37 protein-coding genes and 1 pseudogene (1 of these 38 cut by a window edge) are annotated in these 43,591 nt (G+C 71.6%); 24 read left to right on the forward strand and 14 right to left on the reverse strand.

What is annotated here, in order from left to right; genetic code table 11:
* From OO47_RS11215 to rplI, 3 genes are all read left to right on the forward strand, one after another.
* Nucleotides 1-525 carry the 3' portion of a single-stranded DNA-binding protein gene (locus OO47_RS11215; protein WP_030206816.1) on the forward strand. Its footprint begins 69 nt before the window's first position, so 525 of the gene's 594 nt are visible here — the last part of the coding sequence; the start codon falls outside the window, past its left edge; its stop codon occupies nucleotides 523-525.
* Nucleotides 526-598: 73 nt separating this feature from the next.
* Nucleotides 599-835, forward strand: a complete 237-nt coding sequence (rpsR, locus tag OO47_RS11220) for a 30S ribosomal protein S18 (RefSeq protein ID WP_005315025.1) — start codon at nucleotides 599-601, stop codon at nucleotides 833-835.
* Between the two features lie 18 nt (nucleotides 836-853).
* The gene (gene rplI / locus OO47_RS11225) at nucleotides 854-1,300 is read left to right on the forward strand and encodes a 50S ribosomal protein L9 (RefSeq protein ID WP_030206817.1); all 447 of its coding nucleotides are present in this window, start codon (nucleotides 854-856) and stop codon (nucleotides 1,298-1,300) included.
* Between the two features lie 110 nt (nucleotides 1,301-1,410).
* Here rplI and OO47_RS11230 read toward each other — a convergent pair whose 3' ends face one another.
* A complete protein-coding gene (locus OO47_RS11230) occupies nucleotides 1,411-2,748 on the reverse strand; it encodes an MATE family efflux transporter (protein ID WP_030206820.1) in 1,338 nt (445 codons plus the stop codon).
* Nucleotides 2,749-3,187: 439 nt separating this feature from the next.
* Here OO47_RS11230 and dnaB point away from each other — a divergent pair, with 439 nt between their 5' ends.
* From dnaB to OO47_RS11250, 4 genes are all read left to right on the forward strand, one after another.
* On the forward strand, nucleotides 3,188-4,648 hold the full coding sequence (gene dnaB, locus OO47_RS11235; protein ID WP_063834647.1) for a replicative DNA helicase: 1,461 nt from the start codon (nucleotides 3,188-3,190) through the stop codon (nucleotides 4,646-4,648).
* 109 nt (nucleotides 4,649-4,757) lie between these two features.
* The gene (locus tag OO47_RS11240; protein WP_030206825.1) at nucleotides 4,758-5,351 is read left to right on the forward strand and encodes a TetR/AcrR family transcriptional regulator; all 594 of its coding nucleotides are present in this window, start codon (nucleotides 4,758-4,760) and stop codon (nucleotides 5,349-5,351) included.
* Nucleotides 5,348-6,190: an alpha/beta fold hydrolase gene (locus OO47_RS11245; protein WP_030206828.1), complete on the forward strand. Its 843-nt coding sequence runs from the start codon at nucleotides 5,348-5,350 to the stop codon at nucleotides 6,188-6,190. The genes OO47_RS11240 and OO47_RS11245 overlap by 4 nt, the downstream gene beginning before the upstream one ends.
* A 77-nt stretch (nucleotides 6,191-6,267) precedes the next feature.
* On the forward strand, nucleotides 6,268-7,650 hold the full coding sequence (locus OO47_RS11250; RefSeq protein WP_030206830.1) for a serine hydrolase domain-containing protein: 1,383 nt from the start codon (nucleotides 6,268-6,270) through the stop codon (nucleotides 7,648-7,650).
* Nucleotides 7,651-7,738: 88 nt separating this feature from the next.
* On the opposite strand, the gene OO47_RS11255 is transcribed toward OO47_RS11250, so the two are convergent.
* From OO47_RS11255 to OO47_RS11265, 3 genes are all read right to left on the reverse strand, one after another.
* Nucleotides 7,739-8,191: a GNAT family N-acetyltransferase gene (locus tag OO47_RS11255; RefSeq protein WP_030206834.1), complete on the reverse strand. Its 453-nt coding sequence runs from the start codon at nucleotides 8,189-8,191 to the stop codon at nucleotides 7,739-7,741.
* A gap of 38 nt (nucleotides 8,192-8,229) precedes the next feature.
* Nucleotides 8,230-8,688: a MarR family winged helix-turn-helix transcriptional regulator gene (locus OO47_RS11260; protein ID WP_030206835.1), complete on the reverse strand. Its 459-nt coding sequence runs from the start codon at nucleotides 8,686-8,688 to the stop codon at nucleotides 8,230-8,232.
* A 214-nt stretch (nucleotides 8,689-8,902) separates the two neighbouring features.
* The gene (locus tag OO47_RS11265; protein WP_030206837.1) at nucleotides 8,903-9,766 is read right to left on the reverse strand and encodes a GNAT family N-acetyltransferase; all 864 of its coding nucleotides are present in this window, start codon (nucleotides 9,764-9,766) and stop codon (nucleotides 8,903-8,905) included.
* 114 nt (nucleotides 9,767-9,880) lie between these two features.
* Here OO47_RS11265 and OO47_RS11270 point away from each other — a divergent pair, with 114 nt between their 5' ends.
* Nucleotides 9,881-11,335, forward strand: a complete 1,455-nt coding sequence (locus OO47_RS11270) for a globin domain-containing protein (RefSeq protein WP_407696295.1) — start codon at nucleotides 9,881-9,883, stop codon at nucleotides 11,333-11,335.
* Nucleotides 11,336-11,346: 11 nt separating this feature from the next.
* Here OO47_RS11270 and OO47_RS11275 read toward each other — a convergent pair whose 3' ends face one another.
* From OO47_RS11275 to OO47_RS11290, 4 genes are all read right to left on the reverse strand, one after another.
* Nucleotides 11,347-11,826: an NUDIX domain-containing protein gene (locus OO47_RS11275; RefSeq protein WP_030206841.1), complete on the reverse strand. Its 480-nt coding sequence runs from the start codon at nucleotides 11,824-11,826 to the stop codon at nucleotides 11,347-11,349.
* Between the two features lie 53 nt (nucleotides 11,827-11,879).
* Nucleotides 11,880-12,776 carry a LysR family transcriptional regulator gene (locus OO47_RS11280; protein WP_030206843.1) on the reverse strand — a complete coding sequence of 299 codons (897 nt, stop codon included), beginning with the start codon at nucleotides 12,774-12,776 and terminating at the stop codon, nucleotides 11,880-11,882.
* A gap of 237 nt (nucleotides 12,777-13,013) precedes the next feature.
* Complete coding sequence (locus tag OO47_RS11285) at nucleotides 13,014-14,186, reverse strand: cystathionine gamma-lyase (protein ID WP_051715338.1); 1,173 nt, start codon at nucleotides 14,184-14,186, stop codon at nucleotides 13,014-13,016.
* Between the two features lie 9 nt (nucleotides 14,187-14,195).
* Nucleotides 14,196-14,573 carry a phage holin family protein gene (locus OO47_RS11290; RefSeq protein ID WP_030206846.1) on the reverse strand — a complete coding sequence of 126 codons (378 nt, stop codon included), beginning with the start codon at nucleotides 14,571-14,573 and terminating at the stop codon, nucleotides 14,196-14,198.
* A gap of 51 nt (nucleotides 14,574-14,624) precedes the next feature.
* On the opposite strand from OO47_RS11290, the gene OO47_RS11295 reads away from it, so the two are divergent.
* The 4 genes from OO47_RS11295 (at nucleotide 14,625) to OO47_RS11310 (ending at nucleotide 16,990) form a co-directional block, all read left to right on the forward strand.
* Complete coding sequence (locus OO47_RS11295; protein WP_030206848.1) at nucleotides 14,625-14,942, forward strand: cupin domain-containing protein; 318 nt, start codon at nucleotides 14,625-14,627, stop codon at nucleotides 14,940-14,942.
* A 244-nt stretch (nucleotides 14,943-15,186) separates the two neighbouring features.
* Nucleotides 15,187-15,405 carry a DUF5326 family protein gene (locus OO47_RS11300; protein ID WP_030206851.1) on the forward strand — a complete coding sequence of 73 codons (219 nt, stop codon included), beginning with the start codon at nucleotides 15,187-15,189 and terminating at the stop codon, nucleotides 15,403-15,405.
* Between the two features lie 241 nt (nucleotides 15,406-15,646).
* Nucleotides 15,647-16,411, forward strand: coding sequence for an IclR family transcriptional regulator (locus tag OO47_RS11305; protein ID WP_030206853.1), 765 nt, complete (start codon nucleotides 15,647-15,649; stop codon nucleotides 16,409-16,411).
* Nucleotides 16,412-16,549: 138 nt separating this feature from the next.
* The gene (locus OO47_RS11310) at nucleotides 16,550-16,990 is read left to right on the forward strand and encodes an SsgA family sporulation/cell division regulator (RefSeq protein ID WP_030206856.1); all 441 of its coding nucleotides are present in this window, start codon (nucleotides 16,550-16,552) and stop codon (nucleotides 16,988-16,990) included.
* 126 nt (nucleotides 16,991-17,116) lie between these two features.
* On the opposite strand, the gene OO47_RS11315 is transcribed toward OO47_RS11310, so the two are convergent.
* Nucleotides 17,117-18,526 carry a YibE/F family protein gene (locus tag OO47_RS11315; protein WP_407696296.1) on the reverse strand — a complete coding sequence of 470 codons (1,410 nt, stop codon included), beginning with the start codon at nucleotides 18,524-18,526 and terminating at the stop codon, nucleotides 17,117-17,119.
* Between the two features lie 211 nt (nucleotides 18,527-18,737).
* On the opposite strand from OO47_RS11315, the gene thiC reads away from it, so the two are divergent.
* Nucleotides 18,738-20,528: a phosphomethylpyrimidine synthase ThiC gene (thiC, locus tag OO47_RS11320; RefSeq protein WP_030206866.1), complete on the forward strand. Its 1,791-nt coding sequence runs from the start codon at nucleotides 18,738-18,740 to the stop codon at nucleotides 20,526-20,528.
* A gap of 1,232 nt (nucleotides 20,529-21,760) precedes the next feature.
* On the opposite strand, the gene OO47_RS11330 is transcribed toward thiC, so the two are convergent.
* From OO47_RS11330 to OO47_RS11340, 3 genes are all read right to left on the reverse strand, one after another.
* Complete coding sequence (locus tag OO47_RS11330) at nucleotides 21,761-22,429, reverse strand: hypothetical protein (RefSeq protein ID WP_051715283.1); 669 nt, start codon at nucleotides 22,427-22,429, stop codon at nucleotides 21,761-21,763.
* 172 nt (nucleotides 22,430-22,601) lie between these two features.
* Nucleotides 22,602-23,678: a metallophosphoesterase gene (locus OO47_RS11335; protein WP_245169179.1), complete on the reverse strand. Its 1,077-nt coding sequence runs from the start codon at nucleotides 23,676-23,678 to the stop codon at nucleotides 22,602-22,604.
* An 859-nt stretch (nucleotides 23,679-24,537) separates the two neighbouring features.
* Nucleotides 24,538-25,644: a LacI family DNA-binding transcriptional regulator gene (locus OO47_RS11340; RefSeq protein ID WP_033208775.1), complete on the reverse strand. Its 1,107-nt coding sequence runs from the start codon at nucleotides 25,642-25,644 to the stop codon at nucleotides 24,538-24,540.
* A 389-nt stretch (nucleotides 25,645-26,033) separates the two neighbouring features.
* On the opposite strand from OO47_RS11340, the gene hisC reads away from it, so the two are divergent.
* The 5 genes from hisC (at nucleotide 26,034) to OO47_RS11370 (ending at nucleotide 35,377) form a co-directional block, all read left to right on the forward strand.
* Nucleotides 26,034-27,131: a histidinol-phosphate transaminase gene (gene hisC, locus OO47_RS11345; RefSeq protein WP_030206878.1), complete on the forward strand. Its 1,098-nt coding sequence runs from the start codon at nucleotides 26,034-26,036 to the stop codon at nucleotides 27,129-27,131.
* Between the two features lie 257 nt (nucleotides 27,132-27,388).
* Nucleotides 27,389-28,897, forward strand: a complete 1,509-nt coding sequence (locus OO47_RS11355; protein ID WP_030206881.1) for a cytochrome ubiquinol oxidase subunit I — start codon at nucleotides 27,389-27,391, stop codon at nucleotides 28,895-28,897.
* 18 nt (nucleotides 28,898-28,915) lie between these two features.
* Complete coding sequence (gene cydB, locus OO47_RS11360; RefSeq protein ID WP_051715287.1) at nucleotides 28,916-29,959, forward strand: cytochrome d ubiquinol oxidase subunit II; 1,044 nt, start codon at nucleotides 28,916-28,918, stop codon at nucleotides 29,957-29,959.
* A 49-nt stretch (nucleotides 29,960-30,008) separates the two neighbouring features.
* Nucleotides 30,009-33,641: a thiol reductant ABC exporter subunit CydD gene (gene cydD, locus OO47_RS11365; protein ID WP_030206884.1), complete on the forward strand. Its 3,633-nt coding sequence runs from the start codon at nucleotides 30,009-30,011 to the stop codon at nucleotides 33,639-33,641.
* Between the two features lie 23 nt (nucleotides 33,642-33,664).
* Nucleotides 33,665-35,377 carry a sensor histidine kinase gene (locus OO47_RS11370; RefSeq protein WP_030206885.1) on the forward strand — a complete coding sequence of 571 codons (1,713 nt, stop codon included), beginning with the start codon at nucleotides 33,665-33,667 and terminating at the stop codon, nucleotides 35,375-35,377.
* Nucleotides 35,378-35,395: 18 nt separating this feature from the next.
* On the opposite strand, the gene OO47_RS11375 is transcribed toward OO47_RS11370, so the two are convergent.
* Complete coding sequence (locus OO47_RS11375; RefSeq protein ID WP_033208782.1) at nucleotides 35,396-36,283, reverse strand: Cof-type HAD-IIB family hydrolase; 888 nt, start codon at nucleotides 36,281-36,283, stop codon at nucleotides 35,396-35,398.
* A gap of 357 nt (nucleotides 36,284-36,640) precedes the next feature.
* Here OO47_RS11375 and OO47_RS36835 point away from each other — a divergent pair, with 357 nt between their 5' ends.
* Nucleotides 36,641-36,892, forward strand: coding sequence for a hypothetical protein (locus OO47_RS36835; RefSeq protein WP_030206889.1), 252 nt, complete (start codon nucleotides 36,641-36,643; stop codon nucleotides 36,890-36,892).
* Between the two features lie 115 nt (nucleotides 36,893-37,007).
* On the opposite strand, the pseudogene OO47_RS11385 reads toward OO47_RS36835, so the two are convergent.
* Nucleotides 37,008-37,688: pseudogene (locus OO47_RS11385) on the reverse strand (LLM class flavin-dependent oxidoreductase); the annotation flags it as partial.
* 29 nt (nucleotides 37,689-37,717) lie between these two features.
* Between OO47_RS11385 and OO47_RS11390 the strand changes: the two are divergent.
* The 5 genes from OO47_RS11390 to OO47_RS11405 all read left to right on the forward strand — a co-directional run bounded on the left by OO47_RS11390 (nucleotide 37,718) and on the right by OO47_RS11405 (nucleotide 43,552).
* Nucleotides 37,718-39,151 (forward strand): recombinase family protein, encoded by a 1,434-nt coding sequence (locus OO47_RS11390; protein WP_030206894.1) that lies wholly within the window; start codon nucleotides 37,718-37,720, stop codon nucleotides 39,149-39,151.
* A gap of 236 nt (nucleotides 39,152-39,387) precedes the next feature.
* Nucleotides 39,388-39,576, forward strand: coding sequence for a hypothetical protein (locus OO47_RS36840; protein WP_158708650.1), 189 nt, complete (start codon nucleotides 39,388-39,390; stop codon nucleotides 39,574-39,576).
* A gap of 130 nt (nucleotides 39,577-39,706) precedes the next feature.
* Nucleotides 39,707-41,248 (forward strand): DnaB-like helicase N-terminal domain-containing protein, encoded by a 1,542-nt coding sequence (locus OO47_RS11395; protein WP_030206897.1) that lies wholly within the window; start codon nucleotides 39,707-39,709, stop codon nucleotides 41,246-41,248.
* Between the two features lie 280 nt (nucleotides 41,249-41,528).
* On the forward strand, nucleotides 41,529-42,773 hold the full coding sequence (locus tag OO47_RS11400) for a hypothetical protein (RefSeq protein ID WP_051715291.1): 1,245 nt from the start codon (nucleotides 41,529-41,531) through the stop codon (nucleotides 42,771-42,773).
* A gap of 218 nt (nucleotides 42,774-42,991) precedes the next feature.
* Entirely contained in the window at nucleotides 42,992-43,552 is a 561-nt protein-coding gene (locus tag OO47_RS11405) for a MobC family plasmid mobilization relaxosome protein (protein ID WP_033208784.1), read from the forward strand.
* Nucleotides 43,553-43,591: the final 39 nt, after the last annotated feature.

Genomic DNA, 43,591 nt, shown 5'->3' on the forward strand with positions numbered 1-43,591 from the left:
TCCGGTGCGGCGGTCGCGAAGTTCCGTATCGCGTCCACCCCCCGCACCTTCGACCGTCAGACCAACGAGTGGAAGGACGGCGAGAGCCTCTTCCTCACCTGCTCGGTCTGGCGTCAGGCGGCGGAGAACGTCGCCGAGTCGCTCCAGCGAGGCATGCGCGTCGTCGTGCAGGGCCGGCTGAAGCAGCGGTCCTACGAGGACCGTGAGGGCGTCAAGCGCACGGTCTACGAGCTGGACGTCGAGGAAGTCGGCCCCAGCCTCAAGAACGCCACGGCCAAGGTCACCAAGACCACCGGTCGCGGCGGCCAGGGCGGATACGGCGGCGGTGGCGGCGGCCAGCAGGGCGGCGGCGGTGGCGGCTGGGGTGGAAACTCCGGCGGTGGCCAGCAGGGTGGCGGCGGTGCTCCCGCCGACGACCCGTGGGCGACCGGTGCCCCCTCCGGCGGCGGCCAGCAGGCCGGTGGCGGCGGTGGCGGCTGGGGTGGGAACTCCGGCGGCGGCTACTCGGACGAGCCCCCCTTCTAGGACACGCCCCATCCAGGGCGCTTCCTCGAAGCGGCTCGTACCCCACACTTCTTGATCACACAGGAGAAACACCATGGCGAAGCCGCCTGTGCGCAAGCCTAAGAAGAAGGTCTGCGCGTTCTGCAAGGACAAGACCGCGTACGTGGACTACAAGGACACGAACATGCTGCGGAAGTTCATTTCCGACCGCGGCAAGATCCGTGCCCGCCGCGTGACCGGCAACTGCACGCAGCACCAGCGTGACGTCGCCACGGCCGTCAAGAACAGCCGTGAGATGGCGCTGCTGCCCTACACGTCCACCGCGCGATAAGGAAAGGGTGACCGACTAATGAAGATCATCCTGACCCACGAGGTTTCCGGCCTCGGTGCCGCTGGCGACGTCGTCGACGTCAAGGACGGCTACGCTCGCAACTACCTGGTCCCGCGCGGTTTCGCGATCCGCTGGACCAAGGGTGGCGAGAAGGACGTGGCGCAGATCCGCCGCGCCCGCAAGATCCACGAGATCGTGACCATCGAGCAGGCCAACGAGATCAAGGCCCAGCTCGAGGGCACGAAGGTGCGCCTGGCCGTTCGCTCCGGCGACGCCGGCCGTCTCTTCGGCTCGGTGACCCCGGCCGACATCGCCTCGGCGATCAAGACCGCGGGTGGCCCGGACGTCGACAAGCGTCGCGTCGAGCTCGGTTCGCCGATCAAGACCCTGGGCTCGCACCAGGTGTCCGTGCGTCTGCACCCCGAGGTCGCCGCGAAGCTCGGCGTCGAGGTCGTCGCCGCGTAACGCTGCCCTTGGCAGTCTGCGCTCAGCAGTGAGGAAGGGCCGTACCCCTCGGGGTGCGGCCCTTCCGCGTTTCACGTGAAACGGGAAGCGGGAAGCGGGAAGCGCAGGGGTCAGCGGGTGGCGCCCGTGACGATCCAGCGGCCCGAGCGGGCACGGAGCCAGAGCGTCAGCATCCGGACCGCCATCATCAGCGCCATCGCCCACCACACCGCCGTGAGCCCGCCGCCGAGGACGGGGATCAGAAGGGCGACCGGGGCGAAGACGGCGAGGGTCAGCAGCATGGCCCAGGCCAGGTAGGGGCCGTCCCCCGCGCCCATCAGAACGCCGTCGAGGACGAAGACCACCCCGGCGATCGGCTGCGAGAGCGCGACCACGAGCAGGGCCGGGAGCAGGGCGTCGTGGACCGCGGTGTCACGGGTGAAGAGCGGGACGTACAGGGGGCGGGCGAGGACCAGGAGCGCGCCGAGCACCACCCCCGAGACCACGCCCCACTGCACCATGCGGCGGCAGACCTGCCGGGCGCCGTCCGGGTCGTCCGCACCGAGGTAGCGGCCGATGATGGCCTGGCCCGCGATGGCGATCGCGTCGAGGGCGAAGGCCATCAGGCTCCACAGCGACAGGATGATCTGGTGCGCGGCGACCTCCGTGTCCCCCAGCCGGGCCGCGACGGCGGTGGCGATCATCAGGACCGCCCGGAGCGAGAGCGTACGGACGAGCAGCGGGACGCCGGCCCGGGCGGACGCCCGGATGCCGGAGGCGTCGGGACGGAGGGAGGCGCCGTGGCGGCGGGCGCCCCGGACGACCACGACGAGGTACGCGACGGCCATGCCGCACTGGGCGATGACCGTGCCCCAGGCGGAGCCCGCGACGCCGAGCCCGGCCCCGTAGACCAGGCCGAGGTTGAGCGCGCCGTTGGCCGCGAAGCCGCCGATCGCCACGTAGAGCGGAGTACGGGTGTCCTGGAGCCCGCGCAGGACGCCGGTGGCGGCCAGGACCACCAGCATGGCGGGGATGCCGAGGCTGGAGATCCGGAGGTAGGTGACGGCGTGGGGAGCGGCGGTGTCGGAGGCGCCGAAGACGTCGACCAGCCAGGGTGCGGCGGGCAGGGTCAGTGCGACGACGGCGGTGCCGAGGAGGAGCGCGAGCCAGATGCCGTCCATGCCCTGCCGGATGGCGGCCGGCAGGTCGCCGGCGCCCACGCGCCGGGCGACGGCCGCCGTGGTGGCGTAGGCGAGGAAGACGAAGACGCTGACGGCGGTGGAGAGCAGGGCCGCGGCGATCGCAAGGCCCGCGAGCTGGGGGGTGCCGAGGTGGCCGACGATGGCGCTGTCGACCATGAGGAAGAGCGGCTCGGCGACGAGGGCGCCGAAGGCCGGCAGGGCGAGGGAGACGATCTCGCGGTCGTGTTGGCGACGGACGGCCTTGGGGGTCGGGGGAGCCTGGCGCATGGGAGAAATCTAATCTTCCACAGGTAAGAGATACAAGGTGCTGATGACCCTTACCTGTGGAGGGTGGACGGCTTGGGATGTGGGCCGTTTGTTCTGATCTTGGCCCAGGAGGAAAACTTTTTCTCCCCCACAGCCAGTGGATGGTAAAAGCCCAGGTCACATGGGTGCTGTGGAGAGGGTTATGAGTTTGTCCACAAGGCTGTCCCCCGCTCTGTGCACAGGATCCGGCGAGTTCTCCACAGCATCTGGGCGTTCACCCACAGGGCCTGTGGATAACCGGATTGGCTGGAGCTCTCCACAGGCCTACCCTGGTCCGTCGCCCGACGTCCCGGAAGCGGTCGCGAAGCCACTCTCTGATCAGGTCCGTGGCGTGAAAGAGTGGCACGGCTAGGTCCGCGGAGCGGACGGAGGAGGTGGCTTGGTGAGCGTTCCCGAGGCCCTGGACGACCCCTGGGCCGACAGCGGACCGAGCGACCGGCTGCCCACCCGTACCCGAGGCGAGCGCGGTCGCGGCCGAGGGCGCGACGACCAGCACGAGCGGGGCGGCGAAGGCCCCTGGGACGGCGGACTCTCCGGGTTCGAGCGCGTCCCCCCGCAGGACCTCGACGCCGAGCAGTCCGTCCTCGGCGGCATGCTGCTCTCCAAGGACGCCATCGCGGAAGTCGTGGAGGTCCTCAAGGGCAACGACTTCTACAAGCCCGCCCACGAGACCGTGTACGCGGCGATCCTCGACCTCTACGCCAAGGGCGAGCCGGCCGACCCGATCACGGTCGGCGCCGAACTCACCAGGCGCGGCGAGATCACCAGGGTCGGCGGGGCCTCCTACCTCCACACCCTGGTCCAGTCGGTCCCGACCGCGGCCAACGCCGCGTACTACGCCGAGATCGTCCACGAGCGCGCCGTCCTGCGCCGCCTCGTCGAGGCGGGCACCAAGATCACGCAGATGGGGTACGCGGCCGACGGGGACGTCGACGAGATCGTGAACTCGGCCCAGGCCGAGATCTACGCGGTCACCGAGCAGCGCACCACCGAGGACTACCTGCCGCTCGGCGACATCATGGAGGGGGCGCTCGACGAGATCGAGGCGATCGGCTCCCGCAGCGGCGAGATGACCGGTGTGCCGACCGGCTTCTCCGACCTCGACTCGCTGACCAACGGCCTGCACCCCGGTCAGATGATCATCATCGCGGCCCGACCCGCCATGGGTAAGTCGACGCTCGCCCTGGACTTCGCCCGCGCGGCGTCCATCAAGCACAACCTGCCCAGCGTCATCTTCTCCCTCGAAATGGGCCGCAACGAGATCGCGATGCGTCTGCTCTCGGCAGAGGCCCGGGTCGCGCTCCACCACATGCGCTCCGGGACGATGACCGACGACGACTGGACCCGTCTGGCCCGCCGGATGCCGGACGTCTCCCAGGCGCCGCTCTACATCGACGACTCGCCGAACCTGTCGATGATGGAGATCCGGGCGAAGTGCCGACGGCTCAAGCAGCGCAACGGCCTCAAGCTCGTCATCATCGACTACCTCCAGCTCATGCAGTCGGGCGGCTCGAAGCGGCAGGAGAGCCGTCAGCAGGAGGTCTCCGACATGTCGCGAAACCTCAAGCTCCTCGCCAAGGAACTGGAGCTGCCGGTGATCGCGCTCTCCCAGCTGAACCGTGGCCCCGAGCAGCGCACCGACAAGAAGCCGATGGTCTCCGACCTGCGCGAGTCCGGCTCGATCGAGCAGGACGCCGACATGGTGATCCTGTTGCACCGCGAGGACGCCTACGAGAAGGAGTCCCCGCGCGCGGGCGAGGCGGACATCATCGTCGGCAAGCACCGAAACGGCCCGACGGCCACGATCACCGTCGCCTTCCAGGGCCACTACTCCCGCTTCGTGGACATGGCCCAGACCTGACGGGTTTCGTACGGCCCGCCCCTCGCATCACGCGAGGGGCGTTTTTCCGGCTCGCGATCCTAGGGCTCTTAGTTTATAACTAGGGCTCCTAGGTTATTCGGGAGGAAGCATGGCTCGGGCGGGACTGTCGGCGGAGCGAGTGACGGCCGTGGGCGCCGAGTTGGCGGACGAGGTCGGGTTCGAGCGGGTGACCATGGCGCAGGTGGCACGGCGGCTGGGCGTGAAGGACGCGAGCCTCTACACACATGTGCGCGGTCTTGAGGACCTGCGCGGGAGGATCGCGCTCCTCGCGGCGGACGAGAAGACCCTCCGCATCGCCGAGGCCACCGCCGGGCGGGCGGGCAAGGACGCGCTGGTCGCGTTCGCCGACGCCTGGCGGGAGTACGCCCACCGGCACCCGGGCCGCTACGCCGCGACCCAGAGCACGGTACGGATCGACCCCGAGCTGGCCGTGGACGCGCCCGGGCCCCGGCGGGCGGTCGAGCTGACCTACGGGATGCTGCGCGGCTACGGCCTCGCCGAACCCGATCTGACCGACGCTGTACGGCTGCTGCGCAGCACCTTCCACGGGTTCGTCGCCCTGGAGGCGACGGGCCGGTTCGCGCACGAGCGGACGCCGCAGCAGTCGTGGACCCGGGCCCTCGACGCCCTGCACGTCCTCCTGGAGCACTGGCCCGCTTCCCGAGAAGGAGACCCCTCGTGACCGACGTGACCACCGGTGGCCTGCGCGTGAACGGCGCGACCCTGCATTACGAGGTGCGTGGCCGCGGCCCGCTCCTGCTGCTGATCCCCGGAGGAGCGGGCGGCGCGGCCTCCTTCGACGGCGTCGCCGACGAACTGGCGTCCTCGTACACGGTCGCGATCTACGACCCGCGCGGCATGTCCCGCAGCGTGCTGGACGATCCGGGAGCCGAGCAGAGCGTCGTCGAGCACGCCGAGGACGCGTTCCGGCTCGTCGAGCTGCTGTCACCGGACGAGCCGGCCCGGGTGTTCGGCGCCAGCTCGGGTGCGATCACCGCCCTGCACCTGCTCACCGTCCATCCCGAACGCCTCTCCCGCGTCGTGGCGCACGAGCCGCCCGTGGTGGAGGTCCTGCCGGACGCGGCCGAGCACCGTGCCCTCGTCGCCCGGGTGACCGAGACCCTGCGCACCCAGGGGCTCATGCCGGCGATGGGCGAGTTCGCGGCGGGTCTGAGGAAGGAGGGCGCCCCCGTCGGGCCGGAGGCCGGCACCGCGCTTCCGCCGCAGGCGGTGGCGCGTGCGGAGCGGACGATGGCGAACCTGCCGTACTTCGTGGGGAGCATCGTGCCCCGCTTCATGGCCTACGTCCCCGACGCCGACCGCCTGGAGGCGCTGGCGGACCGGCTCGTGCTCGCCGGCGGCCAGGATTCGCGCGGCGAACTTCCCTACCGTGCGGCCGCGTTCCTGGCCGAAAGGCTCGGCACCACCCTCCGGCACTTCCCCGGCGGACACACCGGCCTGACCACACATCCCGACGAGTTCGGCGAACTCCTGCGGAAGGCCCTGGCCGTCCCGGCCTGAGGTCCGGAGCGGTTCGAGCACCGGGGTCGTGGCCCTGGTGGGGCTCCCGGGGCGCGGGATCGCGTTGGATGGGTGCCATGACGACATCTTTCGAAGCTCTGCTGCCCGGAACCGCGCGAGCCCTGCTGCACCGGGTCGCGGTGGCCCAGTCCGAGGGGCGGGCGCCCTCCCTCGTGGGAGCGGTGGTCCGTGACGGAGCGCTGGTGTGGAGCGGGTCGCGCAGTTGCGTGGACGGCCACGCGCCGGACGCCGACACGCAGTTCAGGATCGGCTCGATCACCAAGGTGTTCACCGCCGTCCTGGTGATGCGGCTGCGGGACGAGGGGGTCCTCCGGCTGGACGATCCGCTGGAGCTGCATCTGAAGGGGACGGGCGTCGGCGAGGTGACGATCGCTCAACTCCTCTCCCACAGCGGCGGACTCGCGGCCGAGACGCCCGGCGCGTGGTGGGAGCGCTCGTCCGCCGCGCTGCGGCCGGAGCTCTCCGACGTCCTGGGGGAGCGGCCCTTCCTCCAAGCGCCGGGACGCCGCCACCACTACTCCAACCCCGGCTACACCCTGCTGGGTTCCCTGGTCGAGGAGCTGCGCGGGCGGCCCTGGGAGGAGGTGCTGCGCCGCGAGATCCTGGAACCGCTGGGGATGGACCGTACGACGGCCGATCCGGTCGCCCCGCACGCCGGCGGCTGGGCGGTGCACCCCTGGGCCGATGTGATGCTGCCCGAACCGTCCGAGGACCTCGGTCTGATGGCGCCGGCGGGCCGGCTCTGGTCGACGGCGGCCGACCTCGCCCGGTTCGCCACTTTCCTCGCGGAGGGGGACGAGCGCGTGCTCGGCGCGGCCTCCGTGGCGGAGATGCGTGCCCCGGCCTCCGTGCCGGGCGAGGGGGACTGGGAGGGGAGCTACGGACTCGGGCTCCAGCTCCTCCGCCGGGACGGCCGGACCCTGATCGGCCACACCGGCTCCCTGCCGGGCTTCGTCGCCTGTCTGTGGGTGAGCGTGGAGGACGGCCTTGCGGGGATCGCCCTCGCCAACGCCACCTCGGGGCCGCTGGTGGGGGCCGTGGCCGCCGATCTCGTACGGATCGTGGCGGAGGCTGAGCCGAGGCTCCCGGAGCCGTGGCGACCCCTTCCCGCGGCGGAGGTCGACGCGGAGCTGCTGTCCCTGACCGGGCCCTGGTACTGGGGCACGTACGCCTACGGGCTGCGGCTCGGCCCCGAGCGCGGTGTGGTGCTCGAACCCCTGAAGGGCGCCGGACGACGGGCCCGGTTCCGGGCGCTGCCCGACGGCGGCTGGGTCGGGCTGAACGGCTACTACGAGGGGGAGACGCTTCGGGTGGTGCGGCGCCCGGACGGAAGCGTGAGCCACCTCGACCTCGGCTCCTTCGTCTTCACCCGCGAGCCGTACGAGCCGGGGGAGGCGGTGCCGGGAGGCGTGGACGAGGCGGGCTGGCGGGGCCTCTGAGCCCCTTGGCCGGAGGCTCTGCGGTACGGGCTGTCGTTTCACGTGAAACCGGGCGTTTCACGTGAAACGGAGCACGGGGGCGCACACGTCAGAGGGACTTCTTGAATCCCACGTGGGAGGCCTCGAAGCCGAGCCGCTCGTAGAAGCGATGGGCATCGGTGCGGGTGGCGTCGGAGGTCAGCTGGACGAGGCTGCAGCCCTGTCGGCGCGACTCCTCGACGGCCCACTCGATGAGCTGTGTCCCGAGGCCGCTGCCGCGCTCGTCGGCATGGATGCGGACGGCTTCGATGATCGAACGGGTGGCCCCCTGGCGGGAGAGCCCCGGGATGATCGTCAGCTGAAGAGTGCCGACGACCTTGCCCTCGCGCACGGCCACGACGGGAAGCTGATGAGGGTCGTTCGCCAAGCGCTCGAAGGCGGCGAGGTACGGGGTGAGGTCGTCGGGGGACTCGCGCTGCGCACCCAGCGGGTCGTCGGCGAGCATCGCGACGATGGCAGGAAGGTCTTCCACGGTGATCGGGCGCATTTCAAGATCGCTCATGAGGCGCAGCGTACGCCCGGCCGTCTCCGTGCCGGGGGTCAGACGGGGGCGCCCACGCCCTCCACGACCCGGACCAGCGGCGCCAGCTCGGGGTTCTTGGCCGCTTCGTCGAGAGCCTCGCGCAGGGCGCTGTCGTTGGTGGGCCGGGCCTCTTCGAGGAGCTTCAGGCCCTCCTCGGTCACATCGGTGTAGATGCCGCGCCGGTCGGTGGCGCAGAGGTAGCGGGTGAGCAGCCCCCGGTCCTCAAGACGGGTGACGAGCCGGGTGGTGGCGCTCTGGCTGAGCACGACCGCGTCGGCGACCTGCTTCATCTGGAGGTGCCCGCCGGGGCCGTTGTGCTGGCGGCTGAGGACGTCGAGCAGCGAGTACTCCCGCACGCTCAGGCCGTGACGGGACTCCAGGGCGCGCTCCAGGTGGGACTCGATCCTGCCGTGCAGCAGGGAGAGGGCGCACCAGCGCTGGGAGAGTGCGGTGAGTGCGGGGTCCGTCGCGGTCATGGTCTCTCCTCGGTCTCTCCTCGGCACCGGAGCGGCTTGGATCCAGCGTAAAGGATGAGACGCAATAATGCGCGTCTGCAAGTAATTCTGTTCCCGGATGCCCGGATGCCCGGATGCCCGGATGCCCGGATGCCCGGATGCCCGGATGCCCGGAGCCGGTCGAGGGGCGGGCCACCCGGCTCCGGGGTGCTCCGGGGTACGTCGTGTCGGCCGCCTATCCGGCCGCGACCGTGAGGGGGGCGAAGCGGCGGCGCCAGTCGCCGGGGAGGTCGGACAGGGAGCGGACCATCACCGAGTTCGTGGCGATCGGGTCGACGCCGTTCTCCTTCACCCAGCTCAACAGAGACGTGTGGCGTACGTCGATGTCCGTGCGCAGGGGGCGGTCGGAGGCGGCTGCCAGAGAGGCGATCAGGGCCTTGGCCGTGGCCGGGTCCCGGGCGATCAGCGGTCCGACGACATGGGTGTCCATGTTGGGCCAGGCCGCCGCGAAGCCCGTGATCTCGCCGTTCTCCTCCGCGACCCGGAGATGGTCGGCGAAAGCGGGGAGCCGGGTGATCACATGGGTGCGGTCGAGACCGAAGACCTCCAGGTCCAGGCGGAGGATCGCCTGGAGATCGTCCGCCGTCGCCGGGCGCACCGGGACGGCCGGAGCGGGCGTGGCGAAGGTGAAGCGCCCGCGCACCATCTCCGCACGGCTCGTCTCCGTGAAGTCCAGCTGCTCGTAGAGCGGCTGCCCGTTCGCCGTGGCGTGCAGGGTGAGCGGGGTGTCCCCGACCTCCTCCAGGACGTGTCGCATGAGCCGGCGTCCCACCCCTTGGCGCGCGTACCGCTCGGCGACGAGCACCATGCCGATCGCGGCGAGTCCCGGCCCGTACGAGGTGACCACACAGCAGGCGAGCAGCCCCTCGCCCGTGGGGTCGTCGATGCCGTACCCGGTACCGACGGTGAGCAGGAAGCCCCACTTGTGCTCCTCACGGGGCCATCCCCGGTTCTCGGAGAGGTCGGCGCAGGCGAGGAGGTCGCCGGGGGTGAGGCGCCGGACGGGAAGTTGTGCGAGGGCGGTGGGAGAAATCGGCATGCCTTTCAGGCTGTCCGACGCGTTGATCTTCCGTCCACTGCTTTACCGGATCCGGTCGCCTCCCGGAGGAGTGTTCGTCCCACCTCGTGGCATACGAACCGTGGCATACGAACGATGTTTCACGTGAAACCCGGAGTGAGGCGGTCCCACCGTGCTTCTGCCGGAGCCGGCTTCTGCCGGACCTGCCGGTCCCGGCTTCCGCCGAGCCCGCCGGACCTGCCGGAAAAATCCTGGTCCAAAACAGCGGAGCTTAGCCAGAAACCCGGCCCTATGGACCGAGAACACCGCTTTCCGTCCCCGAAGGCGGTCGGACCCCTCATGCTGCGTTCACGGAAGCCCGGCCAGCACAAGGCGAGGCACATGATGGATGCTCCGACCCCCACGACGGACGCGAAGGACGCGGACGAGCACGAACCCCCGGTGGTGGACGGGAAGGCACCCCCGATATCCCGAGGACCCTCCGTCGACGCGGTCCTCGTCCGCCGCACCCTGGCGGAGATCGCGCCGGTCGCCGACCGGGTGACCTCGTACTTCTACGCCCTGCTCTTCGTGCAGAACCCCGGGCTGCGCGACATGTTCCCCGTCGCCATGGACACCCAGCGGGACCGGCTGCTCAAGGCCCTCCTGACGGCGGCCGAGCACCTGGACGACACCCCGGTCCTCACCGCGTACCTGGAGAACCTCGGCAGGGGGCACCGGAAGTACGGCACCCACTCCGCCCACTACCCGGCCGTCGGCGAGGCCCTCATCGGAGCCCTCGCCCGGTACGCGACGAAGACCTGGAACGACGGGACCCAGGCGGCCTGGGTGCGTACGTACACGACGATCTCCCAGATCATGATCGACGCGGCGGCGGCGGACGAAAGGTCCGCTCCCGCCTGGTGGCACGCCGAGGTGGTCTCCCACGACCTGCGCACCCCGGACGTCGCCGTCGTCACCCTCCGGCCCAACCAGCCCTACCCCTTCCTCGCCGGGCAGTACACGACGCTGGAGACCCCGTGGTGGCCGCGGATCTGGCGCCACTACTCCTTCGCCTCGGCGCCGCGACCGGACGGGCTGCTCTCCCTCCACGTCAAGGCCGTCCCGGCCGGCTGGGTCTCCAACGCGCTGGTCCACCGGGCGCGCCCCGGCGACGTGCTGCGGCTCGGGCCGCCGAGCGGCTCCATGACGGTCGACCACTCCACGGACACCGGACTGCTCTGCCTGGGCGGCGGCACGGGGATAGCGCCGATCAAGGCCCTGGTCGAGGACGTCGCCGAACACGGGGACCGGCGGCCGGTCGACGTCTTCTACGGGGCGCGCAGCGGGCACGACCTCTACGACATCGACACGATGCTGCGGCTCCAGAAGACCTTCCCCTGGCTCTCCGTCCACCCGGTCACCGGGGCGCAGGGGCACCTCCCGGACGCGGTCTGCCGCTACGGGCCCTGGGGGGAGCGCGACGCCTACCTCTCGGGCCCGCTGGGCATGGTCCGGCGCGGAGTGGACGCGCTGCGGGGAGCGGGAGTCCCCTCGGAGCGCATCCGCCACGACTTCCTCGCCGAGCTGGCTCCCGCGGGCTCCGGTTGATCCGGCCCCGGTCAGCCCAGGTCCGGGGCGTGCATCGCGCGGACGCCCTCGATGTTGCCGTCGAGGTAGTGGCGCAGGGAGAGCGGGACGAGGTGCACGGCCGCGATGCCGACCCGGGTGAAGGGCACCCGCACGATCTCGTACTCGCCGACGGGCTCCTCGATCTCGGGTCCGTGCCGCAGGGAGGTGTCCATGGAGCCGAGCCGGCACACGAAGAAGTGCTGGACCTTCACGCCGGAGATCCCGCCGTCGACGATGTGCTCGACGGTGTCGACGAAGCACGGGACCACGTCGGTGATCTTGGCGCCCAGCTCTTCGAGCACTTCGCGGTGCAGGGCTTCGACGACGGTGGAGTCGGTGGGCTCCACGCCGCCGCCGGGCGTGAGCCAGTAGGGATCCATCCCCGGCTTGGTCCGCTTGATGAGGATGAGGTCGTCCCCGTCGAGCAGGATGGCGCGTGCGGTGCGCTTGATCACGGGCCGTTCGGTCATGTGAAGAAAATGGCCCGTGCGGAGGAGGCTGAAACGCGCCGGTCCCCCGCGGCTCACCAGTCCTCGGCGGCGTTCAGCAGCGCCTCGTGCGCCCGGGCGAGGTGGGCGAGCGCGAGCGTTCCCGTCCGTACGACCAGGAAGTAGGTCCGCAGCGGGGGCACCGGGGGATCGAGGAGCGCCACGAGCCTCCCCTGCTCCAGGGCCTCCTCGCAGAGGTAGCGCGGCAGGACGGCGAGCCCCGACCCGGAGGCGGCGGAGTCCCGTACGGCCCGCAGGTCGGGGGCGATCACGGTGGCTGCGGCGGCCGGCCCGGTCTCGAAGACGCTCGCCCAGTAGCGGGACACGAACGGCAGTGACTCGTGCACCTCGACCACCGGAAGCTGCTCCAGGACCACGGCGCCCTTGCTCAGGAGCACCTCGGGGGAGAGCCGGGCGGCCCAGCGCGGCGCCGCGACCAGGACGTGCTCCTCGTCGCAGAGCGGAGTGGAGTGGACCAGGCCGCCGCGCGGGCGGGCGGTGGTGATGGCGAGGTCGTGGTGGCCGGCGGCGAGGCCGTCGAGGACCTCCTCCGTGGTGACCGGGAAGGAGGTCCGCACGGCGAGGCCCCGGCCGACCAGCGGGGTGAGGGCGGGCAGCGCGCGGAGCGCGGTGAACTCCGGTGGCCCGGCGACGTGGAGGGTCCGGATGCCGCCCTCCTCGTCGAGCCCGGTCTCGGTGATCTCGACGAGGGCGTCCAGGTGCGGCGCGGCGCGGTGGGCCAGCTCGTCGCCGATGGTGGTCGGGGTGACGCCGCGCGCCCGTCTGTGGAAGAGAGGCCGCCCCAACTGGCGTTCGAGCGTCCGGATCTGGCTGGTGACCGCGGGCTGCGAGAGACCCAGGAGGGCCGCGGCCCGGGTGAAGGAGCCGGCCCGGTGCACCGTGACGAACGTCCGTAGTAGGGCAAGATCCATGTCCGCCCCCTCCCGGCCGCGGGGCCGTTCGACTCAGGCGGTCGGCTGACAGCGCCTCGGGACCGTCCAACTATAAATAAGTCGATAGGTCTCTGTCGCTACCGTGATTGGACACTGACGCAGGGTCAACTAGCCTTGTGCAGGCGGTTTCCGCGCGTGGAACCGAGGGCGTTCCGAGCCACGAGGGGGGGAGGCTCGGAGCGCCCCGCTCCACACGGGAAGACCCGTACCCGCTGATCAGCCGGTGGAACCCGCCGCGTCGAGGGCGTGCAGCACATCGGCGATCAGGTCCTCGGGGTCCTCGGCGCCGACGGAGAAGCGGATGAAGCCCTCCGCCACCGCGTCCCCGCCCCAGCGCCCGCGCCGCTCCGCCGTGGAGCGCACCCCGCCGAAGCTGGTGGCGTCGTCCACGAGCCGCAGCTCCTCCAGGAACCGCTCGGCCCGCTTCCGGTCCGCCAGTTCGAAGGAGACCACCGGACCGAAGCGCCGCATCTGCCGGACGGCCACCGCGTGCGAGGGGTCGTCGGGAAGGCCCGGGTAGCGCAGCCCGGTGACGTCCGCCCGGCCGGCGAGCGTCCGCGCCAGCTCCAGGGCGGTCGCGCACTGGCGGTCGATCCGCAGCTGGAGCGTGGCGAGCGAGCGGTGGGCGAGCCAGGCCTCCATGGGGCCGGGGATGGCGCCGACGATCTTGCGCCAGCGCCGCACCTCCGCGGCCCGCTCGGGATCGCGGCAGCTCACGTGGCCGAGCAGCACGTCGCCGTGCCCGGTCATGCCCTTGGTGTCGCTGGCGACGGAGAAGTCCGCGCCCAGCTCCAGGGGCCGCTGGCCGAGCGGGGTGGCGAGGGTGTTGTCGACGGCGACGAGCGCGCCCGCGGCGTGCGCCTCGCGCACCAGGCGGCGGATGTCGCAGACGTCGAGCCCGGGGTTGGACGGGGTCTCGATCCACAGCAGCCGGGCCCCTTCGAGGACGGCGAGCTGTCCGTCGCCCCCGGTCGGCGCGGTGCGGACCTCGATGCCGTACGCCCGCAACTGCTCGTGGAGCAGGGGCAGCGCCTGGTAGCCGTCGGTCGGGAGCACGACCGCGTCGCCGGACTTCAGCTGGGAGAGGAGGACGGCGGAGATCGCGGCCATGCCGGAGGCGAAGACCAGCGTCTCGACGCCCTCCTCCCCCGGCGCCTCCAGCTCGCCGATCGCCCGCTCCAGAAGGGTCCAGGTGGGGTTCTCGTCCCGGCCGTAGGTGTACGGGCCGGTGGGCTCGCCCGGCAGGTGGAAGTGGGCGGCGAACACCGGTCCCGGAAGGGTCGGCTCGTACTTCACCGGCTCGGGCAGCCCGGCCCGCACCGCGCGGGTCCCGTCGCCGAGCGCGGCGGCCTTCCGGTCGGGGCCGGAGGCGTGTTCCTCGTGCGTCACGGTGCCCACTCAGTCCCGGTCGGGGAGCACGACGTTCAGTGCCCACGAGACGACGGAGATGATCAGACCGCCCAGGACCGCGGTCCAGAAGCCCTCCACGTGGAAGCTGAGGTCGAGCTTGTCGGCCAGCCAGGAGGTGAGGAGCAGCATCAGGGCGTTCACCACGAGGGTGAAGAGGCCGAGCGTCAGGACGAAGAGGGGAAGCGTGAACAGCTGGACGACCGGCTTCACCAAGAAGTTCACCAGGCCGAAGACGAGCGCGACGAGAATGAGGGTCAGGACCTTCTTGCCGGTGCTCTCGCCGGTCAGGGTGATGTCCTGGAGCAGCCAGATGGCGACTCCCAGGGCGCCCGCGTTCGCGAGCGTCTTGACTACGAAATTCATCATGTGTCTGATCGTGGCAGACGTGATCGGGCCGAGGGCAGGAGCGGACGGGCGATGAAGGCATTCCGGCTGGACGAACTGGAGGCGGAGCGTGCCGCGAACAAGGGCGCGTACCTCCAGTTCCTGCGGGAGCGGAACATGTCGGTCGGCCTGTACGCGCTCGACGCCGGGGAGCTCGACCCCCAGCAGCCGCACCGCCAGGACGAGGTGTACTTCGTGGTGAGCGGCCGGGCGGCGATCACGGTGGGGACGGAGACGACCCAGGTGGCGCGCGGCAGCGTGGTCTACGTGCCGGCCGGGGTGGAGCACAAGTTCCATCACATCAGCGAGGACCTGCGGGTCATGGTGGTGTTCTCGCCCCCGGAGGGCTGAGCGGCCGGAGGGCCGGCCCCGGAGGACCGCCCCCGGGCGGCCGACTTCGGAGGACTTCCTCCGGAGGGCCGAGCGATCGGAAGGCCGGCCCCGGGTCGCGGGGCCGGTACCGCCCCGGCCCCCTAGGGGGCGGATCAGGGGAGAGCGGGGGCCCTGCGGCCCCCGTGGGCCCCTTCCGCCGCCTAGCCTTGAGGATGTTCGGCGCGGAGTGCGCGGGACGGTTCTTCGGAAGCGAGGTAGGACGATGGCCGCACGGGAGATGCTCGCGGGAATGCCCTGGTGGGTGAAGTGGGTCGCCATACCCGCCCTCGCCCTGCTCGTCTTCGGCGGACTGATCACCAGCGTCCTGACCTTCGTGATCGGTCTCCTCTTCAAGGTGCTGCTCTTCGTGGCCCTCGTCGCCGGACTGATCTACGTCGTACGGAAGTTCAGCTCCTCCGGCCGGTCGCGCGAGGACTGGTAGCACAAGCCACTCATCGGTACGGCGGCAAGGGAGAGTGTTAGCCCGGGCGGGGGAACGGGCCGGGCTCAACGGGGTGGGGGCCCGGAGGCTCCCACTACAGTGGAATCTCTCCGCCGCGATGGGGACTACAGGCGTAGACCTCCTTACCGACCAGCGGTTTCCCAGGCCCGGCGGGCGCGGGGGCGGCCCCCGCGGGCGGGTGCGACGCATCCGTCGTCACGCCTGGGGGTGACCTTTGGCCATGGCTACGCAGACGACCGCTCCAACCCTGATCGGCTCGGTGCAGCGAGCGCTGAGACTCCTGGAGGCGGTGGCCTCCCACCCGGACGGTGCCCCGGCGAAACAGCTCGCCCGCGAGACCGGCCTTCCGCTGCCCACCACGTACCACCTGCTCCGCACCCTGACGCACGAGGGTTATCTGCTCCGCGAGAAGGGCGTGTTCGTCCTGGGGGACGCCGCCATCCGGCTGGCCGCCGGTGGAGCCGTGCAGAATCGTCGCATCAAGATCGAAAACTCTCTCGCCCGCTGGCGGGACGAGATCGGCGTCCCGATCTACTTCGCCGTCTACCGGGAGGGAGAGGTCGAGCTCGTCGCCGTCGCCGACACCCCCTCCGCCCCCGCAGTGGAGGAATGGGCCGATTTCCGCGAGACGGCGCACGCCCACGCGATCGGGCAGTGCATCTTGAGCCAACTTGATCCGAAAACCCGTCAAGACCACCTTGACCGCCACCCGGTGGAAACCATCACCCCGTACACGGTGAGTAACCGGAGTGTGCTTTTGGATCGTTTGGGTGGTTTGGGGAGAATGGAACCCCTGGTGGAGCGTCAGGAATATGCGCTCGGCACGGTCTGCGCCGCAATCCCCATCACGGCGGGCTCCGCAGCGGCCGCAATGGCCATTTCCCTCCCCCTCCACCAGCAAGAACGGTTGCTCCCAGCGATCGAGCGACTACGCACGGAGATCGGGCGGCTCTTCGGATCGCTCGCGTTCTCTATCAGTATCTGAAAAATCACTCCTTGTGATCTGCTAGTGCTTACAGCACGATTGCGTCAAGAGGGCCACGGGGGATCATTCCTGGCCGTTTCGGTCACAGCTTTCAGCAGCTGTGTTTACACAACTGCTTGATCTACTGCGGGGTACATGATGCGAGAGTCGGTTCAGGCCGAGGTCCTGATGAGCTTCCTCGTCTCCGAGGAGCTCTCCTTCAAGATCCCGGTCGAACTGCGGTATGAGACCCGGGATCCCTACGCGGTGCGGATGACGTTCCATCTCCCCGGGGACGCACCCGTGACCTGGGCCTTCGGCCGTGAGCTGCTGCTCGACGGGATCAACCGGCCCAGCGGGGACGGCGATGTCCACATCGCCCCGACCGAGCCCGAACGGCTCTCGGACGTCTCCATCCGGCTCCAGGTCGGCGGCGACCGCGCTCTGTTCCGGGCCAGCGCGCCACCCCTCGTCGCCTTCCTCGACCGCACGGACAAGCTGGTTCCGCTCGGTCAGGAACGGACGCTCGGCGACTTCGAGGACAATCTGGAGGCGGCGCTGGGCCGGATCCTGGCCGAGGAGAACGCCGGACCGGCCTGAAACGGACGCACCGTCACCGAGCCGACCTGATCCGGGTTCCGCCCGGACGCCTCCCGGCCCTTCTGCGTAGCCGACCCCCCGAGCCGGCACGCCGACGGACCGTACGTACCACCTCTCGCGTTCACGTCACTTGGCGCGGCGGCGGCGTCCGCCCCGCGCCGACGAGGGCTTCCGGCCGCCGGTCCCCGGGCGGCCGGCCCCCTCCGCGCGGTCGGCGGAGACCACGAGCGCCGCGAGTGCCGTGGTGACCGGGACGGACGCCACCAGGCCGATCGAGCCGACCAGTGTCCGGACGATCTCCTCGGCCACCAGCTCGCTGTTGGCCACCGTCCCCATGCTGCTCTGCGCGATGGAGAAGAGCAGCAACAGCGGCAGGGCGGCGCCCGCGTAGGCGAGCACCAGCGTGTTCACGACCGAGGCGATGTGGTCGCGGCCGATCCGGATCCCCGCCCGGTACAGGCCGCGCGGCCCCATGCCCGGATCGGCCTGGTGCAGCTCCCAGACGGCCGAGGTCTGGGTGACCGTCACGTCGTCGAGCACACCGAGCGAACCGATGATCACACTGGCCAGCAGGAGACCGGACATGTCGATGTCCGGATAGAGCCCCTTGATCAGGCCGGTGTTGTCGTCGGTGTTGCCGCTGAGCGAGGCCCAGCCGATGAAGAGCGAACCGAGCAGCCCGATGAGCAGCAGCGAGATCAGCGTGCCGAGCACCGCGACCGAGGTGCGGGCCGAGAGCCCGTGGCACATGTAGAGCGCGATCAGCATGATCGCGCTCGACCCGACCACCGCCACGACCAGCGGGTTCGACCCCTGCAGGATCGCGGGCAGGATGAAGAACGTCAGCACCAGGAAGCTCACGGCGAGCGCGATCAGGGCCATGAGCCCCCGCATCCGCCCGACCACCACGACCGCGAGGGCGAAGATGCCGGCGAGCACCGCCATCGGCACCTTGCGGTTCACGTCCGTCACCGCGTACTGGAGGTCGTACGGGGCGTCGGGTGCGTACGCCACCACCACGCCCTGTCCCTCCTCCAGTTGGCGCGGTGCGCCCGGCTGCACGATCTCGGTGAACTCGCGCCCCTTGTTCGGGCCGGTGGTGACCTCGATCCTGGCCCTCTTGCACTCCCCCTGCTGGGACTCGACCGCCTCGCGCCCCTCCGGGGTGGAGGTGTCCCCGGTCGGCGGGACCTGACCGGCGTTCACGACCTTGCAGTCGACGTGCTCGACGGAGACGACCCTGCCCTGCTCGGTCTGCCGGTCGAAACCGACGCCGGTGCGCTCGTGCGGCGGGGCGCCGCCGGGCCACAGGGCCACGAGCCCCACCAGTACGGCGGTGGCGAAGGGGACCAGGACGGCGGCGATGACCTTGCGCAGGTGCCGGGACACGGGGGCGGCGGGTCCGTGGCTGTGGCTGTGGCCGTGACCGGATCCGTGCCCTTGGCCGTGCCCGGAACCGGGCCCGTGGCCGTGGGACGACGGTCCCGGACCGTGGGAGTGGTCGTGCGGCTCGGGGGTCTGCTGGGGGGAAGTCACCGACCGATCATCGCAAGAACGGCGGGGGCCCACTGTTCAGCACGCCCGGGATGACGCTAGCGTGGTGGCACCTTTGCACACGCGGGAGCTCGGAGCACCGGGCTGAGAGGGCGCTGATCACCGTACGCGCGTACCGATGTACGTACGGGAGGAGGCTGCGCCGACCGCCGAACCTGTTACCGGGTAATGCCGGCGTAGGGAGATCGGTCTCATGACCATTCAGGACGCACGCACGCCTGCCACCAGCCAGGAAGGCCGCACGCCGGGCTGGCACAAGGGATACGTCCAGGGCTCGCGCCCCGACCTGCGGGTGCCCGTCCGGCAGGTGCACCTCACCAACGGCCGGGACGTCACGCTGTACGACACCTCCGGCCCGTACACCGACCCCGCCGTCGACACCGACGTGCGGCGGGGCCTGCCGCCGCTGCGCGAGAACTGGATCATCGCGCGCGGCGACACCGAGGAGTACGCGGGCCGCCCGGTCCGCCCCGAGGACGACGGCATCAAGCACACCTCGCCGCGCGGCGGCGGGCTCAGGAACCTCGACGCGGTCTTCCCCGGCCGTCCCCGCCTGCCGCGCCGGGGCCGCTCCGGCCAGGCGGTGACGCAGCTCGCGTACGCCCGCCGTGGCGAGATCACGCCGGAGATGGAGTACGTCGCGATCCGCGAGAACGTCTCCCCCGAGGTCGTGCGGGAGGAGATCGCGGCGGGCCGGGCCGTGCTCCCGGCGAACGTCAACCACCCGGAGATCGAGCCGATGATCATCGGCAAGCGGTTCCTGGTGAAGGTCAACGCCAACATCGGCAACTCCGCCGTCACCTCCTCCATCGAGGAGGAGGTGGAGAAGATGACCTGGGCGACCAAGTGGGGCGCCGACACGGTCATGGACCTGTCCACCGGCCGCAACATCCACACCACCCGCGAGTGGGTGCTGCGCAACTCCCCCGTGCCGATCGGCACCGTGCCGCTCTACCAGGCCCTGGAGAAGGTCGACGGCAAGGCCGAGGAGCTGAGCTGGGAGGTCTACAAGGACACGGTGATCGAGCAGGCCGAGCAGGGCGTCGACTACATGACGGTGCACGCCGGCGTCCTCCTGCCGTACGTGCCGCTCACCGCGCGCCGCAAGACCGGCATCGTCTCGCGCGGCGGCTCGATCATGGCCGCCTGGTGCCTCGCGCATCACAAGGAGAACTTCCTCTACACGCACTTCGAGGAGCTCTGCGAGATCCTGGCGGCGTACGACGTCACGTACTCGCTCGGCGACGGCCTGCGCCCCGGCTCGATCGCGGACGCCAACGACGCCGCCCAGTTCGCGGAGTTGAAGACGCTCGGCGAGCTGAACACGATCGCCAAGCGGCACAACGTGCAGACGATGATCGAGGGCCCCGGGCACGTCCCGATGCACAAGATCAAGGAGAACATCGACCTCCAGCAGGAGATCTGCGAGGAGGCGCCGTTCTACACGCTCGGCCCGCTGACCACGGACGTCGCGCCCGCGTACGACCACATCACCTCCGGCATCGGCGCGGCGATGATCGCCTGGTGGGGCACGGCCATGCTCTGCTACGTGACGCCCAAGGAGCACCTGGGCCTGCCCAACCGCGACGACGTGAAGACCGGTGTCATCACGTACAAGATCGCGGCCCACGCGGCGGACCTCGCCAAGGGGCACCCGGGCGCGCAGGAGTGGGACGACGCGCTCTCGGACGCGCGCTTCGAGTTCCGCTGGGAGGACCAGTTCAACCTGGCCCTCGACCCGGACACCGCGCGCGAGTTCCACGACGAGACGCTGCCGGCGGAGCCCGCGAAGACCGCGCACTTCTGTTCGATGTGCGGTCCGAAGTTCTGCTCGATGAAGATCTCCCAGGACATCCGCCGCGAACACGGCGGTACGGAGCAGGAGATCGAGGCCGGCATGGCGGAGAAGTCGAAGGAGTTCGCGGCGGCGGGCAACCGTGTGTACCTGCCGCTCGCGGAGACGGGCGGTGGCTCGGCCGGTTGATCCGGCCGCCTCGGCGGAGGGGGCCCGCCAGGTCACCAGGCCCGGCCGGCCCGCCTCCGCGAAGCCCACCGCGAACGGCTTGTCGCCGTCGTCCGTCACCAGGTGGACGCTGCGCTCCGTCACGCTGTCGCCCGGCGGGACCGTCCGGGCGACCCGGTCGGACGGGCAGCCGGGGATCTTCCCGCCGGACCTGCCGAGGACGTAGGGGGTCTTCCCTCGTATCCGCCGATCGCCCTCGGTGAGCAGACGGACCCGGCCCGTCTGGTCGGGGTGGAGGTTCCTCGGCCCGGGATCGGTGGAGGTGACCACCACGTAGTACGGGACGCCGCGCCGCTCGTTCTCGTTCAGGAGGAGGTCCAGGGCCGCGAGGCCGGCCGCGTCCCCCCGGCGTACGGACACCGGCGTGGCGGGCAGTTCGAGGACGCCGTCCTCGCGGGCGTCCCACCGGACGCGGAAGACGCCGCCCGGCTCCGCCAGCCCGGCGGACGCCGCCTTGAGGCCCCCCTCGACGGGCCGCGTGGCGACCGCACCGCCTTCGTCGAGGTAGCCGTCGGCGTTGTGCGTCAGCGACAGCACACCCACGCCCTCGGGCAGCACATAGGTCGCACAGGTGTCGTACGAGTCGCCGGGCGCCGGCATCGTCGGCGCGGTGGCCGCGCAGGGCAGGTCGACCCCGCCCGGCCTGCCCCCGCCGCCGTAGGCCTTCTCCCCCTGCGTCCAGTCGGTGCTGTTCAGGAAGAGGTCGTTGTGCACCATGTCGGCTTCGGGGAACATCCTCCGGCCGGTGGTGGTGACCTGGAAGGTGAGGCAGTGGGGAACCCTGTTCCTCGGTTCCCGGTCCACGCGCGCCCCCTCCATGTCCTCCTTCGAGCCCCGGACCAGGCTCTTGGCCGTGATCCTGAGCTCGTACGACCGGTGGACGACGTCCCGTGCCCCGGTCCGCACCGGCAGGTCCGTCCAGGGGGCGGGTCTCTTCACGACCCGCTTCGGGGCGGACCCCTCCGCGGCCGGCTCCAGGGCTTGTTGTCCCGTGCACCCGGCGAGGAGGGACGTCGATGCCGCGGCCATGGCGGCCTTCCTGGCGTATCCGGTCGGGTGCATGGACTTCCCCTGCCGCACGGCGTTCCGGATCTTCCGGAGGACTGACGCAGCTCAGGAGGTCACAGGGGTGGCGGCGGGTGGAGGGCCCGGCCACTCGTGGCTCCGGGGGAGTCGCGGGCCGGGCCGGTGCGTCAGGGGTCGGTCGGGGCCGGTGGGGTGGCGGCGAGGGCGTCGTGGAGGAAGGGGAGGATGCCGCGTTCGAGGAGGGCGTGGCGCCAGGCCTCGCGGGCGCGGGAGAGTTCGTCGTCCGGTGCGGCGGGCGGGCCGCCCGTGCTCACCTCGACCGGGCTGTTGCGCAGGGCCGTCACGAGGAGTCCGGCGGCCGCGCAGAGCAGTCCGGCGGCGGCGAGGGAGCCGAAGACCAGACCGGCGGTGAGCAGGGTCGCGCCGAACGCCACGGTCGGCGCGAGGGCGTGCAGCACCGCTCCGACCAGCAGGAAGATGACGGCGGCGGCGCCCGCGAGGACCGGGACCATGACGGTGACGATGGCGACGACGCCCGCGCCGGTGCCGGTGCCGATGCCGGAGTCGGGGCGGTCGTGCGCGTCCGGGTCCCGGGCCCCGGCGGACGCGCGGTTCTGCTCGCGGACCTTCACGAAGTGGTCGTACTCGCTCGCGGCCGCGGAGGTGACGAGCGCCGTCGCGTTCAGCGTCATCGCGCGGAGCTGCGCGACCGTGAGCCGGGAGCCGACCCCGGCGAGTTCCGGACGTGCGTGGGCGGTGCTCAGTGCGTCGTCGAGGACCCGCTCGTACTCGGCGCGGTCCTCGGTCAGCAGGTGCGGAGCCACGTTCATGTGCATCCCCCGATGCTCCGTAGGCCCGTGACGGCAGCGGAAGACACGGCCGGGCGGGCGGAAACGGAGGAGAGCCTGCTACGGATGCACCGATGTTATGGCCGCGATGCCGCGGCCTGACAGGGTGTTTCCGGAAATCGCCCTCCCCGGATGCGCAGGGTGATAGGTCGGCGTTCGCTCAGCCGTTCAGGGGGAGTTGGACGACCAGAAGCTTTCCGGCCATGGTCACTCCGCCGTCCATGGCGATCGCGAGCCCGTCGGCGTACACGTGCGGTCCGTCGACGACCGGGCCGCCGCCGTCCTCGCCGTCCTCGGTGCCGACCTGGCCGAGCAGGTACGGGATCGGGCTGTGGCCGTGCACGATCCGGCTGCCGCCGTAGGTGGCGAGCAGCTCCTGGACGGCCTGCGGTCCCCCGTCGTCGCGGAACGCGAAGCGCTTGGTGAACTTCCGGAACACGTCCCAGACCTCGTCCGCGTCGTTCCGGTTGATGATCTCGTGGACCGTGTCGTTGACGTCCTCGATGGTCTCGCCGTATTCGAGGTACGCGGTGGTGTCCGAGTGCACGAGGAGGTGGTCGTCCTCCCGCACCACGGCGTCGAGCCGGGACATCCACTGGAGGTGGACGTCCTGGAGCCGGTCCATGTCCTGCTTCTGGCCGCCGTTGAGCAGCCAGGCGGCCTGGAAGGTGGCGGTGCCCGCGCCGGAGTTGACCGGGGTGTCGCCGAAGCGCTTGGCGCCGATGAGCAGCAGCTCGTGGTTGCCCATGAGGGCCTTGCAGTAGCCGCCGGCGGCGGCGGCCTCGGCGGACAACCGCATGACCAGGTCGATCACGCCGATGCCGTCGGGGCCGCGGTCGGTGAAGTCGCCGAGGAACCAGAGGCGGGCGTTGCCCGCGGCCCAGCCGCCGTTCTCGTCGATGAGGCCCTGGGCGCGGAGGGCGGCGACGAGTTCGTCGAGGTAGCCGTGGACGTCGCCGACGACGTAGAGCGGGCCGGGCCCGGCACCGGCCTGGGCCTCGCCGGCGGGGGCGGGCGCGGGGGAGGCCTTCACCTGGACGGTGTCGCCGCGGTTGATGACGGGCAGGTCGCGCTCGGTCGGCGTGTACCCCTCGGGCACCTCGCCCTCGGGGAACGCGTTCCCGGGGTGGCCGGAGGCGACGGGGGCCGTGGGGCCCGCGGGGGCGGCCGGGGCGGCGGCGGGGTACGGGGGCGCGGTGGTCCGGTGGCCGAGGTGGAGGGTCGGGTCGGCGGGCATGGGCGCGGCGGCCGCGGGCGCTTGCTGCGGGGCCGGGGGCGTCTGCGGTACGGACGTCTGTGGCACGGGCGTCTGCGGTACGGGCGTCTGCGGTACGGGCGTCTGCGGTACGGCTTCGGCCGCCGGGGGGCGCACCGGCATCGGCACGGGCACCGGCACGGCCTCGACCGGGGAGGATGCGACGGGGGGCAGGGGCTCGGCGGCCGGCCGGCCGTCCGGGACCGGGGCCGCGTACTCGGCCGGGGCGGTGTGCGGCTCCGGGTGGGCGCCCGGGGCGGAGTGGTGCGCCGGAGTCGGGTAGGACGCCGGGTCTCCGGCGTGGGCGTGCTCCGCCGGTGCGGGCGCCGGCTCCGGGCCCGACGGTTCGCCGGCATGGCTCTGCACGGGCACGCGCGCGTACGGCGGTACGCGGAAGTCACGCAATGTCGCCGTGCGCACCACGGGCTCCTGACCGGCCCCCTGAGTCATCGACCCCTCCACCACCGTCGCGATGCCCTGCACATCGCGGACCGGCCTGGTCGGGGTGGTCCGCGGTGTCGTCCGCCCATCATAGGAATGAGCGTCCTCCTGTGTGACGCACCAGGGGTGGTGAATCCGGGTCCACTCCGGGTTCACCGGTCGTTTCGCCCGAATTAGGAAGGTCCAGTCCAGGGTTGGGGCCGGTGCGGTGTTCGGTTTGGCCGTTCCCGCCCACGGGCAGGGACGGAAACGGCGTGTCCCAGGGCGCCTTCTTCGAAGGCGCCTTTTTCGGGGCCGTCCTCTTCGGGGTGTTCTCTTCTGAGGCGTTCTCTTCGGAGGTGACCTCGTCGGAGGTGACCTCTTCGGAGGCGGCCTCTTCGCGGGGCCGGCCCCCGTCACGTCAGTCCTTCGCGGGTGACCGCGGCGGACTGACCGTCGTCCGGGGCGGACGGCGCTGCGAGGAGGTGCGGACGATGAGTTCGGTGGGTATCACCCGCTCGACCGGCCCGTCGTTCTCGACCCCCTCGATGGCGTCGATGAGGAGCTGGACGACGGCCGTGCCGATCCGGCGCGGCTTGAGCGAGAGCGTCGTGATGGGCGGTTCGGTGGTGGCGTAGCCGGCCGACTCGCTGCAGCAGACCAGCAGCAGGTCGTCCGGGACGCGCAGGCCGTAGCGGCGCGCGGCCGCGAGGAGGTCGGTTCCGTTGGGGTCGAAGAGGCCGTACACGGCGTCGGGCCGGTCCGGGCGGGCGAGCAGCCGGTCGGCCGCGACGGCGCCCGCGCACGGATCGTGCGCCGGATAGGCCTCGTAGACGGGGTCCTGGCCCACCCGCGCGCACCAGTCGAGGTAGGCGGTGGTGGACAGGCGGGTGTACGTGTCCGTGCTGGTGCCGGTGAGGAGGCCGATCCGGCGGGCGCCGGCGTCGGCGAGGTGGTCGAGCAGGTCGAGGACGGCGGCTTCGTGGTCGTTGTCGACCCAGGCGGTGACCGGGAGGGTGCCGGCGGGGCGCCCGTCGGAGACGACGGGCAGGCCCTGGCGGACCAGTTCGGTGACGACGGGGTCGTGGTCGGAGGGGTCGATGACGACGGTGCCGTCGAGGGCGACGTTCGACCAGACGTCATGGCGGGAGGTGGCGGGGAGGATGACCAGGGCGTAGCCCCGGGCGAGCGCGGCCGACGTGGCCGCCCTGGCCATCTCCGCGAAGTACGCGAATTCGGTGAAGGTGAAAGGTTCATCCCCGTACGTGGTCACGGTCAGGCCGATGAGTCCCGACTTGCCGGTACGGAGCGTGCGGGCCGCCGCGGACGGGCGGTAGCCCAACCGGTCGGCGACCTCGCGGACGTGGCGGCGGGTGGCGTCGGGGAGCCGGCCCTTCCCGTTGAGCGCGTCGGAGACAGTCGTGATGGAGACCCCGGCGGCGGCGGCGACGTCCCGGATGCCCGCCCTGCCCTGCCGGCTTCCCCGGGTCTGTGCCCGGCTCACCTGGTGCTTCCCTGCTGCTGTCATGGCGAGCCGATAGTAGGGCGATGAGGGGCGGTCGGGACGGCCGCATATGCAGACGTTGACAGGTACGTTTCTGCATGATCTAAAACCATGAACTGCCTTTGAAGTGAAGGTACTTGTCTGATGGAACCTGTCACTTGTGGTTGTCGGGCGGCGTGAGCCTGGCGAGGGGGTGAAGTTTCGAAGAGGTCTCAACTCACCTCTACGGGGGACGCGCGCCACGGCGCCCGCCACCGGCGCGCGCCACCCGTTCGCGCGCCCCCTCTCCCCGGAGCGACCGGGAGGCCGTCGGGGACCGTGTCCCTCCTGTTGTCCACAGCCCATTCGCAGCGGAGGCGAATCCTCTTAAGGTGAGCAGTATTGGCGGTACGGACGGTCGAGGAGGCCACACTGTGAGCGAGACCAGCGGGACGAGCACCGGCAGCCCCAGGCTGCGCGCCGAGCTGGACGGCGTCCCCACCTACAAGCCGGGCAAGCCGGCCGCCGCGGGCGGGCCCGTGGCCTTCAAACTGTCCTCCAACGAGAACCCCTACCCGCCGCTGCCGGGGGTCCTGGAGAGCGTGGTGGCCGGGGCCGACACCTTCAACCGGTACCCGGACATGGCCTGCACCGGTCTGATGGAGGAGCTGGCGGAGCGCTTCGGCGTGCCCGTCTCGCACCTGGCCACGGGCACCGGCTCGGTCGGGGTCGCGCAGTCGCTGCTCCAGGCGACCTCGGGCCCGGGCGACGAGGTGATCTACGCCTGGCGCTCCTTCGAGGCGTACCCGATCATCACGCAGATCAGCGGGGCCACCTCGGTGCAGGTGCCGCTGACCGACGGCGAGGTGCACGACCTCGACGCGATGGCGGAGGCGATCACCGACCGGACCCGGCTGATCTTCGTCTGCAACCCCAACAACCCCACGGGCACCGCGGTGCGCCGGGCCGAGCTGGAGCGCTTCCTCGACCGGGTGCCGTCCGACGTCCTGGTCGTGCTCGACGAGGCGTACAAGGAGTTCGTGCGCGACCCCGAGATCCCGGACGGCATCGAGCTGTACCGCGACCGGCCCAACGTCGCCGTGCTGCGCACCTTCTCCAAGGCGTACGGCCTGGCGGGGCTGCGGGTCGGCTTCGCGGTCGCCCACGAGCCGGTGGCGGCGGCGCTGCGCAAGACGGCGGTGCCGTTCGGCGTGAGCCAGCTGGCGCAGGACGCGGCGGTGGCCTCGTTGCGGGCCGAGGACGAGCTGCTCGGCCGGGTCGGCTCGCTGGTGGCCGAGCGCGAGCGGGTCCGCGCGGCCCTGGTCGAGCAGGGCTGGACCGTTCCGGACACGCAGGCGAACTTCGTCTGGCTGCGGCTCGGCGAGCGGACGGTGGACTTCGCGACGGCGTGCGAGCGGCACGGCGTGGTGGTGCGTCCGTTCGCCGGCGAGGGCGTGCGCGTCACGATCGGCGAGGGCGAGGCGAACGACCTGTTCCTCCAGGCGGCGGAGGCCTTCCGCAAGGAGCTCTGACCCCGACCGGAGAGCGCCGAGAGGCGTGGTGACGGCCCCCGCGAGCGGTTGCTCGTGGGGGCCGTCCGCGTACGGGGGGAGATGTGAGCAAGGAGACGCCCTGTAAAGGGCCCCCGGAGACAAGTACGGATTTCATATGAGCCATAATGCTTGTGAATGTGAACGCGTTCACAAGCGTGCCCCGGTTCGTCCGCCTATGGGCGGTAAGGCCAGGGCAGAGCGCCGATGTGACCACGGCGATGTAAGGAGAAAGCGACGTGGACCTCGCTCTGGCGCCAGAGACTCTGGCGCGCTGGCAGTTCGGCATCACCACCGTCTACCACTTCCTCTTCGTCCCGCTGACGATCTCCCTCGCGGCGCTCACCGCCGGTCTCCAGACCGCCTGGGTGCGGACGGAGAACGAGAAGTACCTCAGGGCGACGAAGTTCTGGGGCAAGCTCTTCCTGATCAACATCGCCATGGGCGTCGTCACCGGCATCGTGCAGGAGTTCCAGTTCGGCATGAACTGGTCCGACTACTCGCGCTTCGTCGGTGACATCTTCGGTGCCCCGCTCGCGTTCGAGGCGCTCATCGCCTTCTTCTTCGAGTCGACCTTCATCGGCCTGTGGATCTTCGGCTGGGACAAGCTGCCGAAGAAGATCCACCTCGCCTGCATGTGGATGGTCTCGATCGGCACCGTCCTCTCCGCGTACTTCATCCTGGCGGCCAACTCCTGGATGCAGCACCCGGTGGGCTACCGCATCAACGAGGAGCGCGGCCGGGCGGAGCTCACCGACTTCTGGCTCGTGCTCACCCAGAACACGGCCCTCACCCAGTTCTTCCACACCATCACGGCGGCCTTCCTGGTCGGCGGCGCGTTCATGGTCGGCATATCCGCCTTCCACCTGGCCCGCAAGAAGCACATCCCCGTGATGCGGACCTCGCTGCGGCTCGGCCTGGTCACCCTGATCATCGCCGGCCTCGGCACCGCCGTCAGCGGCGACCTGCTCGGCAAGGTCATGTTCAAGCAGCAGCCGATGAAGATGGCCGCCGCCGAAGCCCTCTGGGACGGCGAGGCGCCCGCCCCCTTCTCGATCTTCGCCTACGGCGACGTCGACAAGGGCCACAACAAGGTCGCCGTCGAGATCCCCGGCCTGCTCTCCTTCCTCGCGAACGACGACTTCACCTCGTACGTCCCCGGCATCAACGACATCAACAAGGCCGAGCAGGAGAAGTACGGCCCCGGCGACTACCGGCCCAACATCCCCGTCGCCTACTGGGGCTTCCGCTGGATGATCGGCTTCGGCATGGCCTCCCTGACCCTGGGGATCATCGGCCTCTGGCTGACCCGGAAGAAGTTCATGCTGGCACCGGGGCTGCGGACGGGCGAGGACGAGGTGCCGAACCTGGTCCTCTTCAAGAGCAAGGCCCTCAGCCCCCGCATCGGCAGGTGGTACTGGATCGTCGCGCTCTGGACGATGCTCTTCCCGCTGATCGCCAACTCCTGGGGCTGGATCTTCACCGAGATGGGCCGCCAGCCGTGGGTCGTCTACGGCGTGCTGCGCACCCGGGACGCGGTCTCCCCCGGCGTCTCCCAGGCCGAGGTCCTCACCTCCATGATCGGCTTCACCCTGCTCTACGCCGTCCTCGCGGTCATCGAGGTCAAGCTGCTCGTCAAGTACGTCAAGGCGGGGCCGCCCGAGCTGACCGACGACGACCTCAACCCGCCCACCAAGATCGGCGGGGACACCCGCGACCCCGACCGGCCCATGGCCTTCTCGTACTGAGGCTCAGGAGACCGAGGCATGGAACTTCACGACGTCTGGTTCGTACTCATCGCCGTCCTGTGGACCGGCTACTTCTTCCTGGAGGGCTTCGACTTCGGGATCGGCATCCTGACCAGGCTGCTGGCCCGCGACCGGCCCGAGAAGCGGGTCCTCATCAACACCATCGGGCCCGTCTGGGACGGCAACGAGGTGTGGCTGCTCACCGCCGGCGGTGCCACCTTCGCCGCGTTCCCGGAGTGGTACGCGACGCTGTTCTCCGGCTTCTACCTGCCGCTGCTGCTCATCCTGGTCTGCCTGATCATCCGGGGCGTGGCCTTCGAGTACCGGGCGAAGCGGCCCGAGGAGAACTGGCAGCGCAACTGGGAGCAGGCCATCTTCTGGACCTCGCTGCTCCCCGCGTTCCTCTGGGGCGTGGCCTTCGGCAACATCGTCCGGGGCGTGAAGATCGACGCGGACATGGAGTACGCGGGCACCTTCTTCGACCTCCTCAACCCGTACGCGCTCCTCGGCGGTCTGGTCACGCTCACCCTCTTCACCTTCCACGGGGCGGTCTTCGCCGCGCTGAAGACGGTCGGGGACATCCGGGTACGGGCCCGGGTGCTCGCGCTCAAGCTGGGCCTGGTCACGGCGGCGGTCGCGCTCGTCTTCCTGATCTGGACCCAGGCCCACACGGGCGACGCCTCCAGCTTCGTGGCGATGGTGGTCGCGGCGGTGGCGCTCGTCGGTGCGATCACCGCCATCAGGGCGGGGCGCGAGGGCTGGTCGTTCGCGCTCTCGGGCATCACGATCGCCGCCTCGGTGGCGATGCTCTTCCTGGCGCTCTTCCCGGACGTCATGCCCTCTTCGCTCGACCCCGAGTGGAGTCTCACCGTGACGAACGCGTCGTCGAGCCCGTACACGCTCAAGATCATGACGTGGTGCGCCGCGATCGCGACCCCGCTGGTGCTGCTCTACCAGAGCTGGACCTACTGGGTGTTCCGCAAGCGGATCGGTACGCAGCACATCGCCGACGCGCAGCACCACACGGCCGACGCGCAGCACCACACCGCCGACACCCACTAGGCCACGATCCGCCGGCCGTGCCAGGGCCGGCCCGCGCTCAGAGAGGGGCATGTTTCACGTGAAACCGATCGACCCGCGTCTGCTCCGGTACGCCCGGGCCACCCGTCTCTTCCTGATCGCGGTGGTCGTGCTCGGCCTCGTCGGAGCGGCGCTGGTCGTCGCCCAGGCGATGCTCGTCGCCGAGATCGTGGTGGGGTCCTTCCAGGGGGGCCGGTCGGTTTCCGCCCTGGCCACGCCCCTGCTGCTGCTCGCCGGAGTGGCGGTGGCGCGGGGGCTGGTCTCCTGGCTGACCGAGCTCGCCGCCCACCGGGCGAGCGCGGCGGTCAAGTCCGAACTCCGAGGGCGGCTCCTCGGCCGCGCCGCCGCGCTCGGACCGGGATGGCTCAGCGGGCAGCGGACCGGTTCGCTGATCGCCCTCGCGACCCGGGGCGTGGACGCGCTCGACGACTACTTCGCCCGCTACCTGCCCCAGTTGGGCCTCGCGGTGGTCGTACCGGTGGCGGTCCTGGCCCGGATCGTCACCGAGGACTGGGTCTCGGCGGCCATCATCGTCGTCACGCTGCCGCTCATCCCGCTCTTCATGATCCTCATCGGCTGGTACACCCAGGCCCGGATGGACCGGCAGTGGAAGCTGCTCTCGCGGCTCTCCGGCCACTTCCTGGACGTGGTGGCCGGCCTTCCCACCCTCAAGGTCTTCGGCCGGGCCAAGGCCCAGGCCGAGTCGATCCGCGCGATCACCTCCGAGTACCGGCAGGCGACCATGCGCACGCTGCGGATCGCCTTCCTCTCCTCCTTCGCCCTCGAACTCCTCGCCACGCTCTCGGTCGCCCTCGTCGCCGTGACCATCGGCATGCGGCTCGTCCACGGCGACCTCGACCTCTACACCGGGCTCGTCATCCTGATCCTGGCGCCCGAGGCGTATCTGCCGCTGCGGCAGGTGGGGGCGCAGTACCACGCGGCGGCGGAGGGGCTCGCGGCGGCGGAGGAGATCTTCGACGTCCTGGAGCAGCCGGTACGGAACGGGGGGACGGGCGCGGTCCCGGACTCCGTACGGCTCGAACTGGACGCCGTGACGGTACGCCACGCGGGGCGCGCCGAACCGTCGCTCGACGCGGTGACGCTGACGGTCGAGCCGGGCGAGACGGTGGCCCTGGTCGGACCGAGCGGTGCGGGCAAGTCGACGCTGCTCGACGTGGTCCTCGGGTTCACGGCCCCGGAGCCCGGCGGCACCGTCCGGGTCGGGGGCGAGGACCTCGCGGGGCTCGACCCGGAGGCATGGCGCTCGCGGATCGCCTGGGTGCCCCAGCGCCCGTACCTCTTCGCGGGGACGATCGCGGAGAACGTACGGCTCGCCCGCCCGGACGCCTCCGACGAAGCGGTGCGGGAGGCCCTGCGGGACGCGGGCGCGGACGGGTTCGTCGCGGAGCTGCCGGACGGGCTCGACACCCCGCTGGGCGAGGACGGCACCGGACTCTCGGCGGGACAACGGCAACGGCTCGCGCTCGCCCGCGCGTTCCTGGCCGACCGGCCCCTGCTGCTGCTCGACGAGCCCACGGCCGCGCTCGACGGCGAGACGGAGGCGGGCGTGGTCGACGCGGTCCGGCGCCTCGCGGCCGGCCGGACGGTCCTGCTCGTGGTCCACCGCCCGGCCCTGCTCGCGGTGGCGGACCGGGTGGTGGGCCTGGGAACGAACGCCGGGACGCCGGTGGCGTCGCCGTCGGCCGGTGGTGCGGCCGGAGCCGGGGCGCCCGGCAGGATCGAAGCGGCGGTCTGGTCCGGTACCGCGACCGCGCCCGCCGTCGGTACGGCTGGCGTGACCGGTGCGGCCGGTGTGACCGATGCGGCCGGGACGGTCGCCGCCGGCGCCTCCGGCACGGGGGGAAGCGCCTCCGAAGGCGCGGCTCCGGGCGGCGCGCTCCGGCGGGTCCGGGACATGGCCGGGGAGCTGAAGGGCCGCATGGCGCTCGCGCTGCTGCTCGGGAGCCTCGCCCTCGGGTCCGCCGTCGGGCTCATGGCCGTGTCCGGCTGGCTCATCTCCCGGGCCTCCGAACAGCCCCCCGTCCTCCATCTGATGATGGCGGTCACCGCCACGCGCGCCTTCGGCATCGGCCGGGCCGTCTTCCGGTACGCCGAACGGCTCGTCTCGCACGACGCCGTCCTGCGGATGCTCGCCGACCTGCGGGTCTCCGTCTACCGGCGCCTGGAGCGGATCGCCCCGGCCGGGCTGCGGCGCACCCGGCGCGGCGACCTGCTCGCCCGGCTCGTCCAGGACGTCGACGCGCTCCAGGACTACTGGCTGCGCTGGCTGCTCCCGGCGGGCGCCGCGCTCGTCGTGGGCGTCGGGGCCACCGGGTTCACCGTCTGGCTGCTGCCCGAGGCCGGAGCCGTCCTCGCCGTGGGCCTGCTGGTCGCGGGGGTCGCCGTACCGGCGGCGGCCGGGGCCCTCGCCCGCCGGGCCGAACGGCGGCTCGCCCCCGCGCGCGGCTCCCTGGCGACCGTCGTGGCCGACCTGCTGCGCGGCTGCGCCGAGCTGACGGTCGCCGGCGCCCTGCGGAGCCGTATCGAAAGGACCCGGGAGGCCGACCGCGTCCTCACCGGCATCGCCTCCCGGCAGGCCGCCGCCACCGCGCTCGGAGCCGGGCTCTCCGCCCTGGTCTGCGGCCTGACGGTCGCGGCCGCCGCGCTCGTCGGCGTCCAGGCCGTACGGGACGGGCGGCTCGACGGGGTCTCCCTCGCCGTGGTCGTCCTGACCCCGCTCGCCGCGTTCGAGGCCGTGACCGGCCTTCCGCTCGCCGTCCAGTACCGGCAGCGGGTCAAGCACAGTGCCGAGCGGGTCTTCGAAGTGCTCGACGCCCCCGTGCCCGTACACGAGCCGCACACGCCCGCCGCTCCCCCGGCGGGTCCGTTCCCCCTGGAGCTGTCCGGGCTCTCCGCCCGGTACGCCGGACAGGAGCGTCCGGCGCTCACCGGCTTCGGGCTCACCCTGGAGGCCGGGCGCCGGGTCGCCGTCGTCGGCGCCTCCGGATCCGGCAAGACCACGCTCGCCCAGGTGCTGCTGCGGTTCCTGGACGTGGAGCACGGCACGTACCGGCTCGGCGGCGTCCCCGCCCGGGAGCTGGAGGGGGACGCGGTCCGGCGCCTGGTCGGCCTGTGCGCCCAGGACGCGCACCTCTTCGACAGCTCCGTGCGCGAGAACCTGCGGCTCGCCAAGGTCGGCGCGGACGACGGCGAGCTGCGCGAGGCGCTGCGCCGGGCCCGGCTGCTCGACTGGGTCGACGGGCTGCCCGAAGGACTCGACACCCTCGTGGGCGAGCACGGCGCGCGGCTCTCCGGCGGCCAGCGCCAGCGGCTCGCGCTCGCGCGGGCCCTCCTCGCCGACTTCCCGGTCCTCGTCCTCGACGAGCCGGCCGAGCACCTGGACCTCGCCACCGCCGACGCGCTCACCGACGACCTGCTCCGGGCCACCGAGGGCCGCACCACCGTCCTCATCACCCACCGGCTGCACGGCCTCGACGCCGTCGACGAGGTGCTCGTCCTGGACGGGGGCCGGACCGTGCAGCGCGGCCCGTACGCCGAGCTCGCGGCAGCGGACGGGCCACTGCGCCGGATGCTGGAACAGGAGAGGGCGACCGATCTGCTCGCCGTCCCCACGGCGACCGGAGCAGCTGACTTTTCTCGCTAAATAGGACTTACTAGGCTCGTTCCATGACCGCCACCGAGTCCGACGCCCCGGACCCCCTGGAAGCCGCCACGCGGGCCACCCGCAGCCTCCAGGGGCTGTCCACGGAGCTCACCGCCCGCGTGCCGCAGCTCCTGGAGGCCATGCGCTCGGTCGGCACCGGGCTCGAACTCCACTCCACCCTCGACCGCATCTGCGAGACCGCCGCCGAACTCGCCGACGCCCGGTACGCGGCGATCGGCGTCGTCGACGACGAGGGCGACAGCCTCTCCGACTTCGTCACCTTCGGCGTCGACGAGGACACCGCCCACCGGATCGGACGCCGCCCCGACGGTCACGCGGGGCTGCTCGGCGCCCTGATCCGCGACCCGCAGACCATTCGCCTCCCCGATCTCTCGAAGGATCCGCGCGCGGCGGGCTTCCCGCCCGGGCACCCGCCGATGCGCACCTTCCTCGGCGTCCCCATCCGGGTCCAGGGCGAGATCTTCGGCAACCTCTATCTCGCGGAGAAGCGCGGCGGGGACGAGTTCAACGACTACGACGTGCACATGGTCCGGGTGCTCGCCACCGAGGCGGGCATCGCCATCGGCAACGCGCGCCTGTACGAGGCCGCCCGGCAGCGCGAACGGTGGATCGACGGCTCGGTCGCCGTCACCACCGCCCTGCTCTCCGGCGGCGACGCCGACGACGCCCTCACGGTCGTCGCCGAACAGGCCCGCCGGCTCGCCGACGCGGACGCGGGCATCGTGCTGCTCCCCGCCGAGGAGGGCGGCCTGGAGGTCGTCGCCGTCTCCTCGCCCCGGTCCACGAAGTGGCTGGGCGTGGTGGTCCCGCCCGAGAGCGACGTGGTGGAGCAGCTCTTCGAGGGCGAGGCGGTCTTCGTCGCGGACGCCTCCTCGGATCCCCGCATGACCAGCCCGATGACCTCGACGTACGGGCCGAGCATGATCCTTCCGCTGCAGAGCGGCGGGCGGGTGCTGGGAGCGCTCGCCATGCCGCGGGTACGGGACGGCCGCCCGTTCACGGAGACGGAGCGGACGCTCGCCACCCAGTTCGCCTCGCAGGCGGCGCTCGCCCTGATGATGGCCGACGCGCAGCGGGACCGGGAGCGCCTCGCCGTGTACGAGGACCGCGACCGGATCGCCCGCGACCTGCACGACCTGGTCATCCAGCGGCTCTTCGCCACCGGCATGATGCTGGAGAGCGCCCAGCGCAGGTCGATCGTGCCGGCCGTGCGCGAGGGCGTGGGCAAGGCCGTGGACGAGCTGGACGTGACCATCCAGGAGATCCGTACGGCGATCTTCGCGCTCCAGCAGGGACCCGCCGAGGCTCCGTCGGGGCTGCGCACCCGCGTGCTGCGGGAGATCAACATGGCGGCCGTGCCGCTCGGCTTCAAGCCCGCGCACCGCTTCCTCGGGGCGATCGACGCGACGGTCGGCGAGCTCACCGGCAAGAACCTCGTCGCCGCCCTGCGCGAGGCGCTCTCCAACGCGTTCCGGCACGCCGACGCGAGCCGGATCGAGGTGGTCGTCGACGCCGGCGTCACCCTGCCCGACGGCTCCGCCGGGGTGCGCCTGACGGTCGCGGACGACGGGGTCGGCATCCCGGCGGGCGGACGGCGCAGCGGCCTGCGCAACCTGGCGCGCCGGGCGGAGTCCCTGGGGGGCGCGAGCTGGTGCGGGCCGGGGATCGGGGAGGACGGCGGCGGGACGACGGTGGTGTGGGAGGCGCCGCTCTAGGGAGTGCCGGTCACGGCGTCACGACCGGCGCGGGCCCGCGGTTCCGGCGAGGGCCTCCGCGACGAGCTGCTCGATGACGACGGCCACGCCGTCCTCGTTGTTGCCGGTCGTACGGCCCGAGGCGGCGGTGATCACGTCCGGGTGGGCGTTGCCCATCGCGTACGAGCGGCCCGCCCAGGTGAGCATCTCGATGTCGTTCGGCATGTCGCCGAAGGCGACGACCTCCTCGGCCGTGATGCCGCGCTCGGCGCAGCACAGGGCGAGCGTGGAGGCCTTGGAGACGCCGAGTCCGCTGATCTCGATGAGGGCGGTGGGGCTGGACCGGGTGAAGGCGGCCCGGTCGCCCGCGGTCGCCCTGGCCACCGCGAGGAACGCGTCGGGGTCGAGCTCCGGGTGCTGGGCGAGCAGCTTGAGCACGGGGGCCGCCGCGCCGGTCTCCTCCTCGAAGAGGAGCTTCTCGGCGGTGGCGACGGTGGCGCCGGGGTCGAGGAAGAAGGGCGGGTAGTGCGGCTCGTAGTGGATGCCGGTGGTGAGCTCGACCGCGAAGGAGGTCCCGGGCGCGGCGGCGCGCAGGGCCTCGACGACGTCGAGGGCGACGGGCCGTTCCAGCGGGCGGACCTCCAGGAAGGCGCCTCCGGCGTGCAGGTCGACGACGGCGGCGCCGTTGGCGCAGATCGCCATGCCGTGGCCGTGGACGTGCTCGCTGACGACGTCCATCCAGCGGGCGGGCCGGCCGGTGACGAAGAAGACCTCGATCCCGGCCCGCTCGGCCGCGGCGAGAGCGGCGACCGTGCGCTCGGAGACGGTCTTGTCGTCACGGAGCAGCGTGCCGTCGAGGTCGGTGGCGATCAGCCGGGGCACCTGGGCGGAAGGGCGCGGAGAACGCGAAGGGTGGGAAAAGGTCACCGCACCATTCTTCCGCACCGCGCGCACGGGCGTGCGATGAGCCGCACATATGAGTGGGAAAAGAGGGGCGGAGGGCCTGATTCAAGCCTGGGACGGAGTATTACCGGCCGCGTCCGCCCGTCCGTCTGTCCACCCGTCCATCCGTCCGTCTGTCCACCCGTCCATCCGTCCGTCTGTCCACCCGTCCGTCCGTCTGTCCACCCGTCCATCCGTCCGCCCGTCCGCTCACCGGGAGCACCGGCCCGTCCCCTCCCGTGCCGTATCCGGCTCGTTCGGACATGGCCGTAAACATCCGTTCGTTTTCCCGGGCGGCGGGGAAGGCTCCGGGGACTGACGGCGTCTCCGAGGGAGCGGGGCATGGTCGTGGTGCGGCGGAGCGGGGAGTGCGACTTCTGCGGCGCTCCGTACGGGACGTGGGTCGCGAGCCTCGGCATGGCCCTCTGCTCCGCGTGCGCGCGGACCGGAGAGGACCGGCCCGCGCGGGATCCGGTCCTGGTGGGCGACATCCTGGCGGCCCTGGCGGACGCCTCGGTCCTGCCCGCACCGGAGCTGCCCGCCTTCGAGCTGTCGGCCCCGGCCCTGCCCGCCCTTGAGCGGCGGGAGCCCTGACGGGGCGACCGTCTGCCGGGGCGGCTGTCGGCCGGGGCTCTCGTCGTACGAGGACGGGGGCGAGGACGAGGGTAGGCGTGGATGCGGGCGCGGGCGCGAGCCCGGGCGTCGCGTGTCAACCCAGCCGGGACAGGGCCTCCGTGGCGATGGACTCGAAGACGGCCTGGTCGGCGGCGAAGTCGGAGTCCGGAATCGGCCAGTGGATCACGATCTCGGTGAACCCGAGCTCGCGGTGGCGGCCGGCGAAGTCCACGAAGGCCTCCACGGACTCCAGCGGCCGGCTCCGGTCCGGGGTGAAGCCGGTGAGCAGGATCTTGTCCAGTTCGGCCACCTCCCGGCCGGTCTCGGCGCACGCCTTGCCGAGCCGCTCGATCTGGCCGCGCAGCGCCGCCACCGACTGCTCCGGGGTCCCCTCCTCGTACAGTTTCGGGTCGCCGGTCGTCACCCACGCCTGCCCGTGCCGCGCGGCCAGCCGCATCCCGCGCGGGCCGGTCGCGGCCACCGCGAACGGCAGCCGGGGGCGCTGGACGCAGCCCGGGATGTTCCGCGCCTCGTCCGCCGTGTAGAACGTGCCCCGCTCCGTCACCGCGTCCTCGGTCAGCAGCCGGTCGAGCAGCGCGACGAACTCCCCGAACCGGTCCGCCCGCTCCTTCGGCGTCCAGGCCTCCTGCCCGAGCGCGGTGGCGTCGAAGCCGTTGCCGCCCGCGCCGATGCCGAGGGTGATCCGCCCGTCGGAGACGTCGTCCAGGGTGATCAGGTCCTTGGCGAGCGTCACCGGGTGCCGGAAGTTCGGCGAGCCCAAGCCTTGCTCATACCATCGGTGCCATGCCCCGCCCCAAGCACCGAGAGCCGACCATCACCCCAGGTGAACCGGCCGCCCTGTACTGCCGAATATCCCAGGCCGACGATGACGACCAGACCGGCGTCGACCGGCAGGAGCGCATCTGCCGGGAGATCGCCGAACGGCGCGGCCTGGCCATCGACCCCGCCCACGTCTTCGTCGACAACAGCCGCTCCGCCTGGCGGCGCAACCGCAAGCGCCCCGGCTGGGACCAGCTCCTCGAACGCGCCCGGCGTCGCGAGTTCCGGCACATCATCGCGTACCACCCCGACCGGCTCATGCGGCAGCCGCGCGACCTGGAGGAGCTGCTCCAGGTCTCCGACGAGCAGGAGATCGTGCTGCACGGCGAGGCGAACCGCCGGAACCTCTCCGACCCGGACGACCGCTTCATCCTCCGCATCGAGGTCGCCCACGCCTGCCGCTCCTCCGACGACACCTCCCGCCGCCTGAAGTCCGCGCTGGCGGAGCGGGCCGAGACCGGGATGCCGCACTCGGGCAAGCGGCGGTTCGGGTACGAGCCCGATGGCATGACCATCAGGGAGGACGAGGCCGAGGTCGTCCGCGAGGTCTTCGACCGCTACCTCAAGGGCCAGAGTCCGGTTTCCATCGCCCTCGTCCTCCACAAGCGCGGCATCAAGACCGTGTACGGCAAGGAGTGGGCCCAGGGCACCGTCCGGGCCCTGCTCGACTCCCGCCACGTGGCCGGTATCCGCATGCATCAGGGCGAGGAGGTCGGTGCCGGGAAGTGGCCCGCCATCATCGACGCCGGCACCTGGGCCGAGGTCCGCGCCCGCCGCGAGTACCGGTCCGCGATCCACCAGACCAACCTGGAGCTGCGCCGCTTCTACCTGCTGCGTGGCCTGGTGATGTGCAAGCGCTGCGGCACCCTGATGTCCGGTACCAAGGTCGGGGCCGTGCCCTCGTACCTGTGCACGCGCAAGAGCCGCAATGACGAGAAGAAGTGCGTCCGCCGCATCGCCGCCGTGAAGCTGGAGGAGTTCGTCACCGAGGCCGCGATCGACCTGCTCGGCCGCCTCACCGTCTCCGGCCAACTCGCCTCCGCCACACCGACGAACGCCCTGACGGAGGCGGTGGAGGCTGACCAGCGGCAGCTCGCCGAGCTCAACCAGATGTGGACCGCCAAGGAGATCTCCACGGCGGAGTACCGGGCGATGCGCAAGGACATCACCGACCGGATCGCCAAGGCCCAGAAGCGGATGGTCGTGCGGCCGGTGAAGCTGCTCGACGGACTCACGGGGCCGGGGGCCAGAGCCGCCTGGGAGGCCGACGAGATGACGGACGAGCGGCGCAACGCCGTGCTCCGCTTCCTCTTCTCCGGCGTGGTCATCGACGCGTCGAGCAAGCCGAGCGGAGTCTTCGACTGGGACCGCATCGACATCGAACAGAACCAGCTCTGACGTCGGGCACGGGCTCGGGCGAGGGCGCATTATCCACGGAAACGCCGGTTCGCCCAACCGGCGAATTTCCGGAAGCTAGAGGCGTCGCGTGCGGATGACCTGCCAGTCGTCCGTGAGCGCGGCACGCGCGGCCCCAGGTGTTGGAGCACCTGGAAGCAGCGCGATGCAAGCGACCGCCCGACGACCTCATGCGGTGCGGGGACTGCCATCCCCGCACCGCCCGCAAGGAGCTGCCCGTGCGCCGGCTGCCCGAGGCGAGCACAGCACCGACCACCCCCACGACGACCCGAGCCGCACGACAGGAGGAAGCCCGGGCTCAGGCCCTACGACGCGTCTGCGCCGGATTCACCACGACGATCAGCCCGCACAGCGCGGCACGGCTGGCCGACCTGATGACCGGATCGCGGTACGAGAAGGCTGCCTGAAGCCCCATACAGAGAAGCGGCCCCGGTGTTGGAGCACCAAGGCCGCAGCGACTCCCAAGACGACCGCCCAAAACGATCTACACGGTGCCGGGACCTGCCAGTCCGTATCGGCCCGAGACAAGGAAGCTCAGTGCCCCAGGGTACGACCCCGCAGTGGCAAGCACCATCCGCTCACTCCCACGCTGGCCCGCAGGACGCGATCGGCGTCACGGCAGCCCCGCCTCACGACGCAGACGCCGAGGCGGCCGTGCTCGGGGCCTGCATGTTCCAGAGCGCGGTCATCGACGAGGTCCGGCAGGTGTTGGAACCGGGCGACTTCTTCCGGCCCGCGCACACCACGATCTGGCACGCCCTGCTGGAGCTGCGCAGGCAGGAAGCGCCGACCGACGCGATCGCCCTGTCCCACCAGCTGAAGTCCACGGGCGACCTCACGCGCGTCGGCGGCCCCCAGTACCTGCATTCCCTGGCGACCTCGGCGGCCGTGGGGTCGGGTGCCTCGTACTACGCGGACATCATCCGCAGCCATGCCGACCTGCGCGTCCTGCAGGCCACGGCGGTCCGCGTGCTCCAGGGCGCCACCACGCCGGGAGCCGACCCAGCCGAGGTGCGAAGCCTGCTGGCGGCGTCGCTGAGCGAGGCCGCCGACCGCGCCCGCCGCAGCTCGGGCGGGCGACTCCAGCGGTACGCCGTGGACGGCTGGTCCTTCGTCACCGACACCCCCGCCACCACCGAGCCCGTGTGGGGGACGCCGGGAAAAGCGGCATGGGCCTCGGGTGAAAGTCTGATGCTCGTCGGGCCCCCCGGCGTCGGGAAGTCGACGATCGCCCAGCAGGTCGTCCTCGCCCGCCTCGGCCTGCTCGCCCAGGTCCTGGACATGCCGGTGCGGGAGGGTGAGAAGGTCCTCTACATCGCCGCGGACCGGCCGAGCCAGCTCGCCCGCGCCTTCACCCGGGTTGTGCACCAGGCCGACCGGGACATCCTGCGCCAGCGCCTGGTCTTCTGGTCGGGACCGCTGCCTGCCTCGCTCAACACCGAGCCGCAGCTTCTCGCCGAGCTGGCCGCCGAGCACGGGGCGGACACGGTGGTGATCGACAGCCTCAAGGACGTGGTCGGCAAGCTCACCGACGACGAGGCCGGCCTCGCGTACAACAACGCCCGCCAGCAGCTCCTGCGCGACGGCGTCGAGCTTCTCGAACTGCACCACCAGCGCAAGCAGGGCCCCGACGCCTCGCGCACCCAGCGCCCTGTCCTCGACCAGGTCTACGGCTCGGCCTGGTTCACCGCAGGCGCGGGCAGCGTCCTGTTCCTCAGCGGCGCGGCCGGGGACCCGGTGGTCCACCTCCACCACCTCAAGACGATCGACGACGAGATCGGCCCGCTGCCGGTCATCCACGACCATCCCCGTGGCACCTCGCGCGTCGACACGAGCCTCGCCCCACTGACCCTCCTGCGGCAGGCGGGCGCGAACGGGCTCACCGCCCGCCAGCTCGCCACCCAGATCACCGGCGAGGACAAGCCCATCGCGGCGGACATCGCCAGGGCAAGGCGTCGCCTGGAGAACCTCACCAAGAGCGGACATGCCACCCAGGAGACCGGTGCCGGCGGCGGCACCGGGGGCGGCCAGGCGACCCGCTGGAAGGCCGTCGCCCGCCACATCACCGCCGTGTCCTGACCGGCGGCTCGTACGCGGTGCCGTACGCGCCCCGACCCGCCGAGGGCGCGTACGCACCGCCTCCGCCGCGTACGAATCTCAGGAAACCGCAGGTCAGCCGCCTACGCGCCATCGAACGGCGCATTCACACCCTTGGCGCGTACGCGCTGCCCCCTCCTTGGAGAGGGGACAGCGTAAGCGCCCCCGCTCTCACAGCTCGTGGAGAACCGTCCTTGCTCATCACCGCACACCCGGCTGGCACCGCCCCAGAGCTTGTCGTCACGGCGACAGGAGCACGGGCATGAGGGCCCTACGCAGCCAAGGCCACACCCGCGATCGGAAGCGGCGCCTCTCGGCCGCCGTCGTCACAGCGGCCGTGGCGGCGCTCGTGTGCACCGCCTACAGCGCGGACACGAGCTGGCGGTTCGCCGCCCACCACCTCGACATGCGCAACACCGCCGAGCACACCGCGATGTTCGCCGCCGCCGAGCTCGCCCTGTTCTCCATGGCCCTGATGGCCCGCCAGAACCTGCACGGGCCGAGGCAGGCGGCTGGCCTGCCCGGAGTCCTGGTCTGGGTGATCACCACCATGCAGACCATCCCCGCCTACGCCGAGTCCGGCCCGGTCGGCGGCACCGTGCGTGCCTTCACCGGCCCGGTGATGGCAGCAGTGCTGTGGCACCTGGCGATGGGTATCGAGCTGCGCCAGCGGACCCCCGACGCCGCCTCCCGCGGGCTCGCCGCCGTCCTCACGCGGCAGGCGCGCGAGCGGCTGCTCGCCCGCCTGGGGATCGTCGAGCAGGACCAGGGCGCCGCCGAGATCATCCGCGACCGGGCTATGCACCGGGCTGTCGCTCTGGCCGCCCGCCTCGCCGAGATGACGCCCGAGCAGCGCACCGGGCGGGCGGGCCGGCGCACCGTGCGCCGCCTGTCCAGGGCCCTCGCCCGCTCCGGCATCGACGCCGACCCGCGCCGCAACGAGCAACTGCTACGACAGCTCGCCACCCGCCGCCAAGCAGCCGCCCTGGCCACCATCGACCTGCCCGAGTGCTGGACCACTCCCGCCGGGCAGCCCGCCAGCCCGCGCGCAGCACAGCCCGACCACTCCCAGGCGGACGCCGACGATCGGGCGGACGGAGACGGACGGGCAGAAGAGTGCACCCGCCCGCACCCATCAGATCCGGGCGACGAGGAACCCCACCAGGGCAGCCGCCCGGAATCCGCCCGCCCGAAACCCACCGCCCGCTCCGGCCCGGAACGGGCAGCCCGCCAGCACGAGGCGATTCCGCCACCCTCGGGCAGCGGCTCGCGTACCCCACTGGCCAAGCGCCCCACGTCGAAACCGAAGCGGCCGGGCGGCAAACCGCGCGCCACCGCCGACGTCCTTCGCGACTACGCCCGCAGGCTCCTTGACGAGCACGGCCGCCTGTCCCGCGACCTCCTGGAGCAGGCCGTACGCGGTGACGGATACACGGTCGCCAGCGACGACGCCGGTGCCATCGTCCGCGTGGTCAAGGCCGAGCTGAGTGCCTCCCACGACGGCTGACGACCGCCTCGCCCATCTTCTCGCCCCTCCCGGAGATCCCGATCGTGACGCATGACCCCCACCACGCCGATCACCGTTCCGGCGAACTGCCGTCGCTGGCGAAGTCCCCTACGCTCATGGACCGTTTGCGGCGCGCGTTCGGACGGGCTGCTCCTGGCGGAGCCAGTAGTACCCCGAGTCCGACTCAAGGCTGGTCTTCGGGGATCTCCGCCCCGGGGGTGGCGGAGACGGCCCGACGCCAGGGGGCGCCGGACCGGGAGGTCGGGACCGAGGGCGGCCCCGACCCGGACGAGCTCCACGCCGTCCAGCAGCAGATCCTCCGCCCAGCACCCGCCACCGAACCGACGGTCGGTGAGCGAGCGGTGCAGAGCGTGCAGCCGGCGATCCGCCGTTTCACCGGCACCAAACGGACCGTCCGTGTCGGACCGCTGCGGTTCACCGGCGACGAGCACAACGCGCTCCAGGAGGCCGCTGCCGAGCACGGCTACAAGGGAGAATCCGGCTTCGCTGCGGACATCGTCCTCGCCTTCATCACCGGCCGGTTCACCGCGAACCTGCCGCTGTCCGAGGACCGCCGTCGCACCCACATGTTCCGCGCCCAGGTGCTGCGCGAGCTCAACCGCATCGGCGTCAACGTCAACCAGATCGCCCGCGCCCTCAACAGCGACCTCACCCCGCCCGACATCCGCCACAGGCTCGACGAGCTCCACCGCCTGCTGGAGCTGATCGCCGAGGCCCTGCGCGAACCGACCGACTCCAGGAAGGACCTGGCCGCGTGATCGCCGCCATCAAACCGGCCGGGTCCAACACCCGTGGCC

It is taken from the genome of Streptomyces bikiniensis (assembly GCF_000716625.1).
Taxonomy (GTDB): domain Bacteria; phylum Actinomycetota; class Actinomycetes; order Streptomycetales; family Streptomycetaceae; genus Streptomyces; species Streptomyces bikiniensis.

Excerpts from the sequence above, each read along its gene's own strand:
- OO47_RS11370 (WP_030206885.1), top strand. The coding sequence starts at position 33,665 with ATGACCGCCACCGAGTCCGACGCCCCGGACCCCCTGGAAGCCGCCACG.
- OO47_RS11310 (WP_030206856.1), top strand. The coding sequence starts at position 16,550 with ATGCGAGAGTCGGTTCAGGCCGAGGTCCTGATGAGCTTCCTCGTCTCC.
- OO47_RS11265 (WP_030206837.1), bottom strand. The coding sequence starts at position 9,766 with ATGCCGATTTCTCCCACCGCCCTCGCACAACTTCCCGTCCGGCGCCTC.
- thiC (WP_030206866.1), top strand. The coding sequence starts at position 18,738 with ATGACCATTCAGGACGCACGCACGCCTGCCACCAGCCAGGAAGGCCGC.
- OO47_RS11270 (WP_407696295.1), top strand. The coding sequence starts at position 9,881 with ATGTTTCACGTGAAACCCGGAGTGAGGCGGTCCCACCGTGCTTCTGCC.
- OO47_RS11230 (WP_030206820.1), bottom strand. The coding sequence starts at position 2,748 with ATGCGCCAGGCTCCCCCGACCCCCAAGGCCGTCCGTCGCCAACACGAC.
- cydD (WP_030206884.1), top strand. The coding sequence starts at position 30,009 with ATGTTTCACGTGAAACCGATCGACCCGCGTCTGCTCCGGTACGCCCGG.
- OO47_RS11240 (WP_030206825.1), top strand. The coding sequence starts at position 4,758 with ATGGCTCGGGCGGGACTGTCGGCGGAGCGAGTGACGGCCGTGGGCGCC.
- OO47_RS11335 (WP_245169179.1), bottom strand. The coding sequence starts at position 23,678 with ATGCCCGCCGACCCGACCCTCCACCTCGGCCACCGGACCACCGCGCCC.
- OO47_RS11400 (WP_051715291.1), top strand. The coding sequence starts at position 41,529 with ATGAGGGCCCTACGCAGCCAAGGCCACACCCGCGATCGGAAGCGGCGC.
- cydB (WP_051715287.1), top strand. The coding sequence starts at position 28,916 with ATGGAACTTCACGACGTCTGGTTCGTACTCATCGCCGTCCTGTGGACC.
- OO47_RS11280 (WP_030206843.1), bottom strand. The coding sequence starts at position 12,776 with ATGGATCTTGCCCTACTACGGACGTTCGTCACGGTGCACCGGGCCGGC.
- OO47_RS11250 (WP_030206830.1), top strand. The coding sequence starts at position 6,268 with ATGACGACATCTTTCGAAGCTCTGCTGCCCGGAACCGCGCGAGCCCTG.
- OO47_RS11255 (WP_030206834.1), bottom strand. The coding sequence starts at position 8,191 with ATGAGCGATCTTGAAATGCGCCCGATCACCGTGGAAGACCTTCCTGCC.
- OO47_RS11305 (WP_030206853.1), top strand. The coding sequence starts at position 15,647 with ATGGCTACGCAGACGACCGCTCCAACCCTGATCGGCTCGGTGCAGCGA.
- OO47_RS11330 (WP_051715283.1), bottom strand. The coding sequence starts at position 22,429 with ATGCACATGAACGTGGCTCCGCACCTGCTGACCGAGGACCGCGCCGAG.
- OO47_RS11295 (WP_030206848.1), top strand. The coding sequence starts at position 14,625 with ATGAAGGCATTCCGGCTGGACGAACTGGAGGCGGAGCGTGCCGCGAAC.
- rpsR (WP_005315025.1), top strand. The coding sequence starts at position 599 with ATGGCGAAGCCGCCTGTGCGCAAGCCTAAGAAGAAGGTCTGCGCGTTC.
- OO47_RS11275 (WP_030206841.1), bottom strand. The coding sequence starts at position 11,826 with ATGACCGAACGGCCCGTGATCAAGCGCACCGCACGCGCCATCCTGCTC.
- OO47_RS36835 (WP_030206889.1), top strand. The coding sequence starts at position 36,641 with ATGGTCGTGGTGCGGCGGAGCGGGGAGTGCGACTTCTGCGGCGCTCCG.
- OO47_RS11390 (WP_030206894.1), top strand. The coding sequence starts at position 37,718 with ATGCCCCGCCCCAAGCACCGAGAGCCGACCATCACCCCAGGTGAACCG.
- OO47_RS11290 (WP_030206846.1), bottom strand. The coding sequence starts at position 14,573 with ATGATGAATTTCGTAGTCAAGACGCTCGCGAACGCGGGCGCCCTGGGA.
- OO47_RS11340 (WP_033208775.1), bottom strand. The coding sequence starts at position 25,644 with ATGACAGCAGCAGGGAAGCACCAGGTGAGCCGGGCACAGACCCGGGGA.
- OO47_RS11260 (WP_030206835.1), bottom strand. The coding sequence starts at position 8,688 with ATGACCGCGACGGACCCCGCACTCACCGCACTCTCCCAGCGCTGGTGC.
- OO47_RS11300 (WP_030206851.1), top strand. The coding sequence starts at position 15,187 with ATGGCCGCACGGGAGATGCTCGCGGGAATGCCCTGGTGGGTGAAGTGG.
- rplI (WP_030206817.1), top strand. The coding sequence starts at position 854 with ATGAAGATCATCCTGACCCACGAGGTTTCCGGCCTCGGTGCCGCTGGC.